The organism is Leekyejoonella antrihumi (assembly GCF_007845645.1).
Taxonomy (GTDB): domain Bacteria; phylum Actinomycetota; class Actinomycetes; order Actinomycetales; family Dermatophilaceae; genus Leekyejoonella; species Leekyejoonella antrihumi.
The window spans coordinates 55,390-102,733 of record NZ_VCQV01000017.1 but is presented as its reverse complement, the minus strand read 5'-3'; the positions used below and the strand labels follow the sequence as shown (position 1 = coordinate 102,733).

The 47,344-nt window shown below is 67.3% G+C and carries 40 protein-coding genes and 1 other RNA gene (1 of these 41 cut by a window edge); 29 read left to right on the top strand and 12 right to left on the bottom strand.

All coding sequences use genetic code 11. The features are described from left to right. Positions 1 to 552 precede the first annotated feature (552 nt). On the top strand, positions 553 to 894 hold the full coding sequence (locus FGL98_RS13155; RefSeq protein ID WP_146317223.1) for an MmcQ/YjbR family DNA-binding protein: 342 nt from the start codon (positions 553 to 555) through the stop codon (positions 892 to 894). Positions 895 to 1,111: 217 nt separating this feature from the next. After that, a complete protein-coding gene (locus tag FGL98_RS13150; protein ID WP_186526159.1) occupies positions 1,112 to 2,941 on the top strand; it encodes an HNH endonuclease signature motif containing protein in 1,830 nt (609 codons plus the stop codon). Between the two features lie 258 nt (positions 2,942 to 3,199). On the opposite strand, the gene FGL98_RS13145 is transcribed toward FGL98_RS13150, so the two are convergent. Then, a complete protein-coding gene (locus tag FGL98_RS13145) occupies positions 3,200 to 4,126 on the bottom strand; it encodes a M56 family metallopeptidase (RefSeq protein WP_146317221.1) in 927 nt (308 codons plus the stop codon). A gap of 1 nt (position 4,127) precedes the next feature. Beyond that, positions 4,128 to 4,487, bottom strand: coding sequence for a BlaI/MecI/CopY family transcriptional regulator (locus tag FGL98_RS13140; protein WP_146317220.1), 360 nt, complete (start codon positions 4,485 to 4,487; stop codon positions 4,128 to 4,130). Positions 4,488 to 4,655: 168 nt separating this feature from the next. On the opposite strand from FGL98_RS13140, the gene FGL98_RS13135 reads away from it, so the two are divergent. Next, the gene (locus FGL98_RS13135; RefSeq protein ID WP_222432163.1) at positions 4,656 to 6,416 is read left to right on the top strand and encodes a molybdopterin-dependent oxidoreductase; all 1,761 of its coding nucleotides are present in this window, start codon (positions 4,656 to 4,658) and stop codon (positions 6,414 to 6,416) included. Positions 6,417 to 6,502: 86 nt separating this feature from the next. Here FGL98_RS13135 and FGL98_RS13130 read toward each other — a convergent pair whose 3' ends face one another. Together FGL98_RS13130 and FGL98_RS13125 are read right to left on the bottom strand one after the other, a co-directional pair. Next, positions 6,503 to 8,068 carry a DHA2 family efflux MFS transporter permease subunit gene (locus FGL98_RS13130; protein WP_146317219.1) on the bottom strand — a complete coding sequence of 522 codons (1,566 nt, stop codon included), beginning with the start codon at positions 8,066 to 8,068 and terminating at the stop codon, positions 6,503 to 6,505. 127 nt (positions 8,069 to 8,195) lie between these two features. Then, the gene (locus FGL98_RS13125; RefSeq protein ID WP_146317218.1) at positions 8,196 to 8,822 is read right to left on the bottom strand and encodes a TetR/AcrR family transcriptional regulator; all 627 of its coding nucleotides are present in this window, start codon (positions 8,820 to 8,822) and stop codon (positions 8,196 to 8,198) included. 216 nt (positions 8,823 to 9,038) lie between these two features. Between FGL98_RS13125 and FGL98_RS13120 the strand changes: the two genes are divergently transcribed. The 3 genes from FGL98_RS13120 (at position 9,039) to ssrA (ending at position 12,232) form a co-directional block, all read left to right on the top strand. Continuing rightward, positions 9,039 to 10,430 (top strand): FAD-binding oxidoreductase, encoded by a 1,392-nt coding sequence (locus tag FGL98_RS13120; protein ID WP_146317217.1) that lies wholly within the window; start codon positions 9,039 to 9,041, stop codon positions 10,428 to 10,430. Next, positions 10,427 to 11,704 carry a class I SAM-dependent methyltransferase gene (locus FGL98_RS13115; protein ID WP_146317216.1) on the top strand — a complete coding sequence of 426 codons (1,278 nt, stop codon included), beginning with the start codon at positions 10,427 to 10,429 and terminating at the stop codon, positions 11,702 to 11,704. The genes FGL98_RS13120 and FGL98_RS13115 overlap by 4 nt, the downstream gene beginning before the upstream one ends. Positions 11,705 to 11,864: 160 nt before the next feature. After that, positions 11,865 to 12,232, top strand: a transfer-messenger RNA (tmRNA) gene (gene ssrA / locus FGL98_RS13110). Between the two features lie 115 nt (positions 12,233 to 12,347). Here the strand turns inward: ssrA and FGL98_RS13105 are convergent. Both FGL98_RS13105 and FGL98_RS13100 read right to left on the bottom strand, forming a co-directional pair. Beyond that, on the bottom strand, positions 12,348 to 13,043 hold the full coding sequence (locus FGL98_RS13105) for a response regulator (protein ID WP_146317215.1): 696 nt from the start codon (positions 13,041 to 13,043) through the stop codon (positions 12,348 to 12,350). Next, positions 13,040 to 14,647, bottom strand: coding sequence for an ATP-binding protein (locus FGL98_RS13100; protein ID WP_146317214.1), 1,608 nt, complete (start codon positions 14,645 to 14,647; stop codon positions 13,040 to 13,042). Before FGL98_RS13100 ends, FGL98_RS13105 begins: the two co-directional genes overlap by 4 nt. A gap of 77 nt (positions 14,648 to 14,724) precedes the next feature. On the opposite strand from FGL98_RS13100, the gene FGL98_RS13095 reads away from it, so the two are divergent. The 4 genes from FGL98_RS13095 to FGL98_RS13080 all read left to right on the top strand — a co-directional run bounded on the left by FGL98_RS13095 (position 14,725) and on the right by FGL98_RS13080 (position 19,369). Next, on the top strand, positions 14,725 to 15,681 hold the full coding sequence (locus FGL98_RS13095; protein ID WP_222432162.1) for an ABC transporter ATP-binding protein: 957 nt from the start codon (positions 14,725 to 14,727) through the stop codon (positions 15,679 to 15,681). A gap of 23 nt (positions 15,682 to 15,704) precedes the next feature. Next, positions 15,705 to 16,583 carry an ABC transporter permease gene (locus FGL98_RS13090; RefSeq protein ID WP_222432161.1) on the top strand — a complete coding sequence of 293 codons (879 nt, stop codon included), beginning with the start codon at positions 15,705 to 15,707 and terminating at the stop codon, positions 16,581 to 16,583. Positions 16,584 to 16,662: 79 nt separating this feature from the next. After that, positions 16,663 to 17,790 carry an ABC transporter substrate-binding protein gene (locus FGL98_RS13085; RefSeq protein ID WP_146317212.1) on the top strand — a complete coding sequence of 376 codons (1,128 nt, stop codon included), beginning with the start codon at positions 16,663 to 16,665 and terminating at the stop codon, positions 17,788 to 17,790. Between the two features lie 142 nt (positions 17,791 to 17,932). Further along, the gene (locus FGL98_RS13080) at positions 17,933 to 19,369 is read left to right on the top strand and encodes an NAD-dependent malic enzyme (RefSeq protein ID WP_146317211.1); all 1,437 of its coding nucleotides are present in this window, start codon (positions 17,933 to 17,935) and stop codon (positions 19,367 to 19,369) included. 142 nt (positions 19,370 to 19,511) lie between these two features. Here FGL98_RS13080 and FGL98_RS26330 read toward each other — a convergent pair whose 3' ends face one another. Next, entirely contained in the window at positions 19,512 to 20,456 is a 945-nt protein-coding gene (locus FGL98_RS26330) for a hypothetical protein (protein WP_246136534.1), read from the bottom strand. On the opposite strand from FGL98_RS26330, the gene FGL98_RS13075 reads away from it, so the two are divergent. The 9 genes from FGL98_RS13075 (at position 20,448) to FGL98_RS13035 (ending at position 31,140) form a co-directional block, all read left to right on the top strand. Next, positions 20,448 to 21,950 carry a DEAD/DEAH box helicase gene (locus FGL98_RS13075; RefSeq protein WP_246136533.1) on the top strand — a complete coding sequence of 501 codons (1,503 nt, stop codon included), beginning with the start codon at positions 20,448 to 20,450 and terminating at the stop codon, positions 21,948 to 21,950. The two genes, FGL98_RS26330 and FGL98_RS13075, sit on opposite strands and share 9 nt — an antisense overlap. A 48-nt stretch (positions 21,951 to 21,998) precedes the next feature. Next, a complete protein-coding gene (locus FGL98_RS13070; RefSeq protein ID WP_146317210.1) occupies positions 21,999 to 22,565 on the top strand; it encodes a YqgE/AlgH family protein in 567 nt (188 codons plus the stop codon). Positions 22,566 to 22,608: 43 nt separating this feature from the next. Continuing rightward, a complete protein-coding gene (locus tag FGL98_RS13065; RefSeq protein ID WP_146317209.1) occupies positions 22,609 to 25,554 on the top strand; it encodes an ATP-binding protein in 2,946 nt (981 codons plus the stop codon). A 351-nt stretch (positions 25,555 to 25,905) separates the two neighbouring features. Continuing rightward, positions 25,906 to 26,322 carry a GNAT family N-acetyltransferase gene (locus tag FGL98_RS13060; protein ID WP_186526158.1) on the top strand — a complete coding sequence of 139 codons (417 nt, stop codon included), beginning with the start codon at positions 25,906 to 25,908 and terminating at the stop codon, positions 26,320 to 26,322. A gap of 152 nt (positions 26,323 to 26,474) precedes the next feature. After that, positions 26,475 to 26,828 carry a hypothetical protein gene (locus FGL98_RS13055; RefSeq protein WP_146317207.1) on the top strand — a complete coding sequence of 118 codons (354 nt, stop codon included), beginning with the start codon at positions 26,475 to 26,477 and terminating at the stop codon, positions 26,826 to 26,828. Positions 26,829 to 26,885: 57 nt separating this feature from the next. Beyond that, positions 26,886 to 28,574, top strand: coding sequence for a cyclic nucleotide-binding domain-containing protein (locus FGL98_RS13050; protein WP_146317206.1), 1,689 nt, complete (start codon positions 26,886 to 26,888; stop codon positions 28,572 to 28,574). A gap of 99 nt (positions 28,575 to 28,673) precedes the next feature. Beyond that, the gene (locus FGL98_RS13045; RefSeq protein WP_146317205.1) at positions 28,674 to 28,892 is read left to right on the top strand and encodes a dodecin; all 219 of its coding nucleotides are present in this window, start codon (positions 28,674 to 28,676) and stop codon (positions 28,890 to 28,892) included. Positions 28,893 to 28,964: 72 nt separating this feature from the next. Continuing rightward, positions 28,965 to 29,285 (top strand): DUF3039 domain-containing protein, encoded by a 321-nt coding sequence (locus tag FGL98_RS13040; RefSeq protein WP_146317204.1) that lies wholly within the window; start codon positions 28,965 to 28,967, stop codon positions 29,283 to 29,285. A 100-nt stretch (positions 29,286 to 29,385) separates the two neighbouring features. After that, positions 29,386 to 31,140, top strand: coding sequence for a DEAD/DEAH box helicase (locus tag FGL98_RS13035; protein WP_146317203.1), 1,755 nt, complete (start codon positions 29,386 to 29,388; stop codon positions 31,138 to 31,140). Between the two features lie 84 nt (positions 31,141 to 31,224). On the opposite strand, the gene FGL98_RS13030 is transcribed toward FGL98_RS13035, so the two are convergent. Continuing rightward, positions 31,225 to 31,965, bottom strand: a complete 741-nt coding sequence (locus FGL98_RS13030) for an enhanced serine sensitivity protein SseB C-terminal domain-containing protein (protein ID WP_186526157.1) — start codon at positions 31,963 to 31,965, stop codon at positions 31,225 to 31,227. A gap of 58 nt (positions 31,966 to 32,023) precedes the next feature. On the opposite strand from FGL98_RS13030, the gene FGL98_RS13025 reads away from it, so the two are divergent. Continuing rightward, a complete protein-coding gene (locus FGL98_RS13025) occupies positions 32,024 to 32,701 on the top strand; it encodes an IclR family transcriptional regulator (RefSeq protein WP_146317201.1) in 678 nt (225 codons plus the stop codon). Here FGL98_RS13025 and FGL98_RS13020 read toward each other — a convergent pair. Beyond that, a complete protein-coding gene (locus tag FGL98_RS13020; RefSeq protein ID WP_146317200.1) occupies positions 32,695 to 33,180 on the bottom strand; it encodes an Lrp/AsnC family transcriptional regulator in 486 nt (161 codons plus the stop codon). The two genes, FGL98_RS13025 and FGL98_RS13020, sit on opposite strands and share 7 nt — an antisense overlap. Positions 33,181 to 33,287: 107 nt before the next feature. Here FGL98_RS13020 and hppD point away from each other — a divergent pair, with 107 nt between their 5' ends. The 3 genes from hppD (at position 33,288) to FGL98_RS13005 (ending at position 37,338) form a co-directional block, all read left to right on the top strand. Further along, complete coding sequence (gene hppD, locus FGL98_RS13015) at positions 33,288 to 34,493, top strand: 4-hydroxyphenylpyruvate dioxygenase (protein ID WP_146317199.1); 1,206 nt, start codon at positions 33,288 to 33,290, stop codon at positions 34,491 to 34,493. A 173-nt stretch (positions 34,494 to 34,666) separates the two neighbouring features. Further along, a complete protein-coding gene (locus FGL98_RS13010) occupies positions 34,667 to 35,761 on the top strand; it encodes a fibronectin type III domain-containing protein (RefSeq protein ID WP_146317198.1) in 1,095 nt (364 codons plus the stop codon). Between the two features lie 236 nt (positions 35,762 to 35,997). Continuing rightward, complete coding sequence (locus FGL98_RS13005) at positions 35,998 to 37,338, top strand: MFS transporter (protein WP_246136532.1); 1,341 nt, start codon at positions 35,998 to 36,000, stop codon at positions 37,336 to 37,338. Between the two features lie 76 nt (positions 37,339 to 37,414). On the opposite strand, the gene FGL98_RS13000 is transcribed toward FGL98_RS13005, so the two are convergent. Further along, positions 37,415 to 38,665, bottom strand: a complete 1,251-nt coding sequence (locus FGL98_RS13000) for an aspartate aminotransferase family protein (RefSeq protein ID WP_146317196.1) — start codon at positions 38,663 to 38,665, stop codon at positions 37,415 to 37,417. A 68-nt stretch (positions 38,666 to 38,733) separates the two neighbouring features. Here FGL98_RS13000 and FGL98_RS12995 point away from each other — a divergent pair, with 68 nt between their 5' ends. Then, on the top strand, positions 38,734 to 40,230 hold the full coding sequence (locus tag FGL98_RS12995) for an NAD-dependent succinate-semialdehyde dehydrogenase (RefSeq protein WP_146317195.1): 1,497 nt from the start codon (positions 38,734 to 38,736) through the stop codon (positions 40,228 to 40,230). 37 nt (positions 40,231 to 40,267) lie between these two features. Here FGL98_RS12995 and FGL98_RS12990 read toward each other — a convergent pair whose 3' ends face one another. Then, positions 40,268 to 40,969, bottom strand: coding sequence for a FadR/GntR family transcriptional regulator (locus FGL98_RS12990; RefSeq protein ID WP_146317194.1), 702 nt, complete (start codon positions 40,967 to 40,969; stop codon positions 40,268 to 40,270). 186 nt (positions 40,970 to 41,155) lie between these two features. Here FGL98_RS12990 and FGL98_RS12985 point away from each other — a divergent pair, with 186 nt between their 5' ends. The 5 genes from FGL98_RS12985 to FGL98_RS12965 all read left to right on the top strand — a co-directional run bounded on the left by FGL98_RS12985 (position 41,156) and on the right by FGL98_RS12965 (position 47,010). Continuing rightward, positions 41,156 to 42,061, top strand: coding sequence for a fumarylacetoacetate hydrolase family protein (locus tag FGL98_RS12985; RefSeq protein ID WP_186526156.1), 906 nt, complete (start codon positions 41,156 to 41,158; stop codon positions 42,059 to 42,061). A 269-nt stretch (positions 42,062 to 42,330) separates the two neighbouring features. Beyond that, a complete protein-coding gene (locus tag FGL98_RS12980) occupies positions 42,331 to 43,527 on the top strand; it encodes an ABC transporter substrate-binding protein (protein WP_222432160.1) in 1,197 nt (398 codons plus the stop codon). Positions 43,528 to 43,531: 4 nt separating this feature from the next. Further along, positions 43,532 to 44,398 (top strand): branched-chain amino acid ABC transporter permease, encoded by an 867-nt coding sequence (locus FGL98_RS12975; protein ID WP_146317191.1) that lies wholly within the window; start codon positions 43,532 to 43,534, stop codon positions 44,396 to 44,398. Between the two features lie 13 nt (positions 44,399 to 44,411). After that, positions 44,412 to 46,229 (top strand): branched-chain amino acid ABC transporter ATP-binding protein/permease, encoded by a 1,818-nt coding sequence (locus tag FGL98_RS12970; protein ID WP_146317190.1) that lies wholly within the window; start codon positions 44,412 to 44,414, stop codon positions 46,227 to 46,229. Beyond that, positions 46,219 to 47,010 (top strand): ABC transporter ATP-binding protein, encoded by a 792-nt coding sequence (locus tag FGL98_RS12965; RefSeq protein ID WP_146317189.1) that lies wholly within the window; start codon positions 46,219 to 46,221, stop codon positions 47,008 to 47,010. Before FGL98_RS12970 ends, FGL98_RS12965 begins: the two co-directional genes overlap by 11 nt. 33 nt (positions 47,011 to 47,043) lie before the next feature. On the opposite strand, the gene FGL98_RS12960 is transcribed toward FGL98_RS12965, so the two are convergent. Further along, positions 47,044 to 47,344, bottom strand: the 3' portion of a protein-coding gene (locus FGL98_RS12960; protein WP_246136531.1) for a GntR family transcriptional regulator. It continues 380 nt past the right edge of the window; 301 of the gene's 681 nt are visible here — the last part of the coding sequence; the start codon falls outside the window, past its right edge; the stop codon is at positions 47,044 to 47,046.

The window sequence follows — 47,344 nt, the reverse complement described above, 5'->3', positions numbered from 1 at the left end:
GCACGGCAGGCACAGGCCCTCCCGGTGATGTTGGCGAGTCTCGACAACCCGTCTTTTACCGGGGCCTGTGCCTGCTTCGCTGCGTGACACGCCGCAATGACCGCGCCTATCCGCGGAATCTCTAAGGCCGCCGACCTCCCAACCGGCCGACGGGGCTTCGCGCCATTCCCACCTGAAGGATGGACACGTGCAGCACACATACACGCACCAGTAAAGGCTGCGCCCCGCAAGACATCGGCATCCGGGACGGTCACTGCGGTGACCGTCCCGGATAGGACGCAGTGTGAGACGGTCCGGAGATCTGAGCGCCGAGCTCCGATCCGCCGCCGATGATCGCCCCGATTGCGGAGCAGCCGGGGTGTCCTCGCTGGAGATACGTGCACAACGGGCTTCATCGGGCAGTTCCGCACCCCGCAGGTGGATCCCAGGTGGCCTGCCCCGCGTGCCGATCCCCTACCCAAGCACGGTTGAGATCTACGCGCGACCGGTTCCCAACGTGGCCAACGTGTAGGCAAAGGTCGATGGGCGCACGCCATGTGGGAGATTCGAGCGATGACACCGGAGGAACTGCGCGAGTACTGCCTGGCAAAGCCGGGTGCCCGGCCGGACGAGCCCTGGGAAGGTGATCTGGTGGCCAAGGTGCACGACAAGATCTTCGCGTTTCTCGGCGGCGGGGAGGCGGTGGGTGTGAAGGCCGGCGCGACGCGCGAGGAGGCCGACGAGTGGCTGGCTCAGTACCCGCAGGATGCGAGTGTCATGGCGTATATCGGACGGTCCGGGTGGAACACGCTGCGTATCGGCGGCTCGATCTCAGACGACGAACTGCGCGAGGCAATCGACGCGTCCTATGACGCGGTGGTCGCGAAATTGCCGCGCAAGCACCGCCCCATCTAGAGCCTGTTACGAAAGTCGTTTGAGCCAGTGATCGATGATGCTCCCGCGGACGGTGGCGGTGTATCGGACGGCGAGCTTGTCTCCTGATCAGAAATCCGATCCGCGCGCACCACGCATCGCACGCTCTCAACGTCAGCGCCGCATCGTCAGGAGATCCGGCCGGCACGGCCGCTGTCGTGGTTGGGTGGTTGTCAGTGGACATCAGTACGATAAAGGTATGAAGGAAGCAGCGGGCGACCCGGTCACCGAGAGCGATACGGCTCCGGAGTGGTTGGCGGCGGCGACCGCGCTGCTGGACCGAGATCCGGGCACGGGGCTGGTGGATACCGACCGGCTCCTCGAGGTCATGAGCTGGTTGGGGCAGGCGGCGTTCTCGCATGCGAAGACCGACCGGTCCCACCATGACAGGGCCGGGCTGCTCGACCAGATCCAGGCGGCGCAGGCGCTGATCAACACGGCCAGCGCGATCCAGCACGTCCGGGTGGCGCAGTACGTGGCGACCACCGAGACTCTCGACCTGCACCTTGGCACTGACCCGGGTGAGGACGCTGGAGGGCCGCGGGAGTGCGCGCACGAGCTGGGGCAGGTGGGCGAGTTCGCCGATGTGGACCTGGCACCGGTGATGTGCTGGGGACCGATGCAGGCCACCCGCCGCATCGAGGAGGCCGTCGACGCCGTCACCAAAACCCCCCGGTTGCTCGATGAGATGGGCGCCGGGCGCCTCGACGCGACCCGGGTCGCGCAGGTGACCTGGGAACTGGCTGAAGCCGGCGACGTCACGTGCGCGCAGGTGGAGGACCTGCTGCTGGGCCGCGGGCTGTGCTCGTGGACCTCGCGGCAGGCCCGTAACCGGGCCCGGACCCTGGTCCGGCGGTGTGACCCGCCCGCGGCGAAGACTGCCCGGGCGAAGCGCACCAAGGAGGAGATCGGGGTGTTTACCCGGCCCGGTCCGGAGAACGGGTTGACCGAGTGGACCGCGATCTTGCCCACCAAGGACGCGCTCCCGGCGTTTCAGGCCGTGGACGAGCTGGCCCGGCAGCTACACCAAGACTCCATGGCCGGTAAGACGCTGGGTGAGTGCCGGGCGGACGCCCTGTGTGACCTGATCCTGGGCCACGCCGATGTGCAGACCATCGTCAACGTCCTGGTCCCCATCAAGGCCGGCGCCAACACGTCCACCGGCGCGCCCAGCGGGGATGAGCCAACCAGCCCGGTCGAGCAGGTGCTCTCCGACGTGCTGGCCGACTACAACTGGGACGCCGCCCTGCGAGACCTGATCATCGACCTCGACCACCACCCCGACGACGATGGTGATGGCAGCAGCGACGTCGCAGGCACCAGCAGCAGCGGCGGTGCATGCTCATCGGGCGCATCACCACCCGCCGATGAGCATCACCCACCCGAACCAGATCCACCCGAACCAGATCCACCCGAACCAGATCCACCCGAACCAGATCCAGCCGAACCAGATCCACCCAAGGAAGGCCCGCCCGACCAACCACCGCCGCCACCTGGCGTGCACCGACCGCTGTGCCTACCGGATGTGGAGATCCCCGGCATCGGGGTGATTCCCGCCGAGGCCGTGCAAGAGATGATCTGCACCCTGGGCACCACCGTGACCCGGGCCCTGGTCGACTGGCACACCGGCACCATCCTGGAAACCGGGGCGACCACCTACCGGCCGACCGCAGCGATCCGCCGACACGTGATGCTGCGAGACCAGCACTGCAGATTCCCGGGCTGTGAGAGACCCGCAAAGTTCTGCGACGTCGACCACGTCACCCCCTGGCCACAAGGACCCACGAAAGTGTCGAATCTGCAATGCCTGTGCCGGCACCACCACCGCGCCAAGCACGAAACCCGCTGGCAGGTCACCATGACCCCCGACGGCACCAGCACCTGGACCAGCCCATCCGGCCGCGAATACACCACCTACCCCGGCACCCTCGACGTCACCGCCGACCTGCACGTCACCGCTGGGGCGCCCGTCGAGTCGGACAGCCACGACGCCGACGGCGCGGGACAGCACCCGGCACCAACCGACTAGAGCCTGTTCCGCACGTGGTGCCGGCGTGTCTCGTGCCGGCGTGTCTCGTGCCGTGAGGCGAGGCCTCCCGCGTAACTCGTTTGGGTACCAACACAAAAACGCCACTGCAGGCGCCCAGATGACCACACGACCACGATCGTCGACCACCGGCTCAAACGACTTTCGTAACACGATCTAGTCCCCGGCCCGACGGTGCGCCGAGTCACTATCGGCCGACGTTCCGCTCTTCGGTGGGCGGGCCTGAATGCCTCCCACCTTTCAGCTGAGCAGCAGGACGACCGGCGGGGTGAGCACGAGTGCGATGGCTGCCGCATAGATCAGTGCACGGGTTGCCGGTGGCAGGGCGCGCCCGGTGGCGGACATGCGGTCGATGCGGGCGCCCAGCTGATCGGACGGAGGGTCGGCCGGGTCGGGTTCGATGCCTGCGGCCTGGGCGAGAGCGACCTGGCGCAGCGCCTGCTGCAGGTCCGAGGGTGGGCAGTGGTGCAGCGCTGCGTCGTCGGCGAGCATCTCGACGAGAAGCCGGACCGCGGTGACGGATCGGGCCGCAGTCGGCAAGAACGGAAAGGTCTTGGACCAGGCGATGAACGGCTGGATGACCAGATCGTGGCGGCCGCGCGCGTGGGCCTGCTCGTGGGCAAGGACCGCAGTCAGCTCGCCGGGGCTGAGCGTGTCCAGCGCTCCACGACTCAGGACGATCTGGGGCCGGATCCCGGGGAGGCAGTAGGCCATCGCCGTGGGGTGATCGACCAGGCGAACCTTCAGGTCGGTGTGGTCGTCGGCGGCGTGCACCCGCCGGGCGTCGGCGATCGCGTCCAGAAACCGGCGATGGGCCCGGCGAGTGGTCGCCACCCGCACGGCGGACGTCCCGGTGGCGGCGGCCAGCCATGCCCCGACGCCGCCGGTCACGGCCACACCCAGCCATCCGGCCGGGCCGAGCCGGGACCAGTGCGACGGGACGGCCAGGACGCCGGGCAGCCAGCGCCGGTCGAGGCTGCCGGCAGCCAGGGTCATCCCGGCGGTCAGCACGCCCAGCCCGCCGCCGAGCCCGACGGCCTGCCACAGCAAGAGGGCCGCTCGCGGCGCCCGAGCCGGCCAGTCGGCGCGGGCCAACGCCGCAGAGACCGGCCCGGCCAGGGCGATCGTCATCCCGGTCAGCCCGGCCGCCTCGACCTGGAGCAGCACGTCACTGAGGCGGCCGAGCGCGCCGCAGCGCTCGGCGCAGGTGTGCGGTGTCGGTGTCCGTGACTCCGCCGAGGAACCGGGTCAAGGCTGCGTCGCGGTCCGCGGTCTGGCCCAGCGCGTCGAGCATCATCGCGGCGATGTAGTCCTCCCGGCTGATGGCCGCGCGGTATATGTGCGGCCTGGTCAACTCGTCTCGGGTGGCAAGGTCCTTCTGGCGCAACCGGTCCAGCACGGTCAGCACCGTGGTGGTCGCACGGTCTCGGCCGGGCAGCACATCGGCCACCTGTCGGGCAGTCATCCCGTCCGGGTGCTCCCACAGCGCCCGCAGGATCGCCCGTTCGAGCTTGCCTTGGCCCGCCATGCCACACCTCCGTCCGCGAACAGCATCGATCCGATCGCCTAACGCGAGTCTACAGTGTGTAGAAGATCACGTTGCGGACCCTCCCGGGGGTCTTCTACGCAGCGTAGAATCGTCTACGTCGTGTAGAAGAACAGGCAGGCCGTAAGGCCCACTCCAAGGGAGTCAACCGTGACCCAGGTGTCCAAGAAGCCGCCCGCCCCGCAACCGTCGGAGTTTCGCGGCGAGTTGTCCCACGGCGAGGACCACATCAACAAGGTCACCTGGGCGGGCTCGATCGGTTCCGAGCACGCGATAGCGCCTCGGATCCGCGTCGGGCGCGACCGATGGTTCAACATCTTGTGGCTGATCCCGATCGGGTTCGCGGTCGCGCTCATCGCGGTGGCGGTCGCGCAGGGGCTGCGCACCATGCCGTCGATCCAGCACTTCATCGCCGACTTCCCGGGCGTCCCGTCCCCGACCCAGGCCGATGAGCAGCCGGGCATGCCGTGGTGGGTGAATCTGCAGCACTTCGTGAACATCCTGTTCATGTTCTTCATCATTCGGTCCGGGTGGCAGATCCTCGTCGATCACCCGCGCCTCTACTGGACCCGGCACTCGCGCCCGGGCAACGAGTGGATGCGGGTGCGCCCCAAGTCCCCTGACGACCCGCTGTGGACCGCCAAGCAGGACTCGGTCGATCTGCCCAAGCACGTCGGTCTGCCCGGGCTTCGGCACACCATCGGACTGGCCCGGTGGTGGCACTTCACCGTCGACATCGGTTGGCTGGTCAACGGCGTCGTCTTCTTCATCCTGATCTTTGCCACCGGGCAGTGGCAGCGCCTGGTGCCGACGAGCTGGCGCGTCTTTCCCGATGCGCTGTCGGTGATGATCCAGTACCTGTCGTTGAACTTCCCCGCCAACCACGGCTGGGTGGCCTACAACGGACTGCAGCTTCTGGCCTACTTCATCACCGTATTCATTGCCGCCCCGCTGGCCCTGATCACCGGCCTGGGCATGTCGCCGGCACTGTCGACCCGGTTCCACCGGTTCAGCAGGGTCTTCCACATCCAGCTGGCCCGCTCGATCCACTCGCTGGTCATGATGTGGTTCGTCTTCTTCATCGTCGTGCACGTGACGATGGTCTTCGTCACCGGTGCCCGGGAGAACCTGAACGCCATGTTTGCCGCCCGCGACTCGAACGGCTGGCTCGGCGTCGGGATCTTCGGGATCGGCGCCGTCATCATCCTGGCCGCCTGGTTCACGGCCAGCCCGTTCACACTGCGCCACCCGAGGGTCGTGCAGAACGTCGGCAACGCCGTCGCCGGCCCGTTCCAACGCTGGTTCGAGAAGGTGAACCTGAGCCCGAACCAGTACACCGAGGCCGACATCTCCGACTACTTCTGGCACAACGGCACCTGGCCCGAGTCACCGGAGTACGCACGCCTGATGGCCAATGGTTTCGAGGACTATCGGCTGCGGATCGACGGGCTGGTCGACAACCCAATGGAGCTGAGCCTGGCCGACCTGCACGCGCTGCCCCACCACGAGCAGATCACTCAGCACTACTGCATCCAAGGTTGGTCGGGTGTCGCCAAGTGGGGCGGGGTGTCGATGAGCACCATCCTCGCGATGGCGCAGCCACACGCCGACGCGAAATGGGTCGTGTTCTACTCCATTGCCGAAGGCTCCGACGGCGGCATCTACTACGACGCCCACCCCATCGCCCAGATGCGAGGCGAGCTGGCCATGCTTGCCTACGAGTTCAACGGCGAACCCCTCACCTACGGGCATGGCGCCCCGTTGCGCCTGCGCAACGAGGTCCAGCTTGGCTTCAAACAGGTCAAGTGGATCAAGGGCGTCGAATTCGTCGCGCACTTCGACGAGATCGGCGGCGGGTACGGCGGCTACAACGAAGACCACGAGTACTACGGATACAGCCAGTCCATCTGACCGCTGTCCGCGGGCGTCGGAAGATGGATGGCCCGGCTGGTGCGCGAGTGCGCACCAGCCGGGCCGCCGACATTGATCGATCCAGGTCAGCTCACCGGTGCCCCCGAGGCATTGTCCGTGGCAAGCTCCTCGTGCTTCACGCTGAGCAGCAGCAGGGTCGCGATGGCGCCGACCAGGACCATGGCGGCGGCGACCCAGAACGCCTGAGTTGACGCGTAGGTCTGGATCTGACCACCGAACTGGGCCTGGAACTGTTTCATGGCTGCGGCCTTGCCGGCTGCCGTCTGCGGCATCGCCTGACCGTGTGCCGCGGCCTGCCTGGTCACCATGGCCACCAGGTCCCGGCTCTTGCCGGTCGCCGCATGAGAGAACACGGTCGACAGCGCAGCGATGCCTACCGCGCCACCGATCTGCTGGGCGGTGTTGAGCGCGGATGCCGCGGCACCCGAGTCGTTCTTGTCGATCCGCGCGGTCGCGGTGAGCGTCAGCGGGATGAACAGCAGACCCATGCCGAACGACATGACCAGGATCCAGGGCAGCAGGTGCGAGGCGTAACCGCTGTCGACGGTGAGATGGGTGAAGCCCCACAGCGCGATAGTTGTCAGGATGCCGCCGACGCCGGAGATCCAGCGTGGGTCGACGCGGCTCACCAGGTTGGACGCAACTCCTGCGGAGGCGATCATACCTGCGCTGAACGGCAGGAACGCGATGCCCGACTTCATCGGCGAGTAGCCCAGCACCTGCTGGATGTAGAGGCCGAGGAAGAAGAACAGGGCAAACATGCCGGCGCCCACCAGCAGCATGGTGAACAGGCTGACCGCGCGGTTGCGGTCCGTGAGGATGCGCAGCGGCAGGAGCGGGTGCTTGGCCCGCGACTCCGCGATCACGAAGAGGCCGAGCACGATGACCCCGCCGATGAGCGGGACCAGCGTCAGGAAGTCTCCCCAGCTCGCACCCTGCTGGGCGGCATGCGACAGGCCGTAGACGAGGCCGAACAGGCCGACGGTGCCGGTCACGGCGCCCGGCAGGTCGAGCGTCCCGTCGTTGCCTTCGGACTCGACCAGCACGCGTGGGGCGAGCATGGCGGCGAACAGGCCGATCGGGACGTTGATGAAGAACGTCCAGCGCCAGTCGGCCTCGGTGAGAGCACCGCCGAGGATCAGGCCGATGGCCGCACCCGCGCCGGACATCGCGGCATACACCGCCATGGCCCGGTTGCGCGGTTTGCCGGCAGGAAAGGTCGTGTTGATCAGCGCCAGTGCGGCCGGTGAGGCCAGGGCCGCGCCGGCACCCTGCAGAATGCGAGCCGCGATGAGCAGCATCGGGCTGGGGGCAATGCCACCCAGGAGCGAGGCGAGCGCGAAGATCATCACGCCGAGGACGAACATCCTGCGGCGACCGACCAGGTCGCCGAGGCGACCGCCCAGCAGGAGCAGGCTTCCGAGCGAGAGCGCGTAGGCCGTGACGACCCACTGGCGACCGCTGTCGGAGAATCCCAGATCCGTCTGGATGTGGGGGAGCGCGATGTTCACGATCGTGGCATCGAGCACGATCATCAACTGCGCGCAGGCGATGACGACGAGAGCAAGTCCGAGGTGGCTGGAACCACGAGCGGCCTTCTCGCCGGCTGCCTTTTCGACGACTGTCGACATGGCAGTAATTCCTTTCGAGAGCGAATGTAGGCGTGCGGTATCGACCTGGCGGCGACAGGTCACCGTCAGTGCGAGGTGGTGCGTATTTCAGACACAACGGTCCCAGGGCATACGGACCGTTGTTGTCCTAAAGGACCGTGGCTGGCTCCAGGGTGGCCCGGCAGGCGGGCATCAGGATGTCGTCCAGCACGGCGAGGATGAATTCTCGGTTTGGTGGTTCCTGGTGGTCCATGACGTGTGCGAACTTCATGGCCGGTAGCACCTGGGACAACAGCACGAGGTCGGCGTCGGAGCCGATCTCGCCGCGTTCCTGGGCGCGGACGAGCAGAGTGTGCAGTGCATCCCTGCGGGGTTCGATGAAATGGGTGTTGAACGCGCAGGTGAGCTCGGGGTCCCGGTGGAACGCCGGGAGCACGGCGGCGATCACCGCCGGCATCTGGTCATTCTCTGCGCCCTCGCAGAAGTGGCACTCCAGGTCCGATCGCAGATTTCCCATGTCGGGAAGTTCATCGGAATCCCTTAGCGGGCAAGCCATCTCCTCGACCGCCTGCACCACAAGATCTGCCTTGGTCGGCCACTTGCGGTAGAGCGTCGCCTTGCTTGCCCGGACGTGTGCAGCCACAGCATCGAAGGTGAGCCGGTCGTATCCGACCTCGAGCAGCACCTCGATCGCTCCGGCGTAGATCTCGCGCTCGCGGTCGCCGACGACGCGCCGCTTGCCCGCTCCGCCGCCGTCCGGCTCCTGCGCACTCATACTTCTCCTCGGTGATCATCCGCCGCCTGGGCCACGAATGGAACGAAACTGTTTCGTTTCATCGAAATCTACGCCGGTCGTGGCCGATGCACAAGTCCGTTGCCGGTAGCGTATAAATCTTGGGTCAGGCTGTGCGCCGTCGCCGGTATTGCATAGGATGACTATGAGCACCGGTGTTGGGGCGAGAACTGTGATCACGATCGAAAGGCAGTCCACATGGTGCAGGAGCACATCGTCGGCTGGGCGGCGCACCGCGAGGCGGTGGCCGATCTACAGCGCCAGCTGACCGGCATACCTGCGGGAGAGCCGGTGCGCCTCGCGAAGAAGACGTCCAACCTGTTCCGGCCGCGCGAGAAGGCCTCGCGTCCCGGCTTGGACGTGTCGCGGCTGCACGGCGTGATCGAGGTCGACGCTGAGGCCCGTACCGCCGATGTGCAGGGGATGACCACCTACGAGGACCTGGTCGATGCCACGCTTCCGCATGGACTGATGCCGCAGGTGGTGCCGCAACTGCGCACCATCACGCTCGGTGGGGCAGTGACCGGGCTGGGCATCGAGTCGACGTCGTTCCGCAACGGTCTGCCGCACGAGTCCGTGCGTGAGCTCGACGTGCTGACCGGATCCGGTCAGATCGTCACCGCGACGCCGGATGGTGAACATGCCGACCTCTTTCGAACCTTCCCGAACTCGTACGGCTCTCTGGGCTACTCGGTGCGCATCAAGATCGATCTCGAGGAGGTGAAGCCTTACGTCCACCTTCGGCATGTGCGCTTCACCGATGTGGCCGACCTGGTTGCCGGCCTGGAGGCCGTGCTCGCTACCCGTCAGCACGATGACGAACCAGTCGACTTCGTTGATGGGGTGGTGTTTTCGGAGCAGGAGGGCTTCCTCGTGCTCGGCCACTTCGTCGACAGCGCGCCGTACACCTCGGACTACACGGGCCAGCAGGTCTTCTACCGTTCGATTCAGCAGCGCACCGAGGACTACCTGACGATTCGGGACTACATCTGGCGTTGGGACACCGACTGGTTCTGGTGCAACCGCGCACTGGGGCTGCAGAACCTCAAGTTCCGCCGGCTGGTGCCCAGGCGCTACCTGCGCAGCGACGTCTACAGCAAGGTCATCCGCTTCGAGACGCGGCACGGCTGGATGGCCGCTGTGGACGCTCGCCGAGGTAAGCGTCCGAGGGAGCGGGTCATTCAGGATGTCGAGCTGCCGCTCGAGCGCACGGAGGAGTACCTCCGCTGGTTCCTCAAGGAGGTGCCGATCGAGCCGATTTGGTTGTGTCCGCTAGCGGTCCGCGATCAGGACCACGGGACTCAGCCCTGGCCGCTCTACCCACTGCAAGTGGGCAGGCAGTATGTCAACGTCGGCTTCTGGTCGACGGTCGAGATTGTGCCAGGCGCGCAGGACGGCGACGTCAACCGCAAGATCGAGCGAGTGGTTCACGAGCTCGATGGGCATAAATCGCTCTACAGCGATGTCTACTACGAAGAAGAGACGTTCTGGTCGTTGTATGGCGGCCGGACCTACCACACCATCAAGGACCGGTACGACCCCGACGGCCGACTGCCGGACCTCTACACGAAGGCGGTGAAGCGGCGATGACGCTCAGCATCGGTGAGATCTCCGATCGCGTGCTCGGAACGGATGTGCCGTTCCGGGTCACGGCGTATGACGGGTCGACGGGTGGCAACTCAACGGCGAAGGTCGGGCTCAACATCACGAACGAGCGCGGGCTGCGCTATCTCGCGACGGCCCCCGGTGAGCTCGGGCTTGCGCGGGCGTACATCCAGGGCGACCTCCTGGTCGAGGGGATCGACCCGGGGGACCCGTACGACTTCCTCACCCTGTTCCTGGACGACTTCAACCCGCTACGCCCGTCTCCAGGGGAGGTCGTCGAGATCCTGCGGTCCATCGGCCTGAGCAGCCTGCTGCCTCCGGCGCTGCCCACGCAGGAGGCCCTGCCGACCTGGCGGCGCGCGGTGGAAGGCCTGCGGCACTCGCGGAAGCGCGATGCCGAGGCAATCCACCATCACTACGACGTCAGCAACGAGTTCTACGAGATGGCACTCGGGCCGTCGATGACCTACACGTGCGCCTGCTATCCGACAGAGAGGTCCACGCTCGAGGAGGCACAGGCGCACAAGTACGACCTGGTCTGCAAGAAGATCGGGCTCAAGCCGGGTATGCGACTGCTGGATGTCGGCTGTGGCTGGGGTGGAATGGTGCGGCACGCGGTCGAGAACTATGGAGTGACCGCGCTCGGGGTGACCCTTTCGGCGGAGCAGGCGCACTGGGCGGCGCAGAAGATCAAGGCCGACGGCCTGGACGATCGCGCCGAGGTGCGCCACCAGGACTACCGCGACGTCACCGAGGGTGGCTTCGATGCGGTCAGCTCGATCGGCCTCACCGAGCACATCGGAGTGAAGAACTATCCCGCCTACTTCGGTTTCCTCTACAGCAGGCTGCGCGAGGGCGGACGCCTGCTCAACCACTGCATCACCCGACCCGACACCAAGGCGCCGGGGCTTACGCGTGGCGGCTTCATCGACCGGTACGTCTTCCCCGATGGGGAGATCACCGGGGTAGGAACCGTCATCTCGGCGATGCAGGATGAGGGCTTCGAGATCCGGCACGCGGAGGACCTGCGTGAGCACTACGCGAAGACCTGCCGCGCCTGGTGCAAGAACCTGAGCGCGAACTGGGACGCCTGTGTGCGCGAGGCCGGGCTGCCCACGGCCAAGATCTGGGGTCTCTACCTGGCCGGGTCGTCGATCGGTTTCGAGCGCAACCACATCCAGCTGCACCAAGTGCTGGGCGAGAAGATCGCGCCGTCCGGGCAGGGGACCTACCCGTTGCGTTACGACTTTGGCGTCTGACCGGTTGAACGCACCACCACGCGAGGAATGAACTCGCGAGGTGGTGCGTTCAAGCAGTAGGGTTGGGCCTTGCATGGCCCAACGGGCTCGGCACGACTGGATCGGCCGAGGCGCAAGAGGAGATGCGACACAACTGAACAGTGTGACGTGCCCGCAGCCTGGGGGTGATCGGTTTCGACGTTGATCGCCGTTGTAAGGGAAGCGGGTCGAGGATGCACGGTTATCTCGATAACGCCCCGTGCAAAACCCATAGGTGCCAACTCAACGCGCACCGACTTCGCCCTCGCTGCCTAAGCGAGCCTCGAAGTCCGTCAGCCTGGGCTAGCTTTCGTCCCAGTGTCTGGCGTCAGCTAGGAAGCTTGCTGTGTCGTCACGTCGAGGGGCGGCACGGGACTCTTACTCGACTGGGCCTGTCTGGGAACGTGTGCGCGCGAGCCCTGGGGCCGAGAAAATCCATAGCGCACTGCACCCGGAGAAGCCTTGCTTCGTGGTTAGCGGACGCGGGTTCGATTCCCGCCACCTCCACCACCGGCACGTCACACCGTTCTTTTTGGTCGCATCTCCTCCTTTGCCCGGCTTCGCAGGCTCGGCCGAGCAAATCGTCGATACGACGTTTCCTTTCTGTCGCAGCTCGCTTCTGGTGTCAGCGGTCGAACAGTCGATAGCGATGCTCGGGTCGTCCGGCCGATCCATATTTCAGCTGCAGCCGGACCACGCCCTGCTGCTCCAGATAGTTCAGGTAACGCTGCGCAGTGGCCCGGCTGATGCCGACGGCCGACGCCACCTCGGATGCCGAGATATCGGAGCCGCTGGCCCGGACGGCGCCCTGCACCAGTTCGAGAGTGGGTGCAGAGTGGCCCTTCGCCAGTCGTGCCTGGGGCATCGACGGCGGTCGCAGCGCTCCGAAGAGCGTGTCGACGTCGGTCTGGGCCGCTTCGCCATTGATTTCGGCGAGGTGCCGCTGCAGGCGCTGGTAGGCCATGAGCTGCTCGGCCAGGGCGGTGAAGCCGAAGGGCTTGACAAGGTAATAGACGGCACCAAGCTGCATTGCCTGTCGCACGGCGGTGACATCGCGAGCAGCCGAGATCACCATGACATCGGGCGCGTGCGGCTCGCCACGCAGCGTCCGGACGACATCCAGGCCGCTGCCGTCGGGAAGATAGATGTCCATCAGCACCAGCTGGGGGCGGTCGGCCCGCACGAGGGACAGCGCATGCTGCGCGGTGTGCGCAGTGCCGACCATTTCGAAGCCCGGAACCCGTCCGACCATTGCGGCGTGAATGCCTGCCACCCGGTAGTCGTCATCGACCACCACGACCCGGATCGGACTGGTGCTCATGATGGTCCGCCACCTTCCACCCTGTCGCGATGGCTCGGCAGTCGGACCGTGAAGCGAGCGCCGGGGCCTTCGGTAGCTTCGATGCTGCCTCCCAGACGGGTCACCAGCCGGTGCACCAGCGCAAGGCCCAGCCCGCCCTCGCGCCGATCCGGCCCCGCCTTCGTGCTGTAACCGTCCCGGAACACCAGCTGGCTCGCGCCCGGTGGCAGGCCGGGGCCGTTGTCGGTCACCGCGATGGTCACCACGTCCTCCGCCTCCAGGAGCTCAAGGGTCACCCGCCGCGGCGCAGGCACCCGAGTGAGCGCCTCGAACGAGTTGTCGATGAGATTGCCGATGATGGTGGTCAGCGTTTGCAGGTTCTCCGGGGAGCTGCCGATCAAGGTTGCGGGTGAGATCGTCAGCTCGACCCCGCGTTCGCCGGCCTCAGCGGCCTTGCCCAGGAGCAGCCCGACAATCTGAGGGGCACCGATGTGGGCGCGCAGGGTGTTGTCGAACTCGGCGGCGGTGCCACGCACCTCGAGTGCATAGCTGAGCGCCTCATCGGTGCAACCGAGCTCCAGAAGACCCGCCACGGTGTGCATCCGGTTGACGAACTCGTGCTGCTGCGCGCGCAGCGAGTCGGTCAGCCCCCGTTCGCCGTGCAGCTCACGCAGCAGACCGGAGATCTCGGTGCGGTCACGGAGCGTGACGACCGCACCGTGCGGGTGCCCGGCCAGCGTGATCGGCATCCGGTTGATCACCAGCGCAAAGTCGTCCGTGAGCACGATGCCATCCAGCTCGGTGCGCTCTCGAGTCAGCGCATCGCGCAGCCCGCCTGCCGGGAGCAGATTCTCCAACTGACCCCCGGCCGACCCAGCCTTGAGTCCGAGCAGCCGCTGCGCCTCGTCGTTGACCACGCTGACCCGCCCGTCCTCGTCGAACGCAATGACACCCTCGCGTATGCCGTGCAGCGTCGCTTCGCGCTCCTGCAGCAGTCGGGCGATCTCGTCGAGCTCGAGACCGAACGTTCGCCGTTTCAGCCTCCGGGCGACCTCCCAGGAGGCCAGCACGCCGACCGCGAGAGCGATCGCGAACCACACCGCGTACGAGGGGAGCTCGTGCCACAAGGCGCTGGACACCGAACTCTCCTGGATGCCGGCAGACACCTCTCCCACCATGGTGCCATTCGGCCCGTAGAGCGGTGCCTTGCCGTTCGCCGACCGGCCGGTGCTGCCGTTGTCGATCCCGGTGTGCACTCTCCCGTCCTTGGTGACGATGGGCTCGGCGACCTTCTGCCCGATGAGGGCAGGGTCGGGGTGCGAGTGCCGGACCCGGTGCATGTCGATGACCACCACGTAGGAGGCGCCGGACTGGTGCGCGATCCCCGTCGCAATGTCCTGGACGGTTGCCGCGCACCCGGGCCCGTTCGTCGCCATGCAGCTGCGGATCGTGGGGACACCGGCGGTGGCCTCGGCGATGGCGGCCGCACGAGACTCGAACTGGCTGTCCAGATGGGAGCGCTCGGACCGGGCGAACAGGACGAACCCGACGACCATCGTCACAACGAGGATGGCCAGCTGGCCTATGAAGATCTGGCTGGAGAGCCTGCGCGTCCGGTTTGGCATGTGCGCTCATTGTGGCGCGCAAACACCGGTGCCGACAAGGTCCGGACGCGTGCGCAGAATGCGCAAAAGCCCTATCAATGCGGAGATCTACGACGTATGGGCGCAACGGCGACGTGACCGAGGTCACCTTCCTACGCTCGGCTGGCAAGACCGAACGAGAGGAGTTGCACATGGTCGGCAAGAAGTTCGCCAAAAGTGCTCCGGCGGCGACAGACACGTCACACGCGCAGGAGGCGGCACGCATAGAGATCACCGGGCTGACGAAACGATTCGTCACCCCGACCGGTGAGCCGTTCACCGCTATCCGGGATGTCACGTTCACCGTGGAGCCCGGGCAGTTCTGCGCCATCGTGGGACCCACCGGCTGTGGCAAGTCGACCACCCTCGGCCAGGTGTCGGGCCTCGAGCGCCCGAGCGCCGGATCCGTCGCGGTCGGCGGTCGGCCGGTCACCGGGATCACCAAGGGTGTCAGTTTCATGTTTCAGGCCGATGCGCTCTTCCCCTGGAAGACCGTGCTGGGCAACGTCATGATCGGCCCAACGCTCGCCGGAATGGCCAAGAAGGATGCCATCGCGCTGGCCCGCGACTGGTTGCGCAGGGTCGGGCTGACCGGGTTCGAGGACCGTTATCCGCATCAGCTGTCCGGCGGCATGCGCAAGCGGGTTGCGATGGCGGCGGCGCTGATCAACGAGCCGAGGATCCTATTGATGGACGAGCCGTTCGGTGCGCTGGACGTGCAGACCAAGGCGATCATGCAGACCGAGCTACTTGGCCTCTGGGAGCAGTCGCGCCCGTCGGTGCTGTTCATCACCCACGACCTGGACGAGGCGGTCGCACTCTCGGACCGCGTTCTGATCATGACCAGCGGCCCCGGGTCCATCAAGGAGAGCTTCGAGATCGACCTGCCCAGGCCACGTGGCGAGGTGCAGGACATCCGGCATGAGCAGCGCTTCTTGGAGCTGCAGAACCAAATCTGGGCGTCACTGAAGGACGAGGTCCAGCGCGCGTACGCACGAACGGCGGGCGCGGCATGACCACGACAGCGGCAGGAACGAGCATGAGCACAGTTGACGCGAGCCGGAGATCGGTCGGAGTCGAGGAGACCGAGGAGGGAATCCGCGCGGCCACGCGTCGCGCCCGCCGGCGGCACGCCGCCCGCATGTGGCTGGGCCGAATCCTGCTGCCCATCATTTTGATCGGCGGCTGGCAGGTGTCCACCGCGACGGGTGTGGTCGACAAATTCTTCTACGGTCAGCCGTCGATGATCTGGCAGGCCCTGGTCAGCCTCTTCACGAACGGCACCGCTTTCGGATCGATCTGGTTCAACCTCGCAGTGACGCTCAAGGAGGCGGTGTTCGGCTTCCTGCTCGGCACCGTCGGAGGGATCATCTTCGGGCTGCTGCTCGGCCAGAACCGGCTGCTGTCCGACATCTGCAGCCCCTACATCAAGGCGCTGAACTCCGTGCCCCGGATCATCCTGGGCTCGATCTTCGTGGTGGCCTTCGGGCTCGGAACCTTTCCCAAGGTGCTGCTCGCCGCGGTCCTGGTGTTCTTCATCGTGTTCTTCAACGCCTTCCAGGGTGTCCGTGAGGTCAACCAGGACCTGGTCGCCAACGTCCGGGTACTCGGCGCATCCCCCCTGCAGGTGGCCCGGCACGTGACCATTCCGTCGGCTCTCACCTGGATCATCGCCAGCCTGCACACGGCCTTCGGGTTCGCGATCATCGGCGCGCTCGTGGGTGAGGTTCTCGGATCGCAGGCCGGCATCGGCCTGATCATCGTGCAGGCGCAGGGGCACTTCGACCCGAACACGGTGTTCGCCGCGATGATCCTGATGGCTGTCATCACCCTTGTCGCGGAGTCGCTCCTCAGCATTCTCGAGAAGCGCGTCCTCTCCTGGCGACCACCGAGCCGGACCGAGGCGCAAGCGATCTGAGCTTTCCAGTGCGGCCGGCACGCATCTCACTCGGTGCCGGCCCCCCCATCTCCAGCGTGACCAACGAAAGGAACACCCCATGTACAAGCGTGCGATAGGCGTGGCCGCGATCGCGGCATTCGGGATCGGACTGACGGCCTGTGGAAGCAGCGGTTCGGGCGCCACGGCCTCGGCCGGTGCGAGCAGCGGTTCGGGAGCGTCCGCCAAACAGGCGGCGGCCGGAGGCTCCGTGCCCACCGTCTCGCTGATGGTCGGAGGTATCGACAAGCAGATCTACCTGCCCTACCAGCTCGCGCAGGACCTCGGCTTCTACAAGAAGTACGGAGTGAACGTCAAGCTCTCGACCGAGCAGAACGGCGGTGTCGGCGCCGAGGAGGCGATGGCCTCCGGACAGGTCGACATGGCCGGCGCGTGGTACATCCACACCATCGACTTCCAGTCGAAGGGCAAGGACGTCATCAACGTGGCGCAGCTGTCCGGCGCCCCGGGAGAGCGCGAGATGTGCGCGAACAACAGCGGGGTGCACTCCGCCGCGGACTTCAAGGGCAAGACCCTCGGTGTCACGGACCTCGGCTCGGGCACCGACGAGCTGACTCAGTTCCTGGCCCACCAGAAAGGCATTGCGCACAACCAGTACAAGACTCTCGCCGTCAGCGCCGGCGCGACCGCTATCGCGGCCCTCCAGCGGCATACCGCGCAGTGCGTCATGACCACTCAACCCACTGTCGGTGCGATCGAGTCCCAGCACGTCGGCTACCCGGCGATCGACCTCGCCACCACGAAGGGCGCCACCGCGGCCCTCGGTGGGGCATGGCCGGCGGCCGGCGTGCTCGCTCGGGCCGACTGGGTCAAGTCGCACCCGGACGCCACCCAGAAGGTCGTGGACGCCCTCGTCGCCACGATGCACTGGATCGCCACCCACTCCGCGGCCGACATCGCGGCCAAGATGCCCCAGCAGTACGTGTCCAACAGCACGATCAGCAAGGCCCAGTACATCGCCGGGCTGAAGACCGACAAGGACCAGTTCCTGCCCGACGGCATCATGCCCGCCGGTGGCCCCAAGACCATCTACGCCATGGAAAAGGTGCTCGGTGTGGACGTCGGCAAGGTGACCCTGGCAAACACCTTCACCAACACCTACGCCATCAAGGCCAACACGCTCGAGGGCTTCAAGATGACCACGAAGCCGGCGGGTGCCGCAGGTTGAGCAGGTGCGGTGTGGGGCCGGTGCCCAGCCACGTGACCGTCGCGTGGCTGGGCACCGGCAGTTCCCTGCGCCCATTGTCGCGGCGGGGCCTGCATTGCGGACCCGGGTACGATATCGGGCGGCCTAGGGACAGAATGTCTCCATGAGCGCCATGCCTTCCGTGTCCAACTCCATCACCGTCCGACTCGAACTGCCCGGCCGGGCCACCGCCGTCAGTGAGCTGACAACCGCCGTCGAACGCTCGGGTGGCCTGATCACGGCCCTCGACATCACGTCGTCGGACAACGCCCGACTGAGCATCGACGTGACCGCGGCCGCCCGTGATGGTGGGCATGCGGACGAGCTCGTTGCCGCCATGGGCGCGGTCGAAGGCGTGCACATCAACAAGGTCAGCGACCGGACGTTCCTCGCGCACCTCGGCGGCAAGCTGAAGATCGAGTCGAAGGTGCCGATCCGCAACCGTGACGACCTGTCGATGATCTACACGCCAGGCGTCGCGCGAGTCTGCATGGCGATCGCCGAGAAGCCGGAGGACGCTCGCCGGCTGACCATCAAGCGCAACACCATCGCGGTGGTCACCGACGGCACGGCAGTCCTGGGGCTCGGTGACATCGGTCCGCTCGCCGCATTGCCGGTCATGGAGGGCAAGGCCGCCCTGTTCAAACGGTTCGCCGACATCGACGCGTTCCCGATCTGCCTGGATACCAAGGACTCCGACGAGATCGTCCGGACCGTCAAGGCCATCGCGCCGGCGTTCGCCGGCATCAACCTGGAGGACATCTCGGCACCGCGCTGCTTCGAGATCGAGAAGCGGTTGCGGGAGGAGCTGGACATCCCGGTCTTCCATGACGACCAGCACGGGACCGCGATCGTCGCGCTCGCCGCACTGCGCAACGCGCTGCGCGTCGTGAACAAGGACCTCAGCGAGGTGCGGGTCGTGCAGAGCGGCGCGGGCGCCGCCGGCACCGCGATTACTCGGCTGCTCGTGCGCGCGGGTGCGCGCGATGTGGTGATCTCGGACATCAACGGCATCGTGACTGCGGACCGTGAGGATGTCTGCGACGGCAACCACCCGGACCTGCAATGGATCGCCGAGCACACCAACCCGCGGCACGTTGTGGGGACGCTCAAGGATGCTCTCAAGGACGCCGACGTCTTCATCGGGGTCTCGGCGCCAAACCTGTTGACCGGCGACGACATTGCGACCATGGCCCACGACTCGATCGTCTTCGCCCTGGCAAATCCGGAGCCGGAGGTCGACCCGAACGAGGCGGCCCAGCATGCCACGGTCGTGGCGACGGGTCGCAGCGACTTCGCCAACCAGATCAACAACGTGCTCGTCTTCCCGGGGGTGTTCCGTGGGCTGCTGGACGCGCAGGCGACCGACGTCACGGATGCGGTCATGCTCGCTGCAGCCGAGGCACTGGCGAATGTCGTGACGCGAGATGAGCTCAACCCGGCCTACATCGTGCCGAGTGTCTTCCACGCAGACGTCGCCAAGGACGTTGCGGCCGCCGTGGTCGAGGCGATCCGGTTGGAGCAGGAAGAGGCACAGGCCACCTCGCCCGCGTCCTCGTAGTCGGCTCGGGGGCGGTCGGCCTCTCGGGGCGCTTGCCGGCGCGCCCGGATTGCCGAGTGGCGCATCTCACGTGCTGAATGCCCCGGATTGCGGGCGGCGCGGTCGGGAGCACCGTCGGCACCCGGTATGCTTGACTCTTCAGTCACGCGATCTTGCGTTCCTCATCGATTGTCCTGTGAGCGCCGAGATCCAATTCTTCGGCGCCGAGCAAACCCTCGAGCAGTCGGGCCACAGCAGATGATGTGGCCCCATGCCATGCCTTTGGTGTGCCATGCGCCGACAACTCGATGGGATGCCGATGAAGCAGAACAACAGTGGGCGTAGTGCCGCTCCGAAGAAGGCGCGGTGGAGCCGGGCCCAAAAGCTGGAGGCTCAGCGTTCCCCGGTGCGCCGCTCCCAGGGTGGGCGGACCCGCGACGATCGCGATGTGAGCCGCGGCCGACCCGAGCGGACCGCCGTTGGTCGAGATGACCGACGTGCTCCCGAGCGCAGGGATGACCGGCGCACTGACGAGCGGGGTAGGTTCGGCAATCGGGATGACCGTCGCACCGATGACCGGCGTAGCTATGGCAATCGGGATGACCGCAGGGATGACCGGCGCAGTGACGAGCGGGGTAGGTTCGGCAATCGGGATGACCGTCGCACCGATGACCGGCGTAGCTATGGCAATCGGGATGACCGCAGGGATGACCGGCGCACTGACGAGCGGGGTAGGTTCGGCAATCGGGATGACCGTCGCACCGATGACCGGCGTAGCTATGGCAATCGGGATGACCGCAGGGATGACCGGCGCACTGACGAGCGGCGTAGTTACGGCAATCGGGATGACCGGCGCAGCGACGAGCGGCGCAGTTTCGGCAATCGGGATGACCGGCGCAGCGACGAGCGGCGCAGTTTCGGCAATCGGGATGACCGGCGCAGCGACGAGCGGCGCAGTTTCGGCAATCGGGATGACCGGCGCAGTTACGGCAACGGCAACCGAGATGATCGCAGGAACAACAGGGACGAGCAGCGTGCAGAGCGCAGCCGTCCGGTCGAGCGGGACACTTTCAACCAGAACGAAGACCGTGCACCCCAGGTGGCGCACACCGAGGTTCCCGCTGCCAAGCAGGAGTCGTCGGCCAACGATGTGAAGGCGGCGCCAGTGGGACTGAACGGTAAGAGCTTTGACGACCTCGGGGTGCCGACGGTCCTCTGCGAGCGACTCGCTCGTGACGGCATCACCCAGCCCTTCCCGATCCAGGAAGCGACCATCCCCGACGCACTCGCCGGACGAGATGTCCTCGGGCGCGGGCGGACGGGCTCGGGCAAGACCCTGGCGTTCGGCCTACCCCTGCTGACCCGTCTTGCGGCCGGCGGCCACGCTCGGGCCCACCAACCACGCGCCATCGTCCTCGTGCCGACGCGGGAGCTCGCCATGCAGGTCAGCGATGCGCTGCAGCCGCTGGTGCACGTGATCGGCCTGCGCCACAAGCTGGTTGCCGGAGGCATGCCGTACGAGCCGCAACTGTCGGCGCTGGAGCGTGGCGTCGACCTGCTGATCGCCACACCGGGGCGGCTCTCCGACCTGATCGAGCGCGGTGCAGCGGACCTGTCCCGGGTGGAGATCGCGGTCCTCGACGAGGCCGACCACATGGCCCAGATGGGCTTCCTCGAGGCGATCACCGAGATCCTCGACCTGATTCCCGAAAATGGTCAGCGGCTGCTCTTCTCGGCCACGCTGGACCGCGGCATCGACACGGTCGTCGAGCGATACCTGACCGACCCGGTGGAGCACTCCACCGACGACGGGACGGCCAGCATCTCGACGATGGCGCACCACCCACTGCTCATCGAGCCGAGGGACAAGAAGGCCGTCATCGCAGAGGTCACCAACCGCGAGGGCCGGACGGTGGTCTTCGTCCGCACCAAGCTCGGTGCGGACCGAGTCGCCAGCGAACTGCGTGACAAGGGTGTGCTCGCCGCGGCCTTGCACGGTGGTCTGGGGCAAGGCCAGCGCAACAAGGTGCTGGCAGCGTTCAAGGACGGCCGGGTCCCCGTGCTCGTCGCCACGGACGTCGCAGCGCGCGGCATCCACGTCGACGAGGTGGGCGTCGTGCTGCAGGTTGACCCGCCCGCAGACCACAAGGACTACCTGCACCGAGCCGGCCGCACGGCGCGTGCGGGTGAGGCCGGGACGGTCGTCAGCCTGACCCTGCCGCACCAGCGCAAGATGATGCGCCGGTTGCTGGACGAGGCCGGCGTCGACGCCGACCTGGTGCGCGCGCGGCCCGGCGACGAGGTCATCCGGGCCACCGGTGGCAGCACGCCCGAGGGACGAGCCATCTCCGAGCACGACCTGCAGGCGATCCTGACCCCGGTCCGCAAGGGTCGCGGGCCGGGTAGGCCAGGGGGCAGCCGTGGCGGCTACAGCGGTGGACGCGGTGGCTACCAGGGTGGCCGTGGAGGGAATCGGGGTCGCGACGGTGAGAGTCGCTCCGGCCGCGGTGGCTATGGCGGCCGCGACAGCCGACCGCGCCAGGACCGCGACCGTGCAGGCAGCGGCCGTGAGGGTGGCTACGCCCGACGCAGCCAGGACTGAGCGCCGGCAGGCGAGCCCGGACACGGCATACCGGCACATAATGGTGTCGTGGATGACTTGACCGGGCGCCTGCTGGTTGCCGTCCCTCGTGAGGGAGGGGAGGCCGACCCGGACGACATCTTCGACCGCAGCGTCGTGCTCGTGCTCCATCACGATGACGACGGTGCCCACGGGCTGGTGCTGAACCACCCTCTGGACGCCAAGGTCGACGCCGTGCTGCCGGCCTGGCAGCCTCATGTCAGCGACCCCGGGCTGATCTTCCAAGGCGGCCCGGTGGCGCTTGACACGGCCATGGGCCTGGTCAGCATGCCGGGAGACGCGGAGAGCCTTGGCATTCAGCGGCTCTTCGGAGGGGTAGCGCTGGTCGATCTGGACGCGCCGCCGCCCGTCGTCATGCCCGAGGTGTCAGCGCTGCGGATCTTCGCCGGGTATTCCGGTTGGGGCAGCGGCCAGCTGGACCAGGAGCTGCGTTCCGGGCACTGGTTCGTTGCGGATCAGGAGGCACGGGATGCCTTCAGCGGGAGTCCGCAGACCCTGTGGACCCAAGTCCTGCGGCGGCAACGGGGGAGCATGGCCTTTGCCGCGTCCTTCCCGGCCGACCCGTCGATGAACTGAATGACTCCGCCCGGTGACGGGCCGGCCGGACTATTCTGGTCGGATGGCGGAGGCGCAGCCTGCGAGCGCCGCTGGGGGCGGCGCCCGCTATGTCGGAGATTTCCGCTTCGATCGCACGACCCGTCGGCTCTGGCGCAATGGGGACACGGTGCTGCTGCGACCGAAGGCGGCGGAGGTTCTTGCGCTTCTGATCGACCGCGCCGGCGAAGTGATCGCCAAGCAGGACCTGCTGGATACGGTCTGGCCGAGCGGGTATGTCGGGGACGCGGTCCTGTCCGTGTGCATCAACGAGCTGCGCCACGCCTTCGACGACGACGCCCATGACGCACGGTTCATCGCGACCGTCCATCGACGCGGCTACCGGCTGGTCGCCGACGTTTCCAGCGCACCACCGGAGCGGGGGCGCCCGGCCCCGTTGCTCGTGGGACGAAGACGTGAGCTCGCGGTCCTGCACCGTTGGTGGAAGGACGCGCTCGACGGACAGCGGCAGACCGGCTTTGTCGTCGCGGAAGCCGGCACCGGCAAGACGGCACTGGTCGATGCGTTCGTGGATGAGCTTCGTCTCGACGATCCTCTTCCGCTCGTTGGCCGCGGCCAGTGCGTGGATCTGGTTGGTCCGGGCGAGCCGTACCTGCCGGCGCTGCAGGCGATGGCGAACCTATGGCGAGGACCGCGGACCGCCGCGGTGACCGAGGTCCTGCAACGCTCGGCCGCCAGCTGGCTGCTGCAGCTTCCCGAGCTGTTCACCGACACCGAGCTGGCCGCGCTGCGGCAACGGGTCGGCCGTGCCTCCACTCCGCGCATGCTGCGCGAGTTCGCGGTGGCGATGGAGCAGGTCAGCGCGCTGCGTCCGTTGCTGCTAGTGCTTGAGGATCTGCATGATGCGGACCGGGCGACCGTGGAGCTGCTGTCCTTCCTGGCGAGACGGCGTGAGCCGGCGCGGCTGTTGGTGCTCACCACCTTCCGGCCGGCCGACGTCATCGCACGGGAACACCCGGTCCACCGAGTCGTGCAGGACCTGCGGGCTCGCGGACTCGCCGGTCAGCTCGCTCTGGAGCTGCTGTCCGCTGGTGACGTCTCCGCCTACCTTTCGGCCCGGTTCGCCCCTCGGGTGCCCACGCCCCGACTCATCGCGGGCGTGCACGAGCGAACGGAGGGTCATGCCCTGTTCATGGTGGCGCTCTGCGAGCACCTGCTTCGCGCTCGGCTGCTGGTCGAAGACCCTGACGCCGGTGGCGGTGTCGACACGGCCGAACGGCTCACCTCGCTCGGTGTCCCGAGCGAGGTGCGGTTGATGCTGGAGCAGCAGATCGATGCTCTCGAGGAGGCCGACCGGACCATGTTGGAGGCGGCCTCCGCGGCAGGTATGGAGTTCGCCGCCGACGTCGTGAGCAGCGCCTTGGCCGACGGGCCGGGGGAGATGGCGGTGGTGCAGGTGGAGGAGCAGTGCGGGCGGCTGGCGCGACCAGGGTCGCTGCTGCGGTTCCTGGGCGCCGTCGAGTGGCCGGATGGAACCGCCGCAGCCCGATACCGGTTCACCCATCAGATGTACCGCGAGATCCTCTACGAGCGGCTGGGGCCGGCGCGTCGCGCGGCCGTGCACCGCGCGATCGGCACCCGACTGACGGCGGTGCACGGCGCGCGTGCGGCACAGGTCGCGGGCGAGCTCGCCCTGCATTTCGAGCGCGGGCGTGACTACCCGTCGGCGCTTCGGTGGACTGTCGCGGCGGCGACCACGGCGGCGGGGCGGTCGGCATACCCCGAGGCGCACGCGCACGCCCACCGCGGTCTTGACCTGCTCGACCGGATGGATGACCCGGCAGTGCGATCCCAGCTGGAGCTGGCACTGCGCCGCAGCGAGGTCGTCAGCGCCGCCGCCACCTGGGGTTGGCGCCGGCCGGAGGCGCGGGATGCGTGCCTACGGCTGCAGCAGCTCGCGGATGCGCAGGGCGATGTGCCCGGGCTGGTCGCCGCGCTGCTCGGACTATACAACGCGGCCCTGATGGAGGGCGACGAGTCGAGTATGCGCGGATGCCTGAACCGCATCGATGGGGTGGTGCAGGAAAGCGACGACGACGCCGCTGCGCTGGTCGCGGATCTGCTGCGCATCCGAGCAGACAGCCGCAGTGGCCGATATGCGTCGATGTGGGATCGTGCGCAACGGATGCTGGACACCTGCGAAAGGGTGGACCACGCCGATCTCACGGCGATCGTCGGTGACGAGATGGAGGTCGCCGCGCACCTCTACGGCGGCCTGGCGCTGTGGCAGCTCGGTTTTGCCGACCAGGCCCGGGCCCATGCCGACGCCGCACTCGACCGCGCACATAGCCAGGGGGTGCCGGCCGGTCTGGCCCGCGCGCTGTGGTTCGCCGCGGTCATCCAGCTGTTGTGCGGGGATGCTGCACGGGTCCGCCGGCTGGCCGGACAGCTGGTGGCCGTCTGCAGTCGGCACGACCTGGAGATCTGGCGGGCAGGCGCCGCCGTGCTGGACGGCTGGGCGATCGGGGTTCTTGGTGACCCCGAGACGGGGTTGGAGCGGCTCCGGCAGGGTGCGGCCCGCTGGACCGGCCTGGCAGGCATCGGTGAGTCGCTGCACCAGCGGCTTGCCGCCGAGCTCTGCCTGGCCACCGGCGACGTGGCCGGCGGGCTCGCCGCGACCAGGTCCGGGCTGGACGCGATCGGCCGTACCCGCACGGTTCAGAGCGAACCCGAGCTGTGGCGGCTGCGTGGCGAGCTGCTCCGCCTCGACGGCGCCGAGCGCGCCGCCGAGGCGGAGGAAGCCCTGTCCAGGGCGCTGGAGCTGGCGAGCACCCGGCAGATCCGTGGGCTGCAATTGCGCGCCGCGACCAGCCTTGCTCGGTTCCGGCAGGCGCGGGGCCAGGTTCGTGTTGCGCGAGAGCTGCTCGCCGGCGTCTACGAGACCTTCACCGAGGGCCACGACACCCACGACCTGGTCAATGCCCGTGCCGTCCTCGACCAGTTGACGTGAGCGCTCGGTGGGCCCGCTGCCTTCTTCGGGCCAACGGCGCCGTGGCAACGTCGGTGAACGGCCGCGTCGTTTGTCGATGAACTCTGAGGCTCTGATCGCTCGACAGGGGGCCATTCGCGTTCATCATCTACCGGTGGCGCGGAGTCATGTACGCAGGTACCCGGCAGGCGTTGACCTGGATCTTCGGGATACTCGTCGAGATCGCAGTTTTTCGCCTGAGAACGGGGTCGAAGGGCTGAGAATTGCGATCTGGATGACGCGGCAGATCCGTGTGTTGACTCACGTAAGCGCGTGCATCATGTGGCGGCTCACAGCGGCGTAGTCTCGCGTGGTGTGAGTAGGACTCTGACGGTGATCGAGCTCGACACCGTGAACGCAAGGGTTGCAGCCGAATTGGCCGCGATTCACGAGGAATCGGCCACCGCAGCATATGCGCACATCTCCGACGGCCCGTTTCCGCGCGGGGAGACCCGAACACGCTGGGCGACGTACACCGGTCGGGTTGCTTTGGCCCAAGAAGGCGGCCGCACGATCGGATTCGTCGCATGGCACAGCGATGAGCTTGATGCCCTCTACGTCCGTCCCGAAGCTGCCGGGACAGGCGTCGGAACAACTCTCATCAACACGGCAACGAACACCACGCACCTGTGGGTCCTGGAAGCGAACGCTCACGCACGTCGGTTCTACGAAGTGCGCCGGTGGCGCGCTTCGGGTGCTGCCCGGCGTGTTTGGGAGGGCGCAAACGAAGTGGAGTACCGGCGGGGATGAACGTCCCGACGGGTGAGCTCTGCACTGCTGCACGACCTGCTCCGTAGGGCGATCCGCCGACGGTGATCTACCCCCGACCGCACAAGAGATGCGGCATACGACACGATGGCACGCCCACGGATGGACGTTGAGGGGGCGTCAGAATCCAACAAATGACGCTCACGTGCACCGACCTGGCCGCCACCGAGGGTCCGAACCCGAAGAACTTCCGAAGGACTTCGGACGGCATCGGTTCTAGCATCGATGGGGTCATGAATCAGTCGTCACGGCCCATCGATCCCGAGCAGTCGGTGAGCCTTCCGGTGAATCGGTCCTTCGTGCTGCAGTTTCGCGCCGGCTCCGGCGTCGACCCGGGCGGGTCGTGTTCCGGCCGGGTGGAGCACGTCGTGAGCGGAGAGGCGACGCGGTTCGAGGACCGGGCTGCCCTGTGCGAGTTCATTGCGCGGATCCTGCGCACCCGCACGAGCGGGTCGTCACCGGCGGAGAACGAGGAGGAGGCTCGATGAGTACGCGGCAGTCGCGCCGACGCCGTCGTTCGCGGTCCCGCACCAGGGACTGAGTCGATGACCGCGCACGCCCTGCATAGACCTCGGTGGGTGGCCGGGGGCGGTGGCGCGTCGAGCGTTGCCACGGCGCTGGGCGCGCCGCCAGGCCTACCGGACGTGGGTCGGCTGACCCGGGGCTGGGGGTTGTCGGTCACCGCCGGACTCGTATGCCGGGTGGCGATGCTGGTGTGGACGTTCGACACCGACGGGGCCGGCCTCGTCGCTGCGTACGGTGTGGCCACCACCCTCCCGGGGATGCTCGCCACGCCGTTGCTGGTGGGACTTTGCCCGCACGTGCGCAGCGACCGGTTGATGCGCTGGCTGCTCGGGGTGCGCACGATCCTGCTGGCTCTGGCGGCTGCCTTGATAGTCCTGCACGGCCCGTCCGCGCTGGTGCTGATGCTGGTCGCGGCTGCGGGTGCCCTCTCCGGTTCGTACCGTCCGATCCAGGCTGCGAACATGCCTTGGCTCGTGCGCACACCTGCCCAGCTCAGCGCCGCGAACGTGGGAGCGACGGTCCTGGAGAACGCCGGCGGCCTCGTCGGACCGATCATCGGCGGAGCGGTCCTTGCCGTCAGCGATCCCGGCGTCACGCTTGCGGTCTCGGCTGGCATCATGGCGTTCGCCTACCTCGCGCTGCGGAGGCTCCACACCGCCATGCCGCCGGCACCCGAGCGCGGTCGACAGCGGCATCTTGCCGCCGACCTGGCGACCGGCGCTCGCTCGCTGTGCACCGTTGTGTCGCCGGCGGGCGCAGTGTTGATGGGGTTCGTCCAGTCGTTCACTCGCGGGCTGCTGCTCGTTTTGACTGTCGTGTTGGCCCTGGACATCCTTTCGCTGCAGCAGAACTCGGTGGGCTGGCTCACCGCGGCGATTGGCATTGGCGGGCTTGTCGGCGGGGTACTGGCGGGACGGGTGCTGCGGGTGACCCGGCTCGCGCGCTGCTTAGTGGTGGGCGTCGCCCTGTGGGGTCTGCCGCTGGTGGCGCTCGGGTTGTGGCCGACCACCGCCACGGCCTACGTGGCGCTGGGTGTCGTCGGTCTCGGCAATGCCATCGAGGACAGTGCAGCGTTCACCTTGATCCCGCGGGTGGTGGGGCCTCGAGTGGCACCCGCGGCGCTCGGCGCCCTGGAGCTCGTCGTGTTCGCCGGCGTCGGACTCGGCGCGATTGCGGCTCCGGGGCTGGCGCACACCCCCGGGACGCTGCCGATTCTGCTGGTGGCCGGCGTGCTGCTGGTGCTGCTTGCGGCCTGCTACGCACCGCAGGGCCTTCGCATCGACCGGTCGACGCCCGAGCCCGGTCCAGATCTCGCGCTGGTGCAGGCATTTCCGGTGTTTCAACCATTGCCGTTGGTGACAGTCGAGCAGTTGTTCGCCACGGCCCGGCGAGCGAGCCACCAAGACGGTGATCGGGTAGTGGTGCAGGGGGAGCCCGGCGAGACCTTCTATCTGATCGCGTCGGGTGCCGCCGCGGTCACCGTCGATGGCGAGCCGCGTCCTGCGCTGGGCCGTGGTGACGGCTTCGGCGAAATCGCCCTGCTGCGCTCGGTGCCACGGACGGCGACGGTGACAGCGTCGGGCGCCCTCGAGACGCTCGCCTTCGACCGGGCCGAGTTCCTCTCCGCGGTCGGCGGCAACCCGGCCAGTGCCGAGCGGGCAGAGCTGCTCGCCGTGGTCCGGATCTCTCGTGACGACGACGGTGAATGACCTGAGACCCAGCGGCGTCGGCTGCGCAGAGGTCCGGGAGCTGTCCTTGTCCCTCGGACCGTGCAACGATCGGGTCACGACTGCCACCAGGAGGACACCATGACCGCACACACCTACCGAGTCACCGAGATCGTCGGCACATCCAGTGAGAGTGTCGACGACGCGATTGCGAGCGCGATCGGGCGGGCGTCGAAGACCCTGCACGGCCTCGACTGGTTCGAGGTCACGCAGATCCGCGGGCACATCGAGGATGGTGCGGTCGGGCATCTGCAGGTGGGCCTCAAGGTCGGGTTTCGCATGGACGGCGAGGACAGCTGAGCTGGGCCGGGACCGGTCAGTGCTCCGGAACGCCTGCCATGCGGCCGGCCGCGCCGCATACACTGAGTGGCTATGAGTACTCCTCTCGATGACCCCAACCGACCCTCTGCGCCGGCTCCGGAGCCGCAGGGACCGCAGACCACGACGGCCGTCCTTGAGCGGGAGCAGGTCGAGGAGCAGCTCCAGGAGCCCGGCGACCACGAGCGCTTCTCGCACTACGTGCGCAAGGAGAAGATCCTGGAGAGCGCCCTGTCCGGCGACCCCGTCACCGCCCTCTGCGGCAAGATCTGGGTGCCCGGCCGGGATCCGCAGAAGTTCCCCGTCTGCCCGATGTGCAAAGAAATCTATGACGGGCTTCGGGCGCCGCAGGATGGTGGCGACAAGCCGTCCTGAGCGCCGATCCGGCCGAAGCGGTCGAGATCACGAGGGGCCCACCGACATACGGTGGGCCCTGGCCACGTCCGGCGGTCCGCGGGGTTAGGCTCGTTGGCCTATGAGTACCTCGGCCGCATCGCACCTGTCACCGGCCTTCCCAGAACGAGCGGCCTGGGGCACTGCGAGTAAGCTGCGCGCCTGGCAGGCGGCCGCCATGGAGCGTTATCTGGAGCAGCAGCCGCGCGACTTCCTCGCGGTGGCGACGCCGGGGGCCGGCAAGACGACCTACGCGCTGCGACTGGCAACCGAGCTGATGCAGCGCGGCGTCGTCCAGCAGCTGACGATTGTCGCCCCGACCGAGCACCTCAAGACCCAGTGGGCCGACGCTGCGGCGCGGGTCGGCATCAACATCGACCCACGGTTCACCAATGCCCAGCAGCAGCACACGGCCGACTTCGACGGGGTGGCCGTGACCTATGCCGGCGTGGCCAGCCGGCCGGCGCTGCACCGGGCGCGCACGACGTCTGCGCCGACGCTGGTCATCCTCGACGAGATCCACCACGGCGGCGACAACCGGTCCTGGGGTGACGCGATCCGGGAGGCGTTCGACCCGGCGACCCGCCGGGTTGCCCTGACCGGGACCCCGTTCCGCTCCGACACCAGCCCGATCCCGTTTGTCCGGTATGAGGAGGGCAGCGACGGGATCCGGCGCTCGGCCAGCGACTACAGCTACGGATATGCCGAGGCGCTCCGTGACGGCGTGGTCCGCCCGGTGCTGTTCATGGCCTACGGCGGCGCGATGCGATGGCGCACCAGTGCCGGTGACGAGGTCGCGGCGCGCCTCGGTGAGCCATTGACCAAGGACGCAACCGCCGCGGCCTGGCGCACGGCTCTGGACCCCAAGGGCGAGTGGATCCCGTCGGTGCTGCGTGCCGCCGACCGGCGGCTGACCGAGGTGCGGCGGCACATGCCGGATGCCGGTGGCCTGGTGATTGCGTCCAACCAGACCGCCGCGCGGTCCTACGCCCGAAACCTGGAGGCGATCACCGGCACCAAACCGACGGTCGTGCTGTCCGACGACTCCGGATCGTCGTCGCGCATCGAGGAGTTCGCCGAATCCGAAGATCGTTGGATGGTCGCCGTCCGCATGGTCTCCGAGGGCGTCGACGTGCCGCGGCTGTCCGTCGGCGTCTTCGCGACGTCGACGTCGACGCCGCTCTACTTTGCGCAGGCCATCGGCCGGTTCGTACGTGCCCGGCGCCGCGGTGAGACCGCCTCTGTCTTCCTGCCGAGCGTTCCGTTGATCCTCGAGCACGCGGCCCGACTGGAGGAGGAACGCGACCACGCGCTGGACCGGCCGAAGCGCGAGGATGACTCCATCTGGTCCGAGGAGGAGGGGCTGCTCGCCGAGGCGAACCGCTCGGAGAAGGCGCTCGGACCCGACGATGAGCACCTGGCGTTCGAGGCGCTGGAGTCGGCGGCCGAGTTCGACCACGTGCTCTTCGACGCGCAGCAGTTCGGCCTCGGCGCCGAGGTGGGCAGCGCGGACGAGCAGGAGTATCTCGGCCTACCCGGCCTGCTCGAGCCCGACCAGATGTCCGACCTGCTGCGCCAGCGGCAGAGCAAGCAGGTCAAGGCGGGACGCACGCGCAAGGCCGACCAACCAGTCGCCGCGCACCGTGCGCTCGCGGCGCAGCGCAAGGAGCTGAACTCGTTGGTCGCCGCCTACGCGCGCAAGACCGGGCTGGCGCACGCCGTCATTCACAACGATCTGCGCAGCTCCGGTGGTGGGCCGACGCTGGACCGGGCGACGTCGCAGGAGGTCACCAAACGCATCGACCTGATCCGCCGCTGGTTCGTCGGCCGTCGCTGACGGCTCACCTCCGTCGAGTGGAGCACCTCAGCGTCGAGTGGAGCACATGTCGAGTGGAGCACATGTTTGTACTCCACTCGAGTGTTATCTGCTCCACTCGGCGGGATAGAAGGGTTTGATCCCGGGCGCTCGATCCTGCGTGCTGCCCACCGGGTCGACCAGCACGTCGATGGTCTGGCCGGCCAGCAGCGGCACGATCTGCCGCATGCCTGCCACGACTCGCTCCTGGGGTAGGTCGGTGACGACCACCAGCAGGTAGCCCTGCAGGCCGTCGGGGCGCCGCATCCACGCGAGGGTCGCCTGCTGCACCCCATCGAGCGAGTCCAGGTGCTCGGTGAGCGCCGCGAGCACTTCGCCCGGCACCTCCTGCGGGGCGCTCACGTGGTAGGTCTCGCCCGCGTCCATCTCGCGCACTGCCGTGCCCTCGGGCACCCCGCGGAGCAGGTCGGACATCTCGGTGACCGGGTAGGGCTTGGCGAGAGCCGACATCGGATTGAGCGTCGTGCCCGTGTTGTGGGCCACCGAGGTCGTCCAGAACTCCTCGCAGGGCAGCTCAGCCACGCGCACCTCGGTGATCCCCAGATGGGAAAGGGCGAGCTCCATCGGCGCGGCCGAGGTGAAGAACGCCACCATCGGGTTGCCGTCCGCGTCGCTCAGAGCAAGGGGTGCGAACCCGTCGCTCTCGTCCTGACCCGGCACCAGGACCGTGGACTTCAGCAGCGCCCGGGTGAACCTGGCCCGTGGCCGCGGCTCGCCGGGGTGCTCGATGGCGTCGGCCAGCAGGCGTTCGACGTCGGTCAGCTCTTGCTCCACGTGCTGTTCCATCGGCATCCATCTCGTGAGGTTGGTCGTGCGGTGTGGTGACCACGGTAGGTTGCCATGCATGGCGGACGAACGGCGAGCGGGTGCTGAGCGATCGCAGACCCTCGATCGCGGCCTGGCCGTGCTCGAACTGCTCGCCGATGCACCCACCGGCCTGACCTACACCCAGCTCGCGGCGGAGCTGGGTGTAGGTCGGCCGGTGGTCTACCGCCTGGTGGCATCGCTGTCGGCCAAGGACTTCGTGTCGCGCCGGTCCGATGGTCGCCTCACGCTCGGCATGGGCCTGACCCGCCTGGCGTCCTCGGTGCTTCCGCTGCTGCGGGATGCTGCGGTCCCGCTGCTGCGGGGTCTGGCCGACGAGGCCGGCGCGACGGCGCATCTCACCGTCGCCGAGGGCGAAGAGGCGCTGGCGATTGCGGTCGTCGAGCCTCGGTGGACGGACCTGCACGTCAGCTATCGGGTCGGGAGCCGGCACGCCCTGCATGCCGGCGCGGCCGGTCGCGCGATCCTCGCGGGCCGGAGGACGACCGCAGAGGGCACCGGCGTGTCCACTGCCTATGTCAGCACCGACGGCGAGCTGCAGGCCGGTGCGCATGGACTTGCGGCGCCGGTGCTCGGCATACCCGGGCTGGAGGCATCGGTCGGAGTGGTGTGCCTGGGCGCCTTCGACGACGCCGCGGTTGCGCCGAAGGTCGTCGCGTGCGCGACGGCGTTGGCCGGCCGGCTGGCCGGTCACTGACGACGTGCCGCCTCCTGCACGAGCGGCAGGGTGCGGTGCCCGATCAGCTCGGCGAGCGCGATGACCGTGGAGGTCCGCACCACGAGGGCCGTGCCCACCGCTCGGTCGATGACTCTTTGCAGGTCGGCGTTGTCCCTCGCGACCACCCGGACGAACAGGTCGCCGTCACCGGTGATCGTGTGCACCTCCAGGACCTCAGGTATGCCGTCGAGATGCTTCACGACGGCATCGTGCCCCCGCCGCTGCTGGATCGACAGGGTGCAAAAGGCCATCACCGGATAGCCGAGGGCCGCGGGCGAGACCGACGGTGCGAACGTCCCGATGACACCGTCGGCCACCAAATGCTCCAGGCGGGACTGCACGGTCCCGCGGGCGACGTCGAGCGCTCGGGATGCGCCGAGCACCCCGATCTGCGGGTCCTGCGTGAGCAGGGTCAGCAGTCGAGCATCCAATGGATCGATCCGGCGCGCCTTGACCATGGTCAAATTGTAGAGGGATGTGGCGTTCGGGGCAGACAAAATGCACATCGTGACCAGGTCAAAGGTGCTGGGTTGCCTAGTCGAGTGAGTGGGGTCACAGTGTCCATATGACAGACATCGTGAATCTCACCCCACAGGAGCGCGAGGCCGAGCTCGACCTCAACCAGCTCAAGCAGCTTGTTGGCCTGGTGGAGTACGACGCCGACACGGACCCGTTCCCGGTCACCGGCTGGGACTCCATCGTCTTCGTCTCGGGCAATGCCACCCAGTCCGCGCACTACTACCAGGCGGCGTGGGGGATGGAGCTCGTTGCCTACTCCGGCCCGGAGACCGGCAACCGCGACCACAAGTCGTTCGTGCTGAAGAGCGGTTCGATCCGGTTTGTGATCAACGGTGCGGTCGACCCGGAGAGCCCGCTGGTGGAGCACCACCGCAAGCACGGCGACGGCGTTGTCGACATCGCCCTCGAGGTGCCGGACGTCGACAAGTGCATCGCGCAGGCGCGTAAGGCCGGCGCCACCATCCTGCAGGAGCCCGAGGACGTCAGCGACGAGCACGGCACCGTGCGGATCGGCGCCATTGCCACCTACGGTGACACCCGTCACACGCTGGTCGACCGGAGCCGCTACCACGGGGCGTACCTGCCCGGTTATGAAGCCCGCACCTCGAACTTCGTCAAGCGCGACGGTCAGCCGAAGCGTCTCTTCCAGGCGCTCGACCACATCGTCGGCAATGTCGAGCTGGGCAAGATGGACGAGTGGGTGACCTTCTACAACAAGGTCATGGGCTTTGTCAACATGGCCGAGTTCATCGGCGACGACATCGCCACCGACTACTCCGCCCTGATGAGCAAGGTCGTCGCGAACGGCAACCACCGGGTCAAGTTCCCGCTCAACGAGCCGGCCATCGCCAAGAAGAAGTCGCAGATCGACGAGTACCTCGAGTTCTACCGCGGCGCCGGTGCGCAGCACCTCGCGGTCGCGACCGGCGACATCTTGGGGACGGTGGATGCCCTGCGCACCAACGGAGTCGAGTTCCTGGACACGCCCGACTCGTACTACGAGGACGACGAGCTGCGCTCACGGATCGGCAACGTCCGCGTGCCGGTCGAAGAGCTGCAGAAGCGCGGCATCCTGGTCGACCGTGACGAGGACGGCTACCTGCTGCAGATCTTCACCAAGCCGCTGGGCGACCGTCCCACGGTGTTCTTCGAGCTGATCGAGCGGCACGGTTCGCTCGGCTTCGGCAAGGGCAACTTCAAGGCGCTCTTCGAGGCCATCGAGCGGGAGCAGGACAAGCGCGGCAACCTGTAGTCCCGCAGCGGACAAGCCCCCACCCGGTAGATCTGCCCGGGTGGGGGCTTGCCGCGTCGCACGGTCGACGCGATCGCCCCTGCGGCGCCGACGCGCAACATGTCCGGCGTCATGTATCAGACCCAGGTGCCCACCCTCCTTCCAGTCATCGATATTCCTTGGAAGGGGATCTCATGCGTCGTCACACGCGTGCATTCGCAGCACTGTCCATCACCGCCCTCGGACTCCTCGGTCTCGGGGCCACCAACGCCCCACCGGCGGACGCCCTGTCGCCGTGCCGCAGCGCGCCGATGCCGCCGGACTGGTGCTTCTCGCCGCCCGCCGCTCCGGTGGCTCCCACCGGGCTGAGCGCGACCGCGGTGATGCAGACCCGCGTGTCGCTGACCTGGGCGGACAACTCCGGGTCCGAGAGCGCCTACTTCGTGCGGCGTACGGTCGGCGGCGTCGTGGGACAGCCGGTCGCGCTCGCGGCCAACAGCACCGCGTATACCGATCCCGGCGCGCCGCCGGACAGCGTGATCCAGTATGACGTCTATGCCGACGCCTGCAATATCTACGGGTGCACCGACAGCCGGGTGGCCAGCCGCACGGTGCGAACCAAACCGCAGCCGGCGACGCCCGAGCTGTCCGTGAGCGGCGGCCAGGATGGTTATTGGTACTACAAGAGCTGGAGCTATCCGTTCAATCGAGTGTGGGTGACCCTGCCGAGCTACACGATCACCGGCACAGCGGTCGACTGGGACACGACCGGAGCCGTACAGCTGGTGCTGACCGACAACGGTGTGCAGCAGGATGACGCCGGCACGGCTGCGGGCATGTCGGCCGGCTTCAACGCCGCAAACCCCGGATACGGGGACAACCACGGTTTCACGATCCATCGCGCGGCCCTGCCGGCCGAGGGCACCCACTACGCCTGCGTGACGGCGCGGGGAGTGGGCGCCGGGGGTGACAGCCCCACGAAGTGCGTGACCTACTTCGTGGAGGGTGCGCCCTACTGGCCGGTCCTGACGCAGACGGCGGACCGGGTGAGCGTGGCCTTCACCGATATGAACGACCACGAGACCGGCTACATCCTGCAGCGGCAGGACGCGGCCGGCTGGATCCAGGCCGCATCGATGGGCCCGGTAGCAGGCCATGGCACGAGGCAGTCGCTCGCTGTCAGCGATTCCGTACCATCCGGTGTCTGCTATCGCGTGCTGATGAACTACTCAACTATGCAGGGGAATTCGTACTCCATGACAAGCTCGACCGTCTGCACGAAGGGCTGATCGGACGGATCGATTCTCGCTGGTCAGCGCGGGGGAACGCGGCGTGTCGCGTTCCCCTGCGTTTGCATTTTGCTGGTCCGGTCGGCAGTCTTGCCGGGGATTTCCATGTAGTGTGTCTGATTGTCTACAAAGTCGACGGACGGTGAATTGCGGATGACGGGAGATCTGCCATGACAGATGGCAAGAGTTCAGATTCTTCACAGGAGCTTGATCCGGGAGCAACCAAAGCGGTGCCGATGTCCGTGCTCCGGCGCGCCATCGGTGCCGCCGCCATGGGTAACGCCGTCGAGTGGTTCGACTACGGCGCCTACGCCTACCTGACGACGCATATCGCCAAGTCGCTGTTCCCCTCCGGCAGCGACGCGGTGTTCTTCACCCTCGTCGGTTTCGCGATCTCCTTCCTGATCCGCCCGATCGGCGGACTGTTCTGGGGCCCGCTCGGCGACCGGATCGGTCGCAAGCGGGTGCTCGCGATGACCATCATCTTGATGGCAAGCTCCACGGTGCTCGTCGGCTGTATCCCCAGCTACGCCTCCATCGGCATCTGGGCACCGGTCATCCTCTATCTGCTGCGCATCATCCAGGGCTTCTCGGCCGGTGGTGAGTACGGCGGTGCCGCGACCTTCATGGCCGAGTACGCACCGGACAAGCGGCGCGGCTTCTTCGGCAGCTTCCTGGAGGTCGGCACCCTGACCGGGTTCGTCGGCGCGAACGCGATCGCTCTGCTGCTCGTGAGCGTGCTGAGCGACGGCCAGATGGCGTCGTGGGGCTGGCGGGTCGAGTTCTTCGTCGCCGCCCCGCTCGGCCTGATCGGGATGTACCTGCGGAACAAGATGGAGGACACCCCCGTCTTCCAGGAGCTGGAGGCCAAGCAGGAGGAGGAGAAGGAGGACCCCGTCGGGGTGTACAAGGACCTGGTCACGACCTACCGCCGGCCCATCCTGACGCTGTTCGGCCTGGTGATCGCACTCAACGTCGTGGACTACACCTTCCTGACGTTCACACCGACCTACCTGCAGGGCTCACTGAAGATGAGCGAGAACGACGCGCTGCTGGTGCCGCTGTTCGGCCAGATCGTCATGGCCTGCCTGTTGCCCTTCTTCGGACGGTTGTCGGACAAGATCGGGCGCCGGCCGATGTGGCTGTTCTCCTGCGCCGCCCTGTTCGTCTTCGTCGTGCCGCTCTACATGCTGATCGGCACCGGACTGACCGGCGCGATCATCGGGTTCGCCCTCGTCGGGATCCTGTTCGCCCCGCAGCTGGCGACGATCTCGGCGACCTTCCCGGCGATGTTCCCGACCATTGTCCGGTTCGCGGGGGTGGCCATCGGGTACAACGTGGCAACCTCGGCATTCGGCGGCACTGCCCCGTCGGTGACCGACTGGCTGATCACCAAGACGGGCAGCGACCTGATGCCCGCGTACTACATGATGGGGGCCTGCCTGCTGGGTCTCGTCGGTGCATACTTCCTCATCGAGACCAAGGGGGAGTCGTTGCGCGGCACCCAGATCCCTGGCACCGAGGAGGCGCACGACGAGCAGAAGGAGCTCGCCAAGCAGGCCGCCGGCGTGGACTGAGTGGTCATCGCGGGCAGGTGCACGAGTGGCGGCCACTCTCCAGTCGGAGGGTGGCCGCCACTCGTCACGCGGTCGTCTACAGCACGGCGGCCACCGACTCCGCCCAGAGCGCAGTGGCCTCGTCGACCTCCTGCTCGCTCACCACGAGCGCCGGGATGAACCGGACGACCTGACCCCACGGACCGCACGTGAGCAGCAGCAGCCCGCGGCGGGCGGCCTCCTGCTGCACCTTGGCTGCGGTAGCGCCGTCCGGGTTGCCGTCCTTGTCCCGGAACTCGTTGCCGATCAGCAGGCCGAGTCCGCGGACCTCGGCGATCTCGTCGTGCTTGTCGGCGACCTGCTGCAGCCCGTCCTTGAGCTGCGCGCCGCGCTGCGCGGCGTTGTCGACCAGGCCCTCGTCCTGGATCACGTCGAGGGTGGCGATCGCAGCCGCGCAGGCCACGGCATTCGCGCCGTAGGTGCCGCCCTGTGACCCCGGCCAGGCCTTCTCCATGAGTGCGCTGGAGGCCGCGATGCCGGACAGCGGGAAGCCGGAGGCGAGCCCCTTGGCGGTGATGAGGATGTCGGCGGACATGTCGAAGTGCTCGCCGGCCCAGAACTTGCCGGTGCGGCCGAAGCCGGTCTGCACCTCGTCGGCGATCAGCAGAATGCCGTGCTTGTCGGCCCGCTCGCGCAGCCCGGCGAAGAACTCCGTGCTGCCCGGCACGTAACCGCCTTCGCCGAGAATCGGCTCGACGAGGAAGGCCGCCGTGTCGTTGGGCTGGGCGAGAGTCTGCAGCGTGTAGTCCAGCTCCCTGAGCGCGAACCGGGTGGCTTCCTCCTGGCTCCAGCCGTAGTGCAGCGGGTCCGGGAACGGTGAGACCTGCACTCCTGCCATCAGGGGGGAGAAGCCGGACCGATACTTCGTGCCGGAGGTCGTCATGGACGCCGTCGCCACAGTGCGGCCGTGGAACCCGCCGTGGAAGACGATCATGTTGGGTCGGCCGGTCGCCTGGCGCGCGAGTCGCAGTGCCGCCTCGACGGCTTCGGACCCCGAGTTGGCGAAGAACAGCCGGTCCAGCCCTTGTGGGAGGACCTCACCGAGTCGTTCGACGAGGGTGAGCAGCGGCTGGTGCATGATCGTCGTGTACTGCCCGTGAATGAGCTTGCCGACCTGCTCCTGGGCCGCCGCGACCACTCGCGGATGGCAGTGTCCGGTGCTGGTGACACCGATCCCTGCGGTGAAGTCGAGATAGCGGTTGTCCTGGGCGTCATACAGGTTGACTCCCTCACCGCGCGTGGCGACCACGGGCGTGGCCTGCTTGAGAGTCGCGGATAGTTCGGCCATTGCTCCTCCTCTGCTAGATTGTCAACAATCAGACTATCGCACGGCAACCGTCTTGAAACAGGAGAGTGATGAGGGTGAGCACCTCTGCCGACGTGAAGGCAGCACGCACCGACGACGAGGCGCGGGTCCTCCAGGCAACGCCCACCGGGCTGCTGATCGGGGGGCGCTGGACCGCGGCCGCCGATGACGCGACGTTCGACGTCTTGGACCCGTCGACCGGCGACCTGCTGGCCAAGGTCGCGGACGCCTCGCCGCAGGATGGTGCTCGGGCGCTGGACGCGGCTGTCATGACGCAGAAGGAGTTCTCCGCGACGAGCCCGCGGGAACGCTACGACATCCTGATGCAGGCCTACGGCCTGCTCATGGAACGGATCGACGACCTTGCGCTGCTCATGACGTTGGAGATGGGCAAGCCGTTGGCGGAGGCGCGCGGCGAGATCACCTATGCGGCAGAGTTCTTCAGGCACTTCGCATCCGAGGCCCTGCAGATCGACGGCGGGTATCAGACGGCCCCGGCCGGTGGCGCCCGCTTCCTCGTGACCAAGCAGCCGGTGGGGCCGTGCCTGCTGATCACGCCGTGGAACTTCCCGATGGCGATGGGCACACGCAAGATCGGCCCGGCGATCGCGGCCGGGTGCACCAGTGTGATCAAGCCGGCACACCAGACGCCGCTGTCCATGCTCGCGTTGGGTGGAATCCTGCAGGAGGCAGGGGTGCCCGACGGTGTCGTCAACATCGTGACCTGTATGCGGGCCGGTGAGGTCATGGAGCCGATGATCCGATCCGGCAAGGCACGCAAGCTGTCCTTCACCGGATCGACCAAGGTCGGCAAGGTGCTGCTCGAGCAGTGCGCCGAAAGGGTGCTGCGCACCTCGATGGAGCTGGGCGGCAATGCGCCGCTGATCGTCTTCGAGGACGCCGACCTGGACGAGGCCATCGCCGGCGCAATGGCTGCGAAGATGCGAAACATGGGGGAGGCCTGCACCGCGGCGAACCGGATCTACGTGCAGGAGAAGGTGGCCGACGAGTTCGGTCGTCGCATGGCCGAGGCAATGAGCGGGTTGAAGGTCGGCCGCGGCACTGAGGACGGCGTGGATGTCGGCCCGCTGATCGACGAAGCGGGCCGTCGCAAGGTGGTCGACCTGGTGGCGGACGCGACGTCGCGCGGCGCCAGGGTGCTGACCGGTGGTGGCACTGCCGCAGGCCCCGGGTTCTTCTACACCCCGACGGTGCTCATGGATGTGCCGGCGGCCGCACGGATGACCGGTGAGGAGATCTTCGGGCCGGTCGCCTCCATCACCCCGTTCGGCACTGAGGACGAGGTCGTCGCCGCCGCCAACGACACGGCGTACGGCCTGGTGTCGTATGTCTTCACGAATGATCTGCGCCGTGCGCTGCGGGTCGCGGAGGCCCTCGAGTCAGGCATGGTGGGGCTGAACCAGGGAGTGGTGTCCAACCCGGCGGCGCCGTTCGGTGGCATCAAGGAGTCCGGGCTCGGCCGCGAGGGTGGCAGCAATGGGATTGACGAGTTCCTCGAGGTGAAGTACATCGGCATCGCTCTTTGATCGGTCGCTTTCCAGGCATCCCCTGTCGTGACCGGGACTACACCGCGGCTCCCAAGAGCACCGTCGTCACGGTGGCGAGGTGGACCCGCATGGCGGTAACCGCGGCATCCGCGTCGCGAGACCTCACGGCGTCGACGATGCAGTGGTGCTCGCGCTGATAGACCTCGCGCCTTTCGGCGGTGTCCTTGCGTCGTTTGAGCTCCCCCCACAACGGCCCGCCACGCGCTGACTCGACGGACCCGTACAGCCGAATGAGTAGCGGATTGCGAGTGGACTGGATCAGCCGGCGATGCACCGCGATGTCCCAGGTCTCGAACTCGGCAAACGTGGACGCCCGGTCGCCGCGAGCGAGATGCCGGTCGAGGTCCAGAAGGTCGCGCTCTGTCGCATGACTCACTGCAAGGACCATTGCCGACGGTTCGAGCAGGCGACGGACCGCCATGACATCCGCGGGACTGACGTCGGTCGGCAGATCTGCTTCGGTCGGTGGACCTGCAGACTCGTCCCGACTCCGTAGGAACGTGCCCCGCCCGACCTGGCGGGTGAGTGAGCCCTCAGCCTCGAGCTGTGCGAGCGCATGACGCACGCCGACGCGCGACACCCCGTACTCGTCGGCAAGCTGGCGCTCCGTGGGCAGCCGGTCTCCCTCCCCAAGCCCGGCGAGCTGTGCGGCTTCGAGGATCTGGTGGGCAAGGTCGGCCGGGTCGGCGGGGGTCTTCGAGGGGCCTGGTGTCGGCATCCTGCCCTCCTCGTTGAGAAACCAATCAAACCAATCTCATCTGTGAGCGACTGTCAATATGTCAGCACCGCCACTTGACAGTGAGATGCTAACAGTTCACGATGGATTGACAAACATATATCTCGGACCAATGATCTGATTGGTGCACCAATCGACTTTGATCCATTCGTGTGAATGGAGAAGAGTGTGCGATTTGCAACGATTGCGACGCGGCGTGGATTGCGGCTGCATCTTCACGGGTCCCAGGGTTACACCGATATCGGCGACGTCACCGGCAACGAGACCCTGAGCACCCTGACGGGACTTCTCGCCTCCGGGCAGGACGCGTTACAGGCGCTCGTCGGTATCTCGACCGATGAGGGTCACCCCGTGGATGCGGCGGACTTCGGGCCGGCGGTGCCGAACCCGGCGCGCGTTCTGTGCATCGGGGTCAACTACCGCGAGCACGCGGTCGAGGGAGGCAGAGACGTCCCGACCTGGCCGGAGGTGTTTGTACGCGGTGGTCCAAGCGTGACCGGACCGTTCGCCGACCTCGTGAAGCCGGCGCTGACGGATCGCTACGACTACGAGGGTGAGCTGGGAGTCGTCATAGGGACCGGCGGTCGCTACATTCGTGCCGCCAATGCCCTCGATGCGGTCTTCGGGTTCGTGGTGCTCAATGACGCCTCCGCCCGTGACTGGCAGCGTGCCAGCACCCAGTGGACAGGCGGCAAGAACTTCGATCAGAGCATGCCCGTCGGGCCGGAGATCGTGACTCCGGATGAGGTCGACGTGACCAACCTGCAGCTCACTACGACGCTGAATGGCGCGGTGATGCAGTCGGCGAACACCAGCCAGATGATCGTCAGCGTCGTGCAGTGCGTGGAGTTCCTCTCATCCTTCACCACCTTGCGCCCGGGTGATGTCATCGCCACCGGTACGCCAGGTGGCGTCGGCTTTGCCCGCACCCCACCCGTGTGGCTCACCCCCGGCGATGTGGTCGAGGTCGAGGTCGAGGGCGTCGGCACGATCCGCAACACGGTCGTGGCAGAAGTGGCAGCACCGGGCGACTGGGCCTGGAAACCAGTCGTTCGACAGTCCAACTCGATATAGGCCCACGGGACCCTGCGGGTCGACATTCCTGGAGGCATGAGATGAAGTCCAAGAGATCTTGCGGTAGTCGGCACGGAAGCGGGACGCCTTCGATGGCGGGTAGGTCGCGAGCCTCGATGGGGCTCGCACTGGTCACCGTGGCGAGTTTCGGCCTGGCCGCGTGCGGGGGAGCGACCTCCTCGTCAGGGCAAAGCCCTAGTGGCACGGCGAGCGCCTCAGGCGCTGCGTCACCGTCGGGCGGTCCGGGTGCGGCAAACGGAAGCACTCTGGTGGTCGCGGACGTGGCACCCTTCACCGGTACCGATGCCGCGCTCGGCCCGACCTACCTGGCGTCGTGCTACGGCGCGACGGCAGCGATCAACGCCAACGGTGGTGCGGACGGGCACAAGCTGTCGTGCAAGCAGGTGGACACGCGAGGCGACCCCGCCGATGCGGTGCCGGCTGTCCGACAGATGTTCGCGTCGACCTCCAACCTGGCGCTCATCATAGGAGTGACCTCCGACGAGGCGGCTGCAGTGGTGCCCGTCATCAATGCCAACAAGGTGGTGGTGTTCGGCATGACTGGGCAGTCCGAGTTCGACCATCAACACTTCGACTACTTCTATCGGCTGGTCCCCCCGGATCTGGAGGAGTCCTATGCCATGGTCGTGATCGCGCAGAACCAGAAGTACCACAAGATCGCGCTTGCCTTCGGCAACGACATCGGCTCGCAGACCTTCGTCAACCCCGCCATCGCATCGATCAAGAAGGCAGGGATGACGCTTGTCGCCAACGAAACACTGGACTTGACCGCGACGACATTCCGCACTGAGGCAGAGAAGATCGTGTCTGCGCATCCTGACGTGATCTTCACTGAGGCGCTGGGCGCCGCGGAGGCGTCGTTCCTGTCCGAGGTGCAGCAACTCAACGGCGGCAAGATGATTCCGGTGATCGGCACCTCCGCGACCATCTCCCCGGCCTGGTACAAGTCGGTCGCGGCGGCCGTCGGCGCGTCCACCCTCTCGAAGAACTTCTTGGCGGACAACCTGGTTGTGGAGACCTCAGGGCCGGCATACAGCGCGTTTAAGGCAGCGTTGGAATCCATCAAGGGGAAGGTGGGCAATACCGGCAACTTCGACACCTACCTCACGGCGCCGGGGTCGGTCCACCTGTATGACGGGATCAATCTCGCGGCGCTGGCGATGGTCCAGTCCAAGAGCACCAACCCGTCGGTCTACAAGGCCGACATGGAGAAGATCGCGAACGGTGTGCCCGGCGCAACTGTGGTGAACTCTTTCGCTCAAGGCGTTGCGGCGCTGAAGGCGGGCAAACAGGTTCGTTACGAAGGGCCCGGCGGTCCAACCAACTTCGACGCCTACCACGACTCGACTGGCCTCTTTCAGATCAACATGTACGGTCCGAGTGGGAACGTCAAAGTGACCGGCTCGATCTCACCGCAACAGTTGCGCGCCGTCACGGCAGGCTGACCCGGTGTCGCTGCTCCTGGCATCGTTCGGCTTCGGCCTGGTCGCGGCTGCGGTCCTCGCGATAGCAACCGTGGGGTTCACGCTGCAGTTCGCCGTCACCGACGTGCTGAACCTGGCCTTCGGCGCTGTCATGATTGTCGGCGCCTACGTCGCCTACTGGATCAACCAGGCCGGGATCACCGTGTGGGTCGGTCTCCTTGCCGCCGCGGTCGTAGGTGCCGTGCTGTCGTTTGTCCTCAACGCCATTGTCTACGCACCGTTTCAGCGGCATCATGCCTCGCCCATCGCGGTGGTCATCGTAGCCCTTGGCCTCACCCTGATCATCGAGTTCGGGCTCCAGTCGTACGTTGGCGGCACCAGCGTGTCCTACACGATGTCGCAGGGCCACACGCTGCAGGCCGGGGGGCTCCAGCTCACCGTGGTGCAGCTGGTCATCCTGGCCCTGGCGCTGGCTTCGATGGTCGCAGTACACGTGCTTCTGGCATACACGCGACTCGGCAAGGCGATGCGCGCGACTGCGGCGAACCGCTCGCTGGCCCGCACCTGCGGGATTCGCAGCGGTCGCGTGGTCACGGTGACCTGGCTGCTCAGTGGCGCGCTGTGCGGGCTCGCGGGAACGGTTTTCGGCATGAACGCCGGCAGCTTCAATGCCACCAGTGCTGATCTTTTCCTGATTCTGATCCTCGCGGCCGCGTTCCTCGGTGGGCCCGGAAAGGCATACGGCGCAATGATCGGCGCGCTCGTCATCGGGCTCGCCACCGAGATCTCGGCTGCCTACATCACGTCCTCGTACAAGGACGTCGTCGCATTTGTGATCCTGTTCGCGATGCTCGCCTGGCGTCCCACCGGTCTGCTCGGAACCCGGTCGTGAAAGGGGTGTCGGAGTGAGCGGAACCGGTCTCGCGTTCTATCTGACGACCCTGCTGGTCTACGGCGCCGTCGATGTCATTGCGTGTCTTGGCCTCAACCAGCAGTTCGGTGTCGCTGGGGTGACCAACTTCGGCTACATCATCTTTCAGGCCGCGGGCGCATACACGGCGGCCACTCTGTCGCTGCCGAGCCAGTCCGCGAACGGCGGGTTCCAAACCTATATCGGCGGATTGGGTCTCCCGTTCCCCGTGCCGTGGATCGGGGCGATGATCGTCGGCGGACTACTTGCCCTGCCGTTCACCTTCCTGGTGGGACGACGGTTGCGTGGGGACTTCGTGGCCATCGGGCTGCTGGTCGCGGCGGTGATGGCCAACCTGCTCGTGACCAACTTCCGTCCGTTCCTCAATGGGGCAGCCGGGCTGGCGCTTGTGCCCGCACCGTTGCACAGCGTCCTCGACCCGCAGTCGTTGAGCTACCAGTGGGGCTATTCGGCGGTGGCGATCTTGCTGGCCGCCGGGACGTACTGGTTCTGCCGACGCATGACCGAATCTCCCTATGGCCGAACGCTTCGGGCGATGCGCGACAACGACGAAGTGGCAGACTCGCTGGGCAAGAACCTGCGGATGCTGCGCGCACAAATGCTGGTGATCGGCGGCATGATCGCGGGGCTCTCGGGCGGGGTCCTGGTGGGCTTCATCACCCTCTGGGCACCATCGGCGTGGGGCTATGCGGAGACCATCGTGCTCTTCGCTGCCGTGATCATCGGCGGTGCCGGGAACCACGCGGGCGCGATCCTTGGCGCGATCCTGGTCCCGCTCGGTTTCGAGGAGGCGAGCAGATTCATCCCCGCGTTTGGCCCCGCCGGGCTTATTCCCGCGCTTCAGTGGGTCGCCATCGGCCTGCTGATCGTGTTGTTCCTCTGGTTCCGGCCCCAGGGCATCATTCCGGAGCGGCGGCGGACGACGCCTGCGGCCCCCGAGAAGGCTCCCAGCACGGTCCAGTTCGCGGTCCACCCCAGGTGGGGCCCCGCGCAGGCAGCAACCGGCCTCGAGGCCGACGCCGGTGCGGGCATCGGTGAGGCCGTCCTGGAGGCGCGGGACCTGTCGCGCCGGTTCGGTGGCGTCGACGCGGTGGCGCAGGTGTCCCTCGCCCTGAGCAGAGGCCGCCTGACCGGCCTGATCGGTCCGAACGGCGCAGGAAAGTCGACGACCCTGGCGATGCTCGCAGGCACCCTTCCGGCGTCGGGCGGCAGCGTCTGGTTGGACGGCCGCGACATCACCTCCGTCCCGGCATACTGCCGGGCCAGGCTCGGGGTGGTGCGAACCTTCCAACTCGCCAGTGAGTTCAAGCGGCTCACCGTGATGGAGAACCTGCTGTCCGCGGTGCCACAGCAGCGCGGGGAGAGTCTGCGGGGCGCGCTGCTCGGCCGGCGCTACTGGGCCGCGGACGAAGGAGTGAGCATCGAGCGCGCCTGGGACATGCTCGACGGCTTCGGCTTGCGCGCCCAGGCCGACGAGTATGCGGGTGACCTGTCCGGCGGGCAGCGTCGTCTCGTGGAGATCATGCGGGCTCTCATGGCGCAGCCGGAGGTGCTGCTGTTGGACGAGCCGATGGCCGGAGTACACCCGAAGCTGGCCACCGAGATCGGCCAGCACCTGATCGAGCTGTGCCACAGTGGCATGACGATCGGGGTGGTCGAGCACGAGTTGGCGTTCATGGACCGGTTCTGTGACCCGGTCGTGGTAATGGCGCAGGGCCGAGTGCTTGCGGCGGGCACCATGGCGGCGCTGCGACAGCAGCCCGAGGTGGTGGAGGCATACCTTGTCGGCTGACCGGCAGAAGGCGGATCATGGCCGGCCGATGGGCGCCGCGCTCCTGGTCGAAGGGTTGAGCGCGGGCTACGACACGAGGCCTGTGGTGCATGAGGTCAGCATCGCCGCCGAACCTGGTGAGATCGTCTCGGTGGTCGGTCCGAATGGCTCAGGGAAGAGCACCCTGCTGGGGGCGCTGATCGGGACGGTGGAGGTCCTCGGTGGCCGGGTCGCGCTCGACTCGCAGGACATCACCGGCTGGGCGCCTGAGGACGTTGTGCGAGCAGGCGTCGGCTATGTGCCGCAGGTCGATGATGTCTTCGCGCCCCTGACGGTGCGCGAGAACCTGGAAATGGGTGGGTATCTGCTCCCTGCGCGAGAAGTCCAGCCGCGCATCGACTACGTGGCATCGGTATTTCCCCAGTTGGCAGGGATGCTTGGCCGCCGCGCTGGAAGGATCTCTGGCGGCGAGCGAAAGATGCTGGCCATGGCACGTGCGATGATGCTGCAGCCGCGGCTGTTCGTCCTGGACGAGCCGACCGCGAATCTTGCGCCGGCCGTGGCGAACGAGCTCCTCGAGGAGCATGTGCGCGGACTTGCCGCGGACGGTGCCACAGCTCTCATCGTGGAGCAGCGCGCGCGGGCGGTTCTGGCGATCTCCGATCGGACCTATGTGCTCGCCGGCGGCACTCTGCGGATGTCGGGGACGCCCGCCGAACTTTTGTCCAGTCGGCAGTTCGTCGCGTCCTTCCTGGGTGGCTCCGCGAGTGCGGCTGAGTCGCGTCCCGACGAACGTCCCTGACCACCGGACGAACACGCCTACACAGTGTGTCGATCAGGCGGGGCGGATCGCGGTCAGGCGGTCGATCGCGTCCTTCATGTGCAGTCGTAGCAGCTCGTCGGTGCGCCCCGGCTCGCCGTCGATGAACGACTGTGCGATGTCCCGGTGCTCCTGCACCCGGCACTCGAAGTCGTCGTAGGTCGACTCCAGTGCGTTGATGCACATGCGGGTCTCGGTCATCAACGTGCGATGCATCCGGCTCAACCGAGGGCTGCCCGCCAGCTGTACGAGCAGCTCGTGGAAGGCGATGTCCGCCTCGCCGACACCGGCGGCGTCGGCGGCTCGGGAGGTGGTG

What these genes read in the sequence shown, in the direction of transcription:
- FGL98_RS13155 (WP_146317223.1), top strand. Translation starts at nt 553, where the DNA reads ATGACACCGGAGGAACTGCGCGAGTACTGCCTGGCAAAGCCGGGTGCC.
- FGL98_RS13150 (WP_186526159.1), top strand. Translation starts at nt 1,112, where the DNA reads ATGAAGGAAGCAGCGGGCGACCCGGTCACCGAGAGCGATACGGCTCCG.
- FGL98_RS13140 (WP_146317220.1), bottom strand. Translation starts at nt 4,487, where the DNA reads ATGGCGGGCCAAGGCAAGCTCGAACGGGCGATCCTGCGGGCGCTGTGG.
- FGL98_RS13130 (WP_146317219.1), bottom strand. Translation starts at nt 8,068, where the DNA reads ATGTCGACAGTCGTCGAAAAGGCAGCCGGCGAGAAGGCCGCTCGTGGT.
- FGL98_RS13125 (WP_146317218.1), bottom strand. Translation starts at nt 8,822, where the DNA reads ATGAGTGCGCAGGAGCCGGACGGCGGCGGAGCGGGCAAGCGGCGCGTC.
- FGL98_RS13120 (WP_146317217.1), top strand. Translation starts at nt 9,039, where the DNA reads ATGGTGCAGGAGCACATCGTCGGCTGGGCGGCGCACCGCGAGGCGGTG.
- FGL98_RS13115 (WP_146317216.1), top strand. Translation starts at nt 10,427, where the DNA reads ATGACGCTCAGCATCGGTGAGATCTCCGATCGCGTGCTCGGAACGGAT.
- FGL98_RS13105 (WP_146317215.1), bottom strand. Translation starts at nt 13,043, where the DNA reads ATGAGCACCAGTCCGATCCGGGTCGTGGTGGTCGATGACGACTACCGG.
- FGL98_RS13100 (WP_146317214.1), bottom strand. Translation starts at nt 14,647, where the DNA reads ATGCCAAACCGGACGCGCAGGCTCTCCAGCCAGATCTTCATAGGCCAG.
- FGL98_RS13095 (WP_222432162.1), top strand. Translation starts at nt 14,725, where the DNA reads ATGCGGAGATCTACGACGTATGGGCGCAACGGCGACGTGACCGAGGTC.
- FGL98_RS13090 (WP_222432161.1), top strand. Translation starts at nt 15,705, where the DNA reads ATGAGCACAGTTGACGCGAGCCGGAGATCGGTCGGAGTCGAGGAGACC.
- FGL98_RS13085 (WP_146317212.1), top strand. Translation starts at nt 16,663, where the DNA reads ATGTACAAGCGTGCGATAGGCGTGGCCGCGATCGCGGCATTCGGGATC.
- FGL98_RS13080 (WP_146317211.1), top strand. Translation starts at nt 17,933, where the DNA reads ATGAGCGCCATGCCTTCCGTGTCCAACTCCATCACCGTCCGACTCGAA.
- FGL98_RS13065 (WP_146317209.1), top strand. Translation starts at nt 22,609, where the DNA reads ATGGCGGAGGCGCAGCCTGCGAGCGCCGCTGGGGGCGGCGCCCGCTAT.
- FGL98_RS13055 (WP_146317207.1), top strand. Translation starts at nt 26,475, where the DNA reads ATGACGCTCACGTGCACCGACCTGGCCGCCACCGAGGGTCCGAACCCG.
- FGL98_RS13050 (WP_146317206.1), top strand. Translation starts at nt 26,886, where the DNA reads ATGACCGCGCACGCCCTGCATAGACCTCGGTGGGTGGCCGGGGGCGGT.
- FGL98_RS13045 (WP_146317205.1), top strand. Translation starts at nt 28,674, where the DNA reads ATGACCGCACACACCTACCGAGTCACCGAGATCGTCGGCACATCCAGT.
- FGL98_RS13040 (WP_146317204.1), top strand. Translation starts at nt 28,965, where the DNA reads ATGAGTACTCCTCTCGATGACCCCAACCGACCCTCTGCGCCGGCTCCG.
- FGL98_RS13035 (WP_146317203.1), top strand. Translation starts at nt 29,386, where the DNA reads ATGAGTACCTCGGCCGCATCGCACCTGTCACCGGCCTTCCCAGAACGA.
- FGL98_RS13030 (WP_186526157.1), bottom strand. Translation starts at nt 31,965, where the DNA reads ATGGAACAGCACGTGGAGCAAGAGCTGACCGACGTCGAACGCCTGCTG.
- FGL98_RS13025 (WP_146317201.1), top strand. Translation starts at nt 32,024, where the DNA reads ATGGCGGACGAACGGCGAGCGGGTGCTGAGCGATCGCAGACCCTCGAT.
- FGL98_RS13020 (WP_146317200.1), bottom strand. Translation starts at nt 33,180, where the DNA reads ATGGTCAAGGCGCGCCGGATCGATCCATTGGATGCTCGACTGCTGACC.
- hppD (WP_146317199.1), top strand. Translation starts at nt 33,288, where the DNA reads ATGACAGACATCGTGAATCTCACCCCACAGGAGCGCGAGGCCGAGCTC.
- FGL98_RS13010 (WP_146317198.1), top strand. Translation starts at nt 34,667, where the DNA reads ATGCGTCGTCACACGCGTGCATTCGCAGCACTGTCCATCACCGCCCTC.
- FGL98_RS13005 (WP_246136532.1), top strand. Translation starts at nt 35,998, where the DNA reads ATGTCCGTGCTCCGGCGCGCCATCGGTGCCGCCGCCATGGGTAACGCC.
- FGL98_RS13000 (WP_146317196.1), bottom strand. Translation starts at nt 38,665, where the DNA reads ATGGCCGAACTATCCGCGACTCTCAAGCAGGCCACGCCCGTGGTCGCC.
- FGL98_RS12995 (WP_146317195.1), top strand. Translation starts at nt 38,734, where the DNA reads ATGAGGGTGAGCACCTCTGCCGACGTGAAGGCAGCACGCACCGACGAC.
- FGL98_RS12990 (WP_146317194.1), bottom strand. Translation starts at nt 40,969, where the DNA reads ATGCCGACACCAGGCCCCTCGAAGACCCCCGCCGACCCGGCCGACCTT.